The sequence below is a fragment of the Pelomicrobium sp. G1 genome, from assembly GCF_051905455.1.
GTDB lineage: Bacteria > Pseudomonadota > Gammaproteobacteria > Burkholderiales > UBA6910 > Pelomicrobium.
In genome coordinates, this window is the sequence record NZ_JBQACR010000008.1 from 1 (window position 1) to 55070 (window position 55070).

Sequence of the window (55070 nt, forward strand, 5' to 3'; positions counted from 1 at the left end):
ACCACGAACGGCTCTCTCCGCCAGCGCGTGTTGTGCGGAAGAATGTGGGGCAGAAAAACGAATTTTTAGAGGTTCCCTTTTTTCTTTCGCTCCCTTTGCGCCCTTCGCGTTGAAAATTTCTTTTTGCCTTGTGACTCTTGCCTCTGTGGTTGAGGGCAGCCCATGAGCATCAAGTCCGACAAGTGGATCCGCCGCATGGCGCTCGAACACGGCATGATCGAGCCGTTCGAGCCCAACCAGATCAAGGAAGTGGACGGGCGCAAGGTGGTCTCCTACGGTACCTCCAGCTACGGCTACGACATCCGCTGCTCGGACGAATTCAAGATCTTCACCAACATCAACACCACCATCGTCGACCCAAAGAACTTCGATTCCAAGTCCTTCGTCGATTTCAAGGGCGAGGTGTGCATCATTCCGCCCAACTCCTTCGCCCTGGCGCGCACGGTGGAATACTTCCGCATCCCGCGCAACGTGCTTACCATTTGCCTCGGCAAGTCGACGTACGCCCGCTGCGGCATCATCGTCAACGTGACTCCGTTCGAGCCGGAATGGGAGGGTTACGTGACGCTGGAGTTTTCCAACACCACGCCGCTGCCGGCCAAGATCTACGCCAACGAAGGGGTCGCCCAGGTGGTGTTCTTCGAGGCGGCCGAGGAGTGCGACATCTCCTACAAGGACCGGGGCGGCAAATACCAGGGGCAGAAAGGCGTCACGCCGCCCAAGATCTGAGTAGAGGACGTTCGGTCGATTCCGGCAGCTAACGGATTGAGATGGCGCCTTTTTTTTAGACGCAGGCCTGCTGGCGCAAATTACACTTGATTCCGCGGCCCCGCTTTTTATAATGCGCATTTTTTGGATCCAAGCCCTTGAAAATTCAAGCGCGCCAAGGAGGTCAGCATGACAGGCAAGAGGAGCGTTCCCCTCACCGTCGACCTGGTAAATATCCATACGCCGGTAACCTAGGTGCCTTGAGGAGACATTGATGCCCCGCGCCGCCGTCCAAGCCAGCGAATCCATCTTCGACACCCACCCGGAAGTCAGCCTCGACTTCCGGCACATCAAGAAAGCCCTGGAGCGCGGCTACGAAAAGCCGTTCCTCCTGATCGATCCCGAGATCATTCGGCTCAAGACCCGCCGTTTCGCCCAGGCGATGCCGCGGGTGAAGCCCTACTACGCGGTCAAGGCCAACCCGGACCCGCGGGTAGTCCAGGTGCTCAAGGACGAGGGGACCGGGTTCGAGATCGCCTCGGTCGCCGAGCTCGACCTCCTGCTTGGCCTCGGGGTGGCGGCGCGGGAAGTGCTCTATAGCAATCCCATGAAGTCCCGCGCCTACATCGAGTACGCGGCGGGCAAGGGCGTGGAGTGGTTCGTGGTGGACAGCGCGGAGGAAGTGGCCAAGGTGGTGGCCATCAAGCCGGACGCCAAGCTCTATTTGCGCATCGACACCCCCAACATCGGGGCCGACTGGCCCCTCGCCGGCAAGTTCGGCGCCCACCTGGTGGACGTGCCCGAGATCGTGGCCGCAGCCGCCCGGCTCAAAGCCGACGTGGCGGGGGTCACCTTCCACGTGGGCTCCCAGTGCCGCAACCCGCAGAACTGGCGCGTGGCCATCGAGCGCTCCCGGGCGGTGTTCGACCAGCTCCTCGCGGTCGGCATGCGGCCGCGCATGCTCAACATCGGCGGCGGCTTCCCGGTGCGCTACGTCAAGCCCATTCCTTCCATCGAGGTGATCGGCGAGGTAGTCAACGAGGCGCTCGAAGCGTTCCCGGCGGACGTGGAAGTGGTGGCCGAGCCCGGACGCTACCTGGTGTCCGACGCCGCGTATTTCGTCTGCCGGGTGGTGGGCACCGCCACCCGCGCCGGCCGCCGCTGGATGTACTGGGACGCGGGCCTGTTCGGCGGGATGATCGAGACCTCCGAGGGCCTGCGCTACCAGATCCTCACCGACCGCACCGGCCCGATGGTGCCGTGGTGCGTGGCGGGTCCCACCTGCGATTCGGTGGATATCGTCCTGCAGGAGGAGATGCTCCCCGAAGACATGCAGGAGGGGGATTTCATCTACATCCCCAACGCGGGCGCCTACACCACCGCCTACGCCAGCACGTTCAACGGCTTTCCCCTGCCGGAAGTCATCGTGCTGTGAGCGAGGGCGCGATCAGCGCGCTCGCTCGTACACCACGAAATGGTATTCCAGGTCCCCGGCCCGGCGCCGCTCGCGGCTCACCTCCCGCCAGGCGCTGCGGTCGTACGCGGGAAAGTACACGTCCCCCTCGAAGTCCTGCATGAGCTCGGTGACGTACATCCGGTCGGCCCGGTCGATGAGGTCCCGGAACAGCTCGGCGCCGCCGATCACGAAGATCTCGTCCTGGCGCTCGCAGGCTTCGAGCGCCTCTTCCACCGAATGGACCACCCGGGCGCCGGAAACCGCGTAATCCGCCCGGCGCGTGACGATCACGTTCTGCCGCCCGGGCAAGAGCTTGCCGATGGAGTCGAAGGTCTTGCGCCCCATCACCACGCAGTGGCCCATGGTGAGGGCCTTGAAATGCTTGAGGTCCTCCGGCAGGCGCCAGGGCAGGGCGTTGCCGGCGCCGATGACCCCGTTGCGGGCCATGGCGACCACCAGGGCGATGCGGGGGCCCGTCATACGGCGATGGGCGCCGGGATGGCCGGATGGTGGCGGTAGTTCACGAACTCGAAGTCCTCGAAGGCGTAATCGAAGATGGACGGCGGCTTGCGCAGGATCCGCAGCCGCGGCAGGGGATAGGGCTCCCGGGCGAGCTGGGTGCGCGCCTGCTCCAGGTGGTTGAGGTAGAGGTGCACGTCGCCTCCGGTCCAGACGAATTCCCCCACCGCCAGGTCGCACTGCTGGGCCACCATGTGGGTGAGGAGGGAATAGCTGGCGATGTTGAACGGCAGCCCCAGAAACACGTCGCAGCTTCTCTGGTAAAGCTGGCAGGAAAGGCGGCCTTCGGCCACGTAGAACTGGAACAGGGCGTGGCACGGGGTGAGGGCCATCTTGTCCAGCTCCGCCACGTTCCAGGCGGAGACGATGAGCCGGCGCGAGTGGGGGTTTTCCTTGATTTCTCTCACCACCCGGCTCACCTGATCGATGTGCCGGCCGTCGGGGGCCGGCCAGGAGCGCCACTGGTAGCCGTAGATGGGGCCCAAGTCGCCGTTCTCGTCCGCCCATTCGTCCCAGATGGTCACCCCCCGCTCCTGAAGGTAGCGGACGTTGGTGTCTCCCTTGAGGAACCACAGCAGCTCGTGGATCACCGACTTCAAGTGAACCCTTTTGGTGGTGACCAGGGGGAAGCCCCGGCTCAGGTCGAAACGCATCTGGTGGCCGAAGATGGACAGGGTGCCGGTACCGGTGCGGTCCGGCTTGCGCACTCCGTGCTCCAGGACGTGCCGCATCAGGTCGAGGTATTGGCGCATAGGCGTCGGCTCGATAAAACAGGCTTCGGGGGTACCGAGGCTAGTGCAAGCCCCGCCCCAGGCGCCATTATAATTCGGTCGGGCCAGGGCCGGCCCGGGAATCCACGGACGTCGCAGGCTTGCCGTGATGAAGGCAAAACCTCGGGTTGAAATCCGCTACTGCACCCAGTGCCGCTGGCTCCTGCGAGCGGCGTGGCTTGCCCAGGAGCTTCTTACCACCTTCGAGTCGGAATTGGGCGAGGTGGCCCTGATCCCCGGAAGCGGGGGCATTTTCGAAGTGCGCGTGGACGGAGAGCTGCTATGGTCCCGCAAGGACGAAGGCCGTTTTCCGGAAGCGAAGGAGCTCAAGCAGCGGCTGCGGGATCGGGTGGCTCCCGGCAAAGACCTGGGCCACTCGGAGCGCTAGCCTTGACCGCTGGGAGGGGAACCTCGGGGCGGCAAACTCTCCCCGGAAGTGCTCGCTCACGGGTGCGCTTCTAATCCCGGACTGGGGGCGTGGTCCTCCGTGCCCGGTCCACCGGCGCCGTCCCAGCCGCCCGCCCAGGTGGCGCAACGGTTGCGTCCTTGGAGCTTGGCCCGGTAGAGGGCCTGGTCGGCCCGGCGGATCAGCAGGGTGGGGGTGGTGGACCCGTCGGGAACGAGGGCGGTGGCGCCTAGGCTCATGGTGACTACGGGAGAAACGCGGGAGCGAGCATGGGCAATGGCCAGGGCCTCCACCTGCTCCCGCGCCGCGTTGCCCACCTTCTCGACGCCGGTCATGTCGGTGTCCGGCAGCACCAGGGCGAACTCCTCGCCACCGTAGCGGGCCACCAGATCGGTGGCCCGCCGGCAGACGCTCGAAAGGGCCGCGGCGATGCGCTGTAGGCAGGCATCCCCCGCCTGGTGGCCGTAGTGGTCGTTGTAGGCCTTGAAATCGTCCACGTCTCCCAGCACCAAGCCCAAGGGACTGCGGTGGCGCCGCGCCCGGGCGATTTCCTCCGCCAGCCGTTGGTCGAAGTGGTGGCGGTTGGCTAGGCCGGTAAGCCCGTCCTGGCGGGCGAGCTGGGCGAGCTCCCGATTGGCGGCGGCGAGACGCTCGCTCAGTTCGACCGTCTGGCGCTGCATGTCGTGGATGCGCTGGAGCGCCCGAATCTTGGCTCCCAGCACCACTGGGCTCACCGGCTTCGCCAGGTAGTCGTCGCCCCCGGCCAGGATGCCTTTCTCCAGGTCCGCGTCCGTTTCCCGGGCGCTCAAAAAGATGATGGGTACCCAGCGGTTGCCCTGGATCTCGCGCATCTCCCGCACCGCGGCGAATCCGTCCAGGCGGGGCATCTGCACGTCCAGCAGGACCAGGTCCACCGGCTCCCGCCGCAGGCATTCGAGCGCCTGCGCTCCATCCGAAGCTTCCGTTACGGCATGCCCCATGGCGGCGAGCATCCGGGTGAGGGCGGCCCGCGCCGTGCGCGAGTCATCTACCAGCAGGATTTTCACGGCATCCTCCCTTGGATCGTCGATCTGGCGCCAACCGTTTGCCGGGTGTCTCGGGGGGGGCGGTTCTATCCGGTTTGGGCCGCCGCGGCCTTGCGCGTCTCCGCGTTCGGGACAAGCCGCGGTCCAGACCTATGTTAAACTTGCGCCCTTGTTTTTGCGAGCCTTTCGATGTCTGGCAACACCTTCGGCAAGCTCTTCCGCGTCACCTCTTTCGGCGAATCCCACGGCCCGGCCATCGGCGGCGTGGTGGACGGCTGCCCACCCGGCCTCGAGCTCTCCGAGGCGGATATCCAGGCAGAGCTGGATCGCCGCCGTCCCGGCACCTCCCGCCACGTCACCCAGCGGCGGGAACCGGACACGGTGGAGATCCTCTCCGGCGTGTTCGAGGGGCGGACCACGGGCACGCCCATCGGGCTCCTGATCCGCAACGTGGACGCCCGCAGCCGGGACTACAGCAAGATCATGGACGTGTTTCGCCCCGGGCACGCCGACTACACTTACTGGCAGAAGTACGGCATCCGGGACTACCGCGGGGGCGGCCGGGCCTCGGCCCGGGAAACGGCGGTGCGAGTCGCGGCTGGCGCCATCGCCAAGAAGTGGCTGGGTCGCCGTTATGGCGTTCTCATCCGGGGTTACCTGGCCCAGCTCGGCCCTATCCGGGTGCCGTTCAGGTCCTGGGACGGGGTCAACGAGAACCCGTTCTTCGCCGCGGATCCGGATATGGTGCCCGAGCTGGAAGCGTTCATGGACCGGTTGCGCAAGTCGGGCGACTCGGTGGGAGCACGGATCAATGTGGTGGCCGAGGGCGTTCCGGTGGGCTGGGGCGAGCCGGTGTACGACCGGCTGGACGCCGCCATTGCCCACGCCATGATGAGCATCAACGCGGTCAAGGCGGTGGAGATCGGGGCGGGCTTTTCCGCGGTGGAGCAGAAGGGCACCGAGCACTCCGACGAGATCACCCCCGAAGGCTTCCTCAGCAATAATGCCGGAGGCATATTGGGGGGGATTTCCACCGGCCAGGACATCCTGGTCTCCATCGGCATCAAGCCCACTTCCAGTATCCGGCTGCCGCGGCGCTCCATCGACAAGGAAGGCAGGCCGGTGATCGTCGAGACCACCGGCCGCCACGATCCCTGCGTGGGCATCCGCGCCACGCCCATCGCCGAGGCGATGCTGGCCCTGGTGCTCATCGACCACGCCCTGCGCCACCGGGCGCAGAACGCGGACGTGCGCTGCGCCACGCCCCCCGTGCCCGGCCGGGCCGCCGCGGCGCCCCCGCGGGAACCGGCGCTAGAGCACCGGGAGGATCCGGAACCCGACGAGGCGTGAGCCGCCGGCCCCGCCCCGGCGCACCGGCTAACCGGTCCGGAAGGCGAGGCGCTTGGCTCGCTTTCCCCCCGTGAGGCGCTTTTCCTCCTCCCGGGCCTTCGCCCCCCGCGGGACCCCCTCGCCTGCCCCGATGTCTGACCGCTCCTTTCCCTACGGGCCCCTCGCCGGCTTCTACTTTTTCTACTTTGCCTTCGTGGGCGCGTTCGCGCCCTACTGGAGCCTGTACCTGCGCTCCCTCGGGTACGTGGCGGCCGAGATCGGGCTGCTCATGGCCCTGCCCCAGGTAATGCGCATGCTCGCTCCCGCGGCGTGGGGCTGGCTTGCCGACGCCACCGGCCGTCGAGTGGAGATCCTGCGCCTGGCGGCCCTCGCCGCCCTCCTGAGCTACGCGGGCGTTTTCTTCGGCGCGGGTTTCGCCTGGATGTGGCTGGTGATGGCGGTCATGAGCTTTTTCTGGAGCGCGTCGCTGCCCCTGGTGGAAGCGATCACCCTGTCCCACCTGGGCCCCCACGCCGCCCGCTACGGGCGCATCCGCTGGTGGGGCTCCCTCGGTTTCATCCTGGCGGTGGTGGGGATCGGCCACCTGCTGGATGGCGCTCCCATCTTCTGGTTGCTCTGGGTTCTGCTCGCCCTCAAGCTGGCGGTGGCGGCTTCGGCGGCCCGGGTACCGGACGCCCCCGTGCGCCGCGCGCCGGAAGAGGTGATGCCCCTGTGGCGGATCGTGCGGCGCCCCGAGGTGGGCGCGCTCCTCGCTGCCTGTTTCCTCATGGCTGCGGCCCATGGACCGTACTACGTTTTCTTTTCCATCTACTTGGTGGACGTGGGCTACACCAAGGGCCAGGTGGGGTGGCTGTGGGCCTTGGGCGTGATCTGCGAGATCGGGGTGTTCTTCCTCATGCCGCGGGTGGCCGCCCGCTACAGCGGCCGCGCTATCCTGCTTGTGAGCTTCGGCTGCGCCGTGCTGCGCTTCGCGCTAGTGGCCGCCTTTCCCACCGTGCCGCCCCTGATGCTGCTCGCCCAGTCCCTGCACGCGGCCACTTTCGGCGCCTATCACGCCGCGGCGGTGGCGGCGTTCCACCGCCTGTTCCAGGGAAGCCACCCGGCCAAGGGCCAGGCCCTCTACAGCAGCGTTAGTTTCGGTGCGGGCGGCAGCCTTGGCAGCCTCTTGAGCGGCTACCTGTGGGAGGCGGCGGGCCCGGGCTTCACTTTCATGGCCAGTGCCGCCACCGCGGCGCTGGGGGGACTGCTCATCGCCCGGCGCTTTCCCGCCGATCGGTAGCGCGCCCTTGGAGGGCGCCTCCTGGGGCGGGCCAGGGCTTTGTGGCATAATTCTTATCTTTCCTTGACGCCTGAAGTCATGAGCGGAAAGACCCTTTACGACAAGCTCTGGGAGAGCCACGTGGTGCACGAGGAAGCCGACGGCACCACGCTCCTTTACATCGACCGGCACCTGGTGCACGAGGTGACGAGTCCCCAGGCGTTCGAAGGGCTGAAGCTCGCCGGGCGCCGGGTCTGGCGGCCGGACTCCGTCATCGCCACTGCGGACCACAACACCCCTACTCGCAATTGGGACCAGGGAATCCGCGACCCCGTCTCCCGGCTGCAGGTGGAGACGCTGGACGCCAACATCAAGGCGTTCGGCGCCAAGGCCTATTTCCCGTTCCGGGATCGGCGCCAGGGGATCGTGCACGTGGTGGGCCCGGAGCAGGGGGCGACGCTGCCCGGCATGACCGTGGTGTGCGGCGACTCCCACACCAGCACCCATGGGGCGTTCGCCTGTCTCGCCTTCGGCATCGGTACTTCGGAGGTGGAGCACGTGCTCGCCACCCAGTGTCTGTTGACCAAGAAGGCCAAGGCAATGCAGATCGTGGTGGACGGGACCCTGGGCCCCGGGGTCACCGCCAAGGACGTGATCCTCGCCATCATCGGCGCCATCGGCACGGCGGGCGCTACCGGCTACGTGATCGAATACGCGGGGAGCGTCATCCGCGCCCTCGGCATGGAGGGGCGGATGACCATCTGCAACATGTCCATCGAGGCGGGCGCCCGCGCCGGGTTGGTGGCGGCGGACGAGAAGACCATCGAATACTTGAAGGGTCGGCCGCTGGCGCCCAAGGGTGAGCTGTGGGAGCGGGCGGTGGCCGCCTGGCGGGAATTGAAAAGCGACCCGGACGCCCGCTTCGACAAAGTGGTGCGCCTGGATGCGGCCCGGATTCGACCCCAGGTGACCTGGGGCACCTCGCCGGAGATGGTGGCACCGGTGGACGGGGAAGTGCCCGATCCCGCCCGGGAGCCGAACCCTACCCGGCGGGAAAGCTACGAGCGGGCGCTTAAGTACATGGGGCTCGAGCCGGGCACCCCGATCCGCAGCATCCGGCTGGACAAGGTGTTCATCGGCTCCTGTACCAATTCGCGCCTGGAAGACCTGCGGGCGGCGGCCAAGGTGGTGCGAAGGCGCCGCATCGCTTCCAACATCAAGCAGGCCCTGGTCGTGCCCGGCTCGGGCACTGTGAAGCGCCAGGCGGAGGAAGAAGGCCTGCACCGGGTGTTCCTGGAGGCCGGCTTCGAGTGGCGGGAGCCGGGCTGCTCCATGTGCCTCGCCATGAACGACGACCGGCTGGCGCCCGGGGAGCGCTGCGCCTCTACCTCCAACCGCAACTTCGAAGGGCGCCAGGGCGCCGGCGGGCGCACCCACCTGGTGAGCCCGGAGATGGCGGCGGCGGCGGCCATCGCCGGGCATTTCATTGACGTGCGGGAACTTCTTTCTTCCTAACGGAGGAAGCTCGATCATGATACGCAGACTCGTGATTTCCATCATGGCCGTACTGCTCGTTGCAGGGCTCGCCGCCTGCAACACCATCCAGGGCCTCGGCAAGGACATCGAGAAGGGCGGCGAGGCGATCCAGAAGTCGGTCAAGTGAGCATGGAAAAGTTCATCCGTCTCGAAGGATTGGTGGCGCCGCTCAACCGCGCCAACGTGGACACCGACGCCATCATCCCGAAGCAGTTCCTGAAGTCGATCAAGCGCAGCGGTTTCGGCCCGAATCTGTTCGACGCCTGGCGCTACCTGGACCCGGGCGAGCCGGGAGCGGACGCCTCCGGGCGGCGTTTGAACCCGGACTTTGTGCTCAACCAGCCCCGCTACCGGGGAGCGAGCATCCTGCTCGCGCGGGAGAACTTCGGCTGCGGCTCCTCCCGGGAGCACGCGCCCTGGGCGCTGCTCGATTACGGCTTCCGGGCCCTCATCGCCCCGAGTTTCGCCGACATTTTCTACAACAACTGCTTCAAGAACGGGCTGCTGCCCGTGGTGCTGGATGCCCCCGTGGTGGACCGGCTGTTCCAGGAGGTGGAGGCCACCGAGGGCTACCGGCTGCTGATCGATCTGGAAGCCCAGAGCGTGACGACGCCGGGCGGGGAGACGTTCCGCTTCGACATCGACCCGTTTCGCAAGTACTGCCTGCTCAACGGCCTGGACGACATCGGGCTCACCCTGCGGCACGTGGACAAGATCAAGGCCTACGAGGCCAAGCGGCGGGCCGAGGCGCCATGGCTGTTCGGTTGAGCATTTACGGCTGAATGAAGATCGCCATCCTCCCGGGAGACGGGATCGGCCCGGAAATCACGGCCCAGGCGGTGAAGGTGCTGGAGCGGCTGCGCCGCGACGGGCTCCCTCTGGAGTGGGCCGAGGCGCCCATCGGCGGGGCCGGCGTGGACGCAGAGGGGAACCCGTTGCCCGCGTCCACCCTGGAGCTCGCCCGGACGGCGGACGCCATTCTGCTGGGCGCCGTGGGCGCGCCCAAGTACGACGGGCTTCCCCGGGAAAAGCGTCCCGAGCAGGGGCTGCTGCGGATCCGCAAGGCGCTGGAGCTCTTCGCCAACCTGCGCCCGGCGCGGGTGTACCGGGAGCTGGCCGTCGCCTCCGCCCTCAAGCCCGAGCGGGTGGCGGGTCTCGACCTCCTGATCGTGCGGGAGCTCACCGGCGACATCTATTTCGGCGAGCCCAAGGGCATCCGGGTCAACGCCGCCGGCGAGCGGGAAGGCTTCGACACCATGGTCTACCGCGAGGGGGAAATCCGGCGTATCGCCCACGTGGCTTTCCAGGCGGCGCGGCGGCGGGGGAGGCGGGTGTGCTCGGTAGACAAGGCCAACGTGCTGGAGACTAGCCGGCTGTGGCGGGAAGTGGTGAGCGAGATCTCGCGGGAGTATCCGGACGTGGAACTGAGCCATATGTACGTGGACAACGCCGCCATGCAGCTCGTACGCGATCCCCGGCAGTTCGACGTGATCCTCACCGGCAACATGTTCGGGGACATCCTCTCCGACGAGGCCTCCATGCTCACGGGCTCGATCGGCATGCTCCCCTCGGCCTCCCTGGATGCCCGCAACAAGGGCTTGTACGAGCCCATCCACGGCTCGGCGCCCGACATCGCCGGCCGGGACATCGCCAACCCCCTGGCCAGCATCCTGTCCCTGGCGATGCTGCTGCGCTACAGTCTGGGGATGGAAGCGGCGGCGGTGCGGGTGGAGCGGGCGGTCGCGGAAGTGCTGGCGCGGGGGGTGCGCACGGCCGACATCGCGGAGCCGGGGGCGGCGCCGGTGGGCACTGCCGCCATGGGGGACGCGGTGGTGGCGGCCCTCTGAGCCTTCGGTCGATGGTTGCTTGCTGGTCGGAAGATGCAGCGGGATCGAGAGAGGTAGACGGATGCTTCGGGTAGGTTTCGTAGGATGGCGCGGCATGGTGGGCTCGGTGCTCATGCAGCGCATGCGGGAAGAGAACGACTTCGACGCCATCGAGCCGGTGTTCTTCAGCACTTCCCAGGCGGGCGGCAAGGGGCCGGCCATCGGCCGGGACGTGCCGCCCCTCAAGGACGCCAAGGACCTTGAGGCCCTGCGGGCCATGGACGTGATCGTCACCTGCCAGGGAGGCGACTATACCGGCGAGGTGTATCCTAGGCTGCGCGCGGGCGGCTGGGATGGTTACTGGATCGACGCCGCCTCGACGCTTCGCATGGACAAGGACAGCGTCATCATCCTGGACCCGGTGAACATGCCGGTGATCGAAGACGCGCTCTCGCGGGGGGTCAAGAACTATATCGGCGGCAATTGCACCGTGAGCCTCATGCTAATGGCCATGGGCGGGCTGTTCCGCAACGGCCTGGTGGAGTGGATGACGGCTATGACTTACCAGGCCGCCTCCGGCGCCGGCGCCCAGAACATGCGGGAGCTGCTCGTTCAGATGGAGACCATCGCCGGGGCGGCGAAACCGCTGCTCGACGACCCGGCCTCCTCCATCCTGGAGATCGACCGGGTGGTGACCCATACCCTGCGCCGGCCGGATTTTCCCGCGGAGCATTTCCAGGTACCGCTGGCCGGAAGCCTGATTCCGTGGATCGACCGGGAGATGGGCAACGGCCAGAGCCGGGAGGAATGGAAAGGGCAAGCGGAGACCAACAAGATCCTGGGGCGTGAAGGCGAGCCCGTGCCGGTGGACGGCATCTGCGTGCGGGTGGGCGCCATGCGCTGCCACAGCCAGGCCCTCACCGTGAAGCTCAAAAAGGACGCGCCCCTGGACGAGGTCGAGGACATGCTCGCTTCGGCCAACGACTGGGTGAAGGTCGTCCCCAACCGGCGCGAGGACTCCATCCGCGAACTTACCCCGGCGGCGGTCAGCGGCACCCTGGCCATTGCGGTCGGGCGGTTGCGCAAGCTCAACATGGGGGGCGAGTACCTGGGCGCTTTCACCTGCGGCGATCAGCTCCTGTGGGGTGCCGCCGAGCCCCTGAGGCGGATGCTGCGCATCCTCCAGCAGGCTTGAAAGCTGGGCTCGATCATCGAAGGGCGGCAACGGGACAACCACCGCCTTGGATGCCGAGATTCTCCTCAGGCAACGCCCGAGTGAGGGTGGGAAGCGAGAGTTCAATTTAACTTGAATCCATAACTATTTGATGTACACTAGAACTTCAGAAAGCCCCCAGGGAGACGCGGCGTGGTGAAACTGATTTCAAGACTCGGGCTGTTGCTGGGTGCCCTGGGCCTGCCCGTGGTGGCGCTGGCCGCGGGGCTCGGCAAGCTCACCGTGCACTCGGCCCTCGGCGATCCTTTGCAGGCGGAAATCGAGATCGTCTCCGTCCGGAGTGACGAGCTCGCCTCCCTCCAGGCGCGCATCGCGCCCCCTTCCGCCTATAAGCAGGCCAACATCGATTACCAGCCGGGGCTCGCCTCGGTGCGGGCGAAGATCGAAACCCGCGCCGGCCGGCCGGTGGTGGTCCTCACCTCCACCCAGCCCATCACCGATCCTTTCCTCAACGTCCTGGTGGAGCTCACCTGGACCACCGGAGCGGTGACGCGAGAGTACACCTTCCTGCTGGATCCTCCTGCCTATGCAGCGCCCAAGCCGGCCGTGCCCGAGGTGAAGGAAGCCCGGCCGCAGGAAGCTCCGCCGCAGCCCGCACCGCCTTCCCGGGCGGCGCCAGCACCTTCTCCTGGACCGGCCCCGGTGGTGGCGGCCGCACCCGCCGAGCCCACTCCGGGAACCTACGGGCCCGTCCGACGGGGCGAGACTCTGAGCCAGATCGCCGAGCGCACCCGTCACCCGGGGGCGTCCCTGGAACAGATGCTGGTCGCCCTGTTCCGCTCCAACCCGGACGCCTTCATGGACAACAACATGAACCGGCTTAAGGCCGGGCCCATCCTGCGTGTCCCCAACCGGGAAGAGACGATGGCCATCGATCAGAAGGAGGCGGTGGCCGAGTTCCGCGCCCAGGTGGCGAGCTGGAAAGCCTACCGGGATCAGCTCGCTGCCGCCGCGGCGACCGTGGAATCGCCCGCGGGCGAAGGGCAGGCCGCCGCGGGCCAGGTGACGGCGGCGGTGGAAGAGAAGGGACAAGCCGAGCCGCCCAAGGAAGTGCTCAAACTCTCCAAGGCGGAAGCGGAGCTCGCCCCTGCGGGCCAGTCGCTGCAGGAGCGCATCCGCGCCCTGGAAGAGGAAAACGTCGCCAAGGAAAAGGCCCTCAAGGAGGCCCAGGAGCGGGTGGCCCTCCTGGAGAAGAATATCCAGGACATGCAAAAGCTCCTGGAGCTCAAGGGCCAACCCCTCGTGCCCACGGCCTCCGAGGCAGGGAAAACCGACGCACCCCAGGCGAAACCGGAGTCTGCCGCCCAGGCGGGCGCTGCGCCCCAGCCTCAAGTGAAGCCCGAGACCGCCCCCGCCGCGCCGGCGCCCCAGCCGCCGGCCCAAGCGGCCCCGGCGCCGGAGCAGCCCCGGCAGCAAGCGGCGCCGAAACCCGCTCCGCCGCCTCCCGCGGAACCGTCCCTGATGGAGACGCTCCTAGGTGAGCCCTTTTATCTGGCCGGGGCGGGTGGCGTGGTGGTGCTGCTCCTGGGCTGGGGGCTATACGCCAGCCGCAGGCGGCAGGCCGCGAGGGCCGCGCCCGAGGAGGTGTTCGCCGAGCCGGGAATCGACTCGGCTCCGGCCGCCGCCGCGGCTTCCCAGGAAGCTACGGCGCCCCTGTCGGCGGAGAGCACCGCGGCCGGGCCGGGTACCCTGGACGAAGTGGATCCCCTCCAGGAGGCGGAGGTCTATCTCACTTACCGGCGCGACGCCCAGGCCGAGGAGGTGCTCAAGGAAGCCCTCGCCAAGACGCCCAAGCGACCTGAGCTGTACCTCAAGCTGCTGGAGGTCTACAGCATGCGCCAGGACAAGGCCCAGTTCGAGGAGACGGCGCGCAGGCTGCAAGCCATCGCCCCAGGCACCCCTCACTGGGAAAAGGCCGTGGCCATGGGCCTCGCCCTGGATCCGACCAATCCCCTTTATGGGGGCACGCCCGCTCCGGCCGCTTCCGGCGCGGGGCTGGGCACGGTGGCCCTGGCGACGGAACGAAGCTTGGGGATGGACGTCGATTTCGACCTGGGTGGCAAGCTCCAGGCGGAAACGCCTCCGCAAAGACCGGCGCCGTCGGCCGAGGGCGAGAGGGCCGGGGTCGACACCAGCACGGTGGACTTCGAGATTACCTCCGGCGTGACCGCCGGCCATCAGAGGGAGATGAAGGCCGCCCGGGACGTGGACGAGAGCCTGAGCGTCAGCTTCGATCTCTCCGGGCTGGAACAGAGCCGCACGGGGGACCGTCCGGCGGGGCCCCAGGAATCCACCGCCACCAAGCTGGATTTCGATTTCAGCCTGGACCTGGGCGAGCCGGCGCAGGAGACCCCCGGCGGGGTGAAGGACGCCCACTGGCAGGAGGTGGCCACCAAGTTCGACCTGGCCAAGGCCTATAAGGAAATGGGCGACAAGGAGGGTGCCCGGGAGATCCTGCAGGAGGTCTTGCGGGAAGGCGACGAGCAGCAACGGCGCGACGCCCAGGCCCTCCTCGAAACCCTCTGAGGCGGCGGCACCATCCGGCCCCCCTCCCGCGAACGTCCGTCCGCGGGCGCTGGTATGATGGATTCCGTTGCCTGCGCTTCGCTTCCGGCCCGTGCTGCACGCTTACCCTGTGTTCCTGATCCACCCCGCCACCGCCTTGGCGGCCTGGCTCGGCGCCGCCCTTCTGTTCCAGCGCCTGGAGGGCGCGGCCTTGGCAGCAGGCTGCGGCCTGGTCTTCGGTCTCGCCCTCGCCGTGCAACCCCGCCGGTTCCTCGCGCTCCTGATGCGCAGCCGCTGGCTGCTGCTGGCGCTCCTCGTCGCTTACGCTTTTCTGGTGCCCGGGCACGAGTCGGCGGGATGGATAGCGGGGGGAGCGCAGGCGGCGCGGCTCGCTGCGTTGCTCGCTCTCCTGGCCCTGGTGCTGGGCGGCTATAGCTGGGAGGCGCTGCTCGCCGGGCTCTATGTCCTGCTCATGCCCCTGTCCTGGGTAGGGGCGAAGGCCGACCGGGTCGCGGTGCGACTCTGGCTCACCCTGCATTACGCCGAGGGGACGGGGGAGGCGGGGCGCCGGCCCTTCGCCGAGTTGGCCCGGCTGCCGGCCGGGTCCGATGCTCCCCCCGGGCCTGGCCGTGTGGTGCTGCCGGCCCAGCGGTTTTCCTGGCGCGACGCCTGCCTGCTGGCGACGCTCGCCGCCGCTTCCGCGTGGCTTGCCGCGTGAGAATCGCCCTCGGGCTGGAATACGACGGTAGCCGTTTCTGCGGCTGGCAGAGCCAGGCGGACGGCTGCTCGGTGCAGGACGCCCTGGAGCGGGCCCTGGGCGCCATCGCCGGCCATCCGGTGCGGGTGGTGGCGGCGGGGCGCACCGACGCCGGCGTCCATGCCCTGGCCCAGGTGGTGCATTTTGACACCCGAGCGGCGCGGCCGGAAAGCGCCTGGGTGCGGGGCACCAACACCCATTTGCCGGCCTCGGTGGCGGTGTTGTGGGCCCGGCCGGTGGCAGAGGATTTCCACGCCCGCTTCAGCGCCCGGGAGCGCAGCTACCGCTACCTGCTGTTGAATCACCCTGTGCGCCCCGGGGTGGCAAGCGGCCGGGTGGGCTGGTTTCACCAAGCTCTGGACCTGGAGCGCATGCGGGAAGCGGCCCGCCACCTCGTCGGAGAGCACGATTTCAGCGCCTTCCGCTCGTCGGAGTGCCAGGCGCGCACGCCGGTGCGCACCCTCTCGCAGCTGGCGATCCGGCGCGAGGGATCCCTTCTCGTCTTCGACTTCCGGGCCAACGCATTCCTTCATCATATGGTGAGGAACATCCTGGGCTGCCTGGTGTACGTGGGCAAGGGCGCCTATCCTCCCGAGTGGCTGGCCCAGGTCCTGAAAGGCCGCGATCGGGCGCTTGGGGCGCCCACGTTTCCCGCCGATGGCCTGTATTTCTCGGGCGTGCGCTACGAGCCGCGCTGGAACCTGCCCGCGGGCTGGGCGCGAGACGCCGTGCTCCCTTTCGAATCGATTCCAGCGATGGCCCTGGAGGACGGGTGACGGCGGTCAAAATCTGCGGCATCACCCGGGCCGAGGACGCCCAGTCCGCCGCCCGCCTGGGGGCCCACGCGATCGGGTTCGTGTTCTACGACCAAAGCCCGCGCTTCATCGACCCCCAGCGGGCCGCCGCCATTGCCCGGGCGGTGCCGCCGTTCGTGACCTGCGTGGGGCTGTTCGTGGACCCGGAGCCGGCCTGGGTGCGGGAGGTGCTGGGCGTTGTGCCCCTGCAGCTTCTCCAGTTCCATGGGGACGAGCCCCCCGAGTTCTGCGCCCGCTTCGGCCTTCCCTACGTCAAGGCGGCGCGGGTCCGGCCGGAACTCGATCTGCTAAAATATTTTATTCGTTATCGCGAGGCTCGGGGGCTTCTGCTGGACGCTTACCGGCCCGGCGTCCCGGGCGGTACGGGGGAGCGCTTCGACTGGTCCCTGGTGCCCCAGGGGTTGCCGCTCCCGGTGATCCTGTCCGGGGGGCTCACGCCCGAGAACGTGGCCGAGGCGATCCAGGCGGTGCGGCCCTGGGCCGTGGACGTCTCGAGCGGCGTGGAAGCGGACAAGGGGATCAAGGACGCGGCGAAGATCGCCGCCTTCATCGAAAGGGTCCGGAATGCAGATGTACGACTTGCCCGATAAGGCCGGCCATTTCGGTCCTTACGGCGGCGTGTTCGTGGCCGAGACGCTGATGGCGGCACTGGAAGAGCTCAAGACCCAGTACGAGCGGCTGCGTCACGATCCCGAGTTTCAGGCGGAGCTGGCCGACGAGCTGCGCCATTACGTGGGCCGTCCCAGCCCGATCTATCACGCCCGGCGCTGGTCCCGGGAGCTGGGCGGGGCGCAGATCCTGCTGAAACGCGAAGACCTCAACCATACCGGCGCCCACAAGATCAACAACACCGTGGGCCAAGCCCTGCTCGCGCGGCGTATGGGCAAGCCCCGGGTGATCGCCGAGACGGGGGCCGGGCAGCACGGGGTAGCAACCGCCACCGTGGCCGCCCGCTACGGCATGGAGTGCGTGGTGTACATGGGCTCGGAAGACGTGAAGCGCCAGGCGCCCAACGTGTTTCGCATGAAGCTCCTGGGCGCTACCGTGGTGCCGGTGGAGAGCGGCTCCAAGACCCTCAAGGACGCCCTCAACGAGGCCATGCGGGACTGGGTCACCCACGTGGACGACACCTTCTACATCATCGGCACCGTGGCGGGCCCCCATCCCTATCCCATGATGGTGCGGGACTTCCAGACGGTCATCGGGCAGGAGGCCAAAAGCCAAATGCTGGAACAGTTCGGGCGCCAGCCCGATGTCCTGATCGCTTGCGTGGGTGGCGGCTCCAACGCCATCGGCCTGTTCCATCCCTACCTGGGCGAGCCCCGGGTGCGCATGATCGGTGTGGAGGCGGGCGGTCACGGCCTGGATAGTGGTCGCCACGCGGCGACCCTGTGCGCAGGTAGGCCGGGCGTCCTGCACGGCAATCGCACCTATCTCCTCCAGGATGAGGACGGCCAGATCCTGGAGACCCACTCCATCTCTGCCGGGCTGGATTACCCGGGAGTGGGGCCGGAGCACGCCTGGCTCAAGGACAGCGGCCGGGCCGAGTACGTGGCGGTCACCGACGAGGAGGCACTGGAGGCCTTCCACGCCTTGTGCCGGTACGAGGGCATCATCCCGGCCCTGGAATCGGCCCACGCCCTGGCGTACGCGGCGAGATTGGCGCCCACCCTGTCCAAGGACGCCCTGCTGCTGGTGAATCTCTCCGGCCGCGGCGACAAGGACATCAACACCGTGGCCAGCCGCTGCGGAATCAGCCTCTAAAACCGCCGCGGACGCAAGCGTCATGTCACGCATCGGCGCCGCCTTCGAGCGACTCCAGCGGCAGGGCCGCAAGGCCTTGATCCCTTTCGTCACCGCGGGAGATCCCGAGCCCCGGCTCACCCTTCCCATCCTGGAGGCCCTGGTGGCGGGGGGTGCCGACGTGATCGAGCTGGGGGTGCCTTTTTCCGACCCCATGGCCGACGGCCCCGTTATCCAGCGCGCTTCCGAGCGGGCCCTCAAGCAGGGGATCACCCTGCGTCAGGTGCTCGGCCTGGTGGAGGCGTTCCGCCGGCTCGACGGGGAGACGCCCGTGGTGCTCATGGGCTACGCCAACCCCATTGAGGCGATGGGCTATGACGTCTTCGTCGAGCAGGCGCGAGCGTGCGGGGTGGATGGGGTGCTGGTGGTGGACTATCCTCCCGAGGAGGGGGAGGCGCTGGCGCGGCGGCTCACGGCTGCGGAGGTCGACCCCATCTATCTTCTCTCCCCCACCACCCCCGAGGCCCGCATCGCCCAGGTAGCGCGGCTTGCTCGCGGCTACGTCTATTACGTCTCCCTGAAGGGAGTGACCGGCGCTTCCCACCTGGACCTGGACGACGTGCGTTCCCGCATCGCCGTCCTGCGGCGGAGCATCCGGCTCCCCATCGGCGTGGGCTTTGGCATCCGGGACGCCCGGACCGCGCGCGCGGTGGCGGAGGTGGCGGACGCGGTGGTGGTGGGCAGCCGCATCGTCCAGGAGATCGAGGACTCGCCCCGGGACGTCGTGCTGGCCCGGGTGCGGACCCTGGTGGCGAGCCTGCGGGAAGGCATGGACCAGGGCGCCGCGGCCCCGGGGAGGGTCCCGTGAGCTGGCTCCGCAAGCTCCTTCCTCCCAAGATCAAGCGCCGGGACGTGGGCGGCCGGCGCGGAGTGCCGGAGGGCTTGTGGAGCAAGTGCGAGGCGTGCGAGGCGGTGCTGTATTACTCCGACCTGGAGAAGAATCTCAACGTCTGCCCCAAATGCAACCACCACAATCGGCTCGGGGCGCGGGAGCGATTGAACCTGCTGCTGGATCCGGAGGGGCGTTTTGAGATCGGCGCCGAAGTGGTGCCGGTGGATGCGCTTAAGTTCAAAGACAGCAAGCGCTACACCGAGCGGCTCCAGGAGGCGCAGGCGGAAACCGGCGAGGACGACGCCCTGGTGGTGATCCAGGGCAGCGTCAAGACGGTGCCCCTGGTGGCGGCCGCCTTCGAGTTCGATTTCATGGGCGGCTCCATGGGCTCGGTGGTGGGGGAGCGTTTCGTGCGGGGGGTGCGGGCCTGTCTGGAGGGAAACCTTCCCTACGTCTGCTTCACCGCCACCGGGGGCGCGCGCATGCAGGAGGGGCTCTTTTCCCTCATGCAGATGGCCAAGACCAACGCCGCCCTGGGCAAGCTCGCCGAGGCACGGCTGCCGTTCATCTCCGTGCTCACCGATCCCACCATGGGGGGCGTCTCGGCCAGCTTCGCCATGATCGGCGACGTGGTAATCGCCGAGCCCGGGGCCCTGATCGGTTTCGCCGGCCCCCGGGTGATCGAGCAGACGGTGCGGGAGACCCTGCCCGAGGGGTTCCAGCGCTCGGAGTTTCTCCTGGAGCACGGGGCTATCGACCTGATCGTGGACCGGCGCCGGATGCGGGACACCCTGGCGAGCCTGGTCACCCTGCTTATGCGCGCCCCGGCCGTTTGAACCCTTCCTCCGTCCCGGATCGATTCCGGCCGTTTCCCTGCGGATCAATTCCATGCCCAGCGAATTCCCTTCCATGTCCGCCCTCGGCCCCGGGGCGAGCCTCGCCCAATGGCTCGCCCGTCTCGAGCAGGGGACTGCCCGGGTCATCGAAATGGGGCTGGACCGGGTATCCCGGGTCTGGAAGACCCTCGGGCTCGTGCCGCCGTTTCCGGTGATCACCGTGGGCGGCACCAACGGCAAGGGCTCCGTGTGCGCCCTGCTGGAATCCATCTATGCCTGCGCCGGCTACCGGGTGGGGCTTTACACCTCCCCCCATCTGCTGCGCTACAACGAGCGGGTCCGGGTGGCGCAACGGGAGGCGGCCGACGAGGCCCTGGTGGAGGCGTTCCGCCGGATCGAGGCGGCCCGGGGCTCGACGCCCCTTACCTACTTCGAGTTCGGCACCCTGGCGGCCATGCTCATCTTCATCGAGTCCCGGGTGGATGTGGCGGTCCTGGAGGTGGGGCTGGGTGGGCGCCTGGACGCGGTCAATATCTTCGACAACGACTGCGCGGTGGTGACCTGCATCGACTTCGACCACATGGAATACCTCGGCAACACCCGGGAGGAGATCGGCTTCGAGAAGGCGGGCATCTTCAAGCGCGGACGCGCGGCAGTATGCGCCGACCCGGATCCGCCGGCCGTGATTGAGACCCACGCCCGGGACGTGGGCACCGACCTGCTGCAGATCGGGCGCGACTTCGGCTACACCGCGGAAGGGGCCCACTGGACCTACTGGGGTTACGGCGTGCGGCGGGCTGGCCTGCCACGCCCGGCCCTCGCCGGCGGCTACCAATTGCGCAACGCCGCCGCCGCCCTGGCGGTGGTGGACGAGCTTAAAGAACGGCTGCCGGTGGCGGCGGGGGACATCCGGCGCGGCCTGGTGGAGGTTCGCCTGCCGGGCCGGTTCCAGGTGCTGCCGGGCCGACCGGTGGTGGTGCTGGACGTGGCCCACAACCCCCACGCGGCCCGGGCCCTGGCGGAAAACCTGGCGAGCCAGGGGCGCTTCCGTACCACCTTCGCCGTGATCGGCATGTTCAAGGACAAGGACATCCTGGGCGTCGCCCGGGCGCTCAAGCCCCGGGTGGACGTGTGGCTCGCCGCCACCCTGCCGGGGGAGCGGGGCGCCAGCGCCGAGCGCATCGTCCAAGCCCTGCGGGACGCGGGGGCGGAAGGGGAGGTACGCGCCTTCTCCCAGCCTGCCGCCGCCTTCGCCGAGGCTTCGGCCCGGGCGAGGGAGGATGATAGAATCGTGGTGTTCGGCTCCTTTCTTACCGTCGCCGAGATCATGCAGGTTCACGCGCAAGCGGGCGAGCCCAGGCCTTCCATCCCGGCCTCCTAGATGGCGAAAGCGCTCAGCAGCGAAGAGCTACAGTTCAGGAAGCGCGCGCGCAGAAGGCTGATCGGCGCCATCGCCCTGGTCTTGATCGCTGTGGTGGTGCTGCCCATGGTGCTCGAGCGGGAGCCCCGCCCCGTCTCCCAATCCATCGAGATCCGCATCCCCTCCCAGGAGACGGCGCCGCCCCTGGTGGCGCCCGCACCGCCCAAGGAGGCGGGGACGGTGAGCCGCCCGCCGGCGGCTTTGTCCTCCGCCATTGCGCCGCCCGGGGCCGCCGCGCCGGCCACCCCGAAGGAGAAGCCGGACGGGGTGCAGGCCGGTGTCGCCCCGGCGCCACCGGAGCCGGCACGAGAGGCCAGGTCCGCTGAGGCCAGGTCCGCTGCGCCAGAATCCAGGGAAAGGACGAAGGCGACCGCCGAGAACCGGGCGTGGGAAACTTCCGGCGCCTACGTGGTCCAGGTGGGGGCCTTCTCCAGCGCGGAAAATGCCAAGCAGTTGAAAGACAAGCTTTCTGCCAACGGCATCCAGGCCTATACTGAGACCGTCGCGACGGCCAAGGGAAAGCAGGTGCGGGTCCGGGCGGGTCCCTTCCCGACCCGGGAGGCAGCGGAACAGACCCTCGCCAGGCTGGAACGGCTGGGCCTGAACGGCATCATCGCTTCCCCGTGAAGGCAGGGAAAAGGCCATGAGTGCGGGTTTCCGGAACGGGTTACGCCGGCGCGAATGACTGCATTCGATTACCTGGTGCTGGGAATCGTCGGGCTGTCGGTGCTGGTGAGCGTCCTGCGGGGCGCGGTGAGGGAAGTGATGGCCCTGGGAGGATGGGTGGCCGCCTTCTTGGTGGCGAACGCCTTCACCGCCCCCGTGGCGGAGGCGTTGCCGGTAGCGTTGCCCGGCGCGTCCCTGCGCCTGCTCCTGGCGTTCCTGCTGCTTTTCGTTGCCACTCTGGTGCTCTCGGCCCTCGTCACCCTGGCAGTGGCGGAACTCGTCAAGGTGGCGGGATTGTCCCTCCTCGACCGGGGCATGGGCGCCCTGTTCGGCCTGGCCCGGGGCGTGCTCATCGTGCTGGTGGGCGTGCTGCTGGCGGGCCTCACCTCGGTGCCGCGGGAGCCGTTCTGGCGGGAAGCGACCTTGAGCGCCCCGCTGGAGGGACTGGCGAGCAGCGTCAAGAACTGGCTGCCGCAGAAGCTGTCTCAGCAAATCCGTTTCCGGGAGGCAGAGCCCGTGGGCGGCGGCTGAATGGGGGTGACGGAAGCATGTGCGGCATCATCGGCGTAGTGGCCCGCGGGCCGGTCAACCAGTTGTTGTACGACGGGCTGCTGGTGCTGCAACACCGCGGCCAGGATGCGGCCGGCATCGTCACGGCCGAGGGCAACACCTTCCACATGCACAAGGGCCCGGGACTGGTGCGGGACGTGTTCCGCACCCGCAACATGCGGGCCCTCACGGGCAACATGGGCATCGCCCACTGCCGCTATCCCACCGCGGGCTCGGCCGAGTCCGCGGCGGAAGCCCAGCCCCTGTACGTGAATTCCCCCTTCGGCCTCGTGCTCGGCCACAACGGCAATCTCACCAACTCGGAGCAGCTCAAGCAGGAGATGTTCCGCCAGGACCTGCGCCACATCAACACCAACTCCGATTCGGAGGTGCTGCTCAATGTGCTGGCCCACGAGCTACAGGAGTGTACCGTCAACCACCGGCTGGATCTGCCCACCATTTTCCGCGCGGTGGAGGGGGTGCACCGCCGCTGCCGCGGCGCCTACGCCTGCGTGGCGATGATCGCCGGCTACGGGCTGCTCGCCTTCCGCGATCCCCTGGGCATCCGTCCCCTGGTGGTGGGCCAGGCCCACACGCACCAGGGCACCGAGTACCTGGTGGCCTCCGAGAGCGTGGCGCTGGACACCCTGGGCTTCAAGCTCACCCGGGACGTGGACCCGGGGGAGGCCATCTTCATCGACGTGGACGGCAACTTCTACAGCAAGCAGTGCGCCAAGCGCTGGTCACGCAACCCGTGCATCTTCGAATACGTCTACCTGGCGCGTCCGGACTCGGTCATGGACGGGGTGTCGGTGTACGAGGCCCGGCTCAACATGGGGGTGGCGCTGGCCGAGAAGATCAAGCGGGAGATGCGCCACCTGGACATCGACGTGGTGATCCCGATACCTGATTCCAGCCGCCCGGCAGCGCTGCAACTGGCGAACCGCCTGGGCATCGATTTCCGCGAGGGCTTCGTCAAGAACCGCTACATCGGCCGCACCTTCATCATGCCGGGGCAGTCGATCCGCAAGAAGTCGGTGCGGCACAAGCTGAACGCCATCAACGTGGAGTTCCGGGACAAGAACGTGCTGTTAGTGGACGACTCCATCGTGCGCGGCACCACCAGCCGGGAGATCGTGCAGATGGCCCGGGAGGCAGGGGCGCACAAGGTGTACTTCGCCTCGGCCGCGCCGCCGGTGCGCTACCCCAACGTCTACGGCATCGACATGCCCACCCGGGAGGAGCTGATCGCCAACGGACGCGAGCCGGAGGAGATCGCCCGGGAAATCGGCGCTGACCATCTCATCTACCAGGACCTGGAAGCCTTGAAGGAGGCGGTGCGCAAGGTCAATCCCAAGCTCGTATCCTTCGAAACCTCCTGTTTCGACGGCTGCTACATTACCGGAGACGTGACCCCCGAGTACCTGAGCTTTCTCGAGGCCCGGCGCGGGCGCGGCGCCCAGGCGGCCCAGGAGGCCGCCCAGCTCGACCTGAACCTCGTCACCGTCGATTGAGAGCCGGCTCCCGATTGACAAGCGGGGGCTTCCAGCGTACCTTGCCTCGAAGCGCCGATTTGACCGTCAGCTTGCGGGCGCTCAACAAATGCCGCTAAAGCGAGGGAAACCCGTCTCCGTCGCTGGCTGAGCGGGTTTTTTTATTGCCTTGCAGGCAGGTGCCAAGATGGCAGAGGAATTCGATTTCGAGACCCGGGCGCTGCGCACCGGAATCCACCGCAGCCAGTTCAACGAGCATTCCGAGGCCCTGTACCTCACCTCCAGCTTCGTCTTCGACAACGCCGCCCAGGCGGCGGCGCGCTTCGCCCAACAGGAGCCGGGCTACATCTACTCCCGCTTCACCAACCCCACGGTCACCGCGTTCGAAGAGCGGCTGGCAGCCCTGGAAGGGGCGCCCTGCTGCCTCGCCACCGCCTCCGGCATGGCGGCCATTCTGGCCACGGTCATGGGGCTCATGCGCTCGGGCGAGCATATCGTCGCCTCCCACAGCATCTTCGGCGCCACGGTGCAGCTCTTCACCCAGGTGCTCCCCAAGTTCGGGGTGGAGACCACCTTCGTCTCGGCCACCGACCCGGCCGAATGGGCCCGGGCGGTGCGGCCCAACACCCGGCTGCTCTTCGTGGAAACGCCGTCCAATCCCCTCACCGAGATCTCGGACCTTCGGGCCCTGGCGGAAGTGGCCCGTTCGGCGGGGGCATGGCTGGCGGTGGACAACTGCTTCTGCACCCCCGTACTGCAGCGCCCCTTCGAGCTGGGCGCGGACCTGGTCATCCACTCGGCCACCAAGTACCTGGACGGCCAGGGGAGGGTGCTGGGCGGCGCGGTGCTGGGTCCGCGGGAGCTGGTGATGGACGGCGTGTACCCGTTCCTGCGGACTGCGGGCCCCAGCATGAGCCCGTTCAACGCCTGGGTGATCCTCAAGGGGCTGGAGACGCTGAAGCTGCGCATGCGGGCCCATTCCGACAACGCCCTGCGCCTGGCCCGGTGGCTGGAGGCTCAGCCCGCGGTGGAGCGGGTCTACTACCCGGGGCTGCCCAGCCATCCCCAGCACGCCCTGGCGATGCGCCAGCAGGCCACGGGGGGCGGCATCGTCTCCTTCGTGGTCAAAGGCGGGCGCGAAGCGGCGTGGCGGGTGATCGATTCCACCCGCATGATTTCCATCACCGCCAACCTGGGCGACGTCAAGACCACCATCACCCACCCGGCCACCACCACCCACGGCCGCATCAGCCCGGAAGCGCGGGCGGCGGCGGGCATCGGCGAGGGGCTGCTGCGGCTCGCGGTGGGACTGGAATCGGTGGCCGACCTCCAGGCGGATCTGGCCCGGGGCCTGGCCCAGATCGCCTGAGTCGTGGCCGCTGCGCGGGACGCCGTCCATCGTCAGCGGGTCCTGGTCCAGGCCCTGTTACGGCCCGGCGCCTATCCCCATCCGGCCGCGGACCTCAAGCTCCTCGAGACCCACATCTCTTTCGTCATCCTCGCCGGCCCCTACGCCTACAAGATCAAGAAGCCTCTTAACCTGGGCTTCCTCGATTTCAGCGCCCTGGCCCAGCGCCGCCACTACTGCGAGGAGGAGCTGCGGCTCAACCGCCGCCTGGCCCCCGAGCTCTACCTGGAAGTGGTGGCGGTGCGGGGAGATCCACGAGCGCCCGCTTTTTCCGGCGAGGGAGCCGTCCTCGAGTACGCGGTCAAGATGCGCCGCTTCGACCAGGAGGCCCTGCTCGACCGGATCGCCGCCCGGGAGGGCCTGGCGGACGAGTGGGGGGAGCGCCTCGCGGCGCGGGTGGCGGCGTTCCACCGGCAGGCCGCGGTGGCGGAGGAAGGCGCACCGTACGGGACGCCCGCCGCGGTGGTGGCGCCGGCGGCGGAGAACTTCGCCCAGCTCCTGGTGCTGTGCCCCGAGCCGGCCCTCAAGGCGCGGCTCGAGGCCCTGCAGGCCTGGACCGAGGCCGAGGCGGCGCGCCTCCTCCCGGCGTTCCGGCAGCGCCTTGCGGCCGGGGCGGTGCGGGAATGCCACGGGGACCTGCACCTGGGCAACATGGCCCTGGTGGACGGGGACATCGTCATCTTCGACTGCATCGAATTCGATCCGAGCCTGCGCTGGATCGACGTCATGAACGAGGCGGCCTTCCTGGTCATGGACCTCCACCACCGGGGCCAGGCCCGCGTCGCGCGGCGCTTTCTCAACCGCTACCTGGAAGAGACGGGGGACTATGGGGGCGTTACGGTGCTGCGCTTCTATCTCGTCTACCGGGCCCTGGTGCGGGCCAAGATCGCCGCGATCCGCGCCCGCCAGCCGGGGCTTCCGGACGAAGAGCGCGCCGCCCAGCAGGGGGAGTGCGCCGCGTACGTGGAACTGGCCGAGCGCTTCTGCCGGCATGCGGAGAGGCTGCTGATCCTCACCTGCGGCGTGTCGGCCTCGGGCAAGAGCCGCTTCACCCGAAGGCTTCTGCCGCTGATCGACGCCATTCGCGTGCGCACCGACGTGGAGAGGAAGCGCTTGGCGGGCCTCGAGCCCACGAGCCGAAGCGGCTCCGGCCTGGAGGCGGATCTGTACGCGCTGGAGGTCACCCAGCGCGTTTACGAGCACGTGGCGCGGCTTTGCCTCGCCATCGGGCGGGCCGGTTGGATCGCCATCGCCGACGGCACCTTCCTCAAGCGCTGGCAGCGGACCCTCGTCACCGACGCGGCCCGGGCCGCGGGGCTGCGCTGCGTGGTGCTGGAATTCATCGCGGCGGAAGGAGTTTTGCGGGAGCGGGTGCGTCGGCGGCTGGCGAAGGGGACCGACGTCTCGGAGGCGGACGAACGGGTCTTGGAGAGGCAACTGGCCCAGCGGGAACCCATGGACGAAGGGGAGGCGGACCGGGTGCTGCGCTTCGACACGGGGGAGCGGCCCGATCCCGATCCGCAGGAGGTGCTGGAGCGCATCCGCGCCTGAGTCGGGTCCTTGGCGAGCGCCCTCTCCACGCTTACCGGAGGCTCAATGGAGGGCGACCGCCCGGCAGCCCGAGGCATCCACTCGCAGGAAGCCGCCCCGCTCCTCGTCCCAGTCGGTGAGCACCCAGCGCTCGCAGGAGCGCCCGTCCACCCGGTGCAAGTGGCGCGCCGGCCGGTGGGTGTGGCCGTGGATCAGGCGCGGGTAGCTGTGGCGCCTCAAGACCTCCTCCACCGCCGCGGGCGTCACGTCCATGATGGCTTCGCTTTTCTCCCCCTTCGCCCGGGCGCTCTCTTCCCGGAGGCTGCGCACCAGCGCCCGCCGCTCGGCCAGAGGCCTGGCGAGGAAGGCCCTCTGGTAGGCGGGATCGCGCACCTGGGCGCGGAACGCCTGGTAAGGCTTGTCGTCCAGGCACAGGGTGTCGCCGTGCATGAGGAGGGTGGACGTGCCATAGAGCTCCACCTGGGTGGGGTCGGCGATGAGCCGCGCTCCCGCCGCCGCGGCCCAGCGGCCGTCCACCAGAAAGTCCCGGTTGCCGTGGAGAAAGAGAATCTCGACGCCCGCCTGGGCGGTTTCGGCCAGGGCTCGGGTGATCCGGGCGTTGAAGGGGTCTTCCAGATCGTCGTCCCCGATCCAGTACTCGAAGAGATCGCCGAGGATGTAGAGCGAGCGCGCCCCCCGGGCTTCCTCTTGCAGGAAGCGGAAGAAGCGCTCGGCCGTGCGGGGGCGTTCCTCGGCCAGGTGCAGGTCGGAGATGAAAAGGGCAGCGTCCATGGCGGGGCGGCCGGTGGATTTATTCCTCCCACGCCTTCTCGATCACCACCTCTTCCACCGGCACGTCCCGGTGGAGGCCGTGGGATCCCGTTTCGACCCCCTTGATCATGTCCACCACGTCGCGGCCCGCCACCACCCGCCCGAACACGCAATAGCCCCAGCCCTGGGGGGTGGGGGACGTGAAATCGAGGAAGGCGTTGTCGGCCACGTTGATGAAGAACTGGGAGGTGGCCGAGTGGGGATCGGAGGTGCGGGCCATGGCGATGGTGTAGGTTTCGTTCTTGAGGCCGTTGTCGGCCTCGTTGCGGATGGGCGCCTGGGTGGCCTTCTGGCGCATGCCCGGGGCGAAGCCGCCGCCCCGGATCATGAAACCGTCGATAACCCGGTGGAAGAGGGTGTTGTCGTAGAAGCCGCTGCGCACGTAGGAGAGGAAGTTCTCCACCGTCGCCGGGGCCCGCGCGGCGTCGAGCTCCAAGGCGATCTCGCCGAAGCGGGTTTTCATCTTGACCATGAGAAGCTCCTTTACTCTCGCGGGCGGGGCCGGTGGTCCCAGCCCCGCGCCGGGTGGGAGGGGGCCCGGGGGTGCCGGGGCGGCGCAGGCGCCGTGATATACTTTTTATTGTTTATCCGGCGGTTACTTCTGAGCCGGAATTCTATCTCATGCGCTTCCTCTAAGATACCGGACCTGCTCCCCGGCGGACCAGCGAAAGACGAAATTCGATGCTGAGGATCTACAACAGCCTTACCCGGCAGAAGCAGCCCTTCGTGCCCATCACGCCGGGCAAGGTGCGCATGTACGTGTGCGGCATGACTGTGTACGACTACTGCCACCTGGGCCACGCCCGGGTGATGGTGGTGTTCGACATGGTGGTGAAATGGCTGCGCGCCTGCGGCTTCGACGTCACCTACGTGCGCAACATCACCGACATCGACGACAAGATCATCAACCGGGCGCGGGAAAGCGGCGAGCCGGTGGAACGGCTCACCGAGCGCTTCATCCGAGCCATGCACGAAGACGCCGACCGGCTCGGAATCGAGCGGCCGACCCATGAGCCCCGGGCGACCCAGCACGTGGGGCACATGCTGGAGATGATCCGGATGCTGCTCGCCAAGGGCCTCGCCTACCAGGCGGCGAACGGGGACATCTATTACGCGGTGCGCAAGTTCCCGGCCTACGGCAAGCTCTCGGGCAAAACCCTGGAAGACCTGCGGGCGGGCAGCCGGGTGGAAGTGGATCCCCACAAGCAGGATCCCCTCGACTTCGTCCTGTGGAAGGCGGCCAAGCCGGGCGAGCCCCAATGGCCCTCGCCCTGGGGGCCGGGTCGGCCCGGCTGGCACATCGAGTGCTCGGCGATGAGCGAGCACTACCTGGGAGAGCACTTCGACATCCACGGCGGCGGGGAGGACCTGCAGTTCCCCCACCACGAGAACGAAATCGCCCAGTCCGAGGGCGCCCACGGCCACGTGTTCGTGAACTACTGGATGCACAACGGCTTCGTGCGCGTGGACAACGAGAAGATGTCCAAGTCCCTGGGCAACTTCTTCACCGTGCGGGAAGTATTGGAGAAGTTCCAGCCCGAAGTGGTGCGCTTTTTCATCCTGCGCGCCCACTACCGTAGCCCCCTCAATTATTCGGACCAGCATCTGCGCGAGGCCCGGGCCGCCCTTACCCGGCTCTACACGGCCCTCAAGGACGTGGAGGCGCCTGTGGACGGGGTCGACTGGAATGATCCCCGGGCCCGGCGCTTGCGCGAGGCCATGGACGACGATTTCGGCACGCCGGAGGCCATCGCCGTGCTGTTCGACCTGGCGAACGAGGTGAACCGCAGCCGCTCGCCCCGGGACGCCGCCCTGCTCAAAGGGCTGGGGGGCGTGCTGGGGCTGCTGCAGCAGGAGCCCCTCCAGTTCCTGCGGGAGGCGCCGGCGGCCGAGGCCGGCGCCTATTCCGCGGAACGCATCGAGCGGTTGATCGCCGCCCGGGCGGACGCGCGCCGGGCGCGCGACTTCGCCGAAGCCGACCGCATCCGGGAGGAGCTGGCGGCGGCGGGCATCGTGCTGGAAGACACGCCCAAGGGGACCCTGTGGCGCCGCGCCTAAGCCGGCTGCTGGTCCTGGCCCTGCTCCTGGTGGCGGGCGGCTGCGGGGAGGACCGGGGGCGGGACGGGACGGGCAAGGGCCTCGAAGAAGAGGTGCGGCAGACGGCACGGGCGGCGGTCGACCGGGCGCGGGAGGAAAAGGAAGCCTTCGTGCGCCGCACCGAGGAGGAGCTGGCGGCCCTGGAGAAGGAAGTGAAGGAGCTGCGCCGGCGGGCGGAGCGGGCCGGCTCGGAAGCCCGGGAGGCCCTCGAGAACGCCGCCCAGGCGCTGGAAGAGCAAGCCCGCGCGGCGCGGGAGCGGCTGGCCCGGCTCAAAGAGGCGGCGGGAGAGGCCTGGCGCGAGCTCCGGGAGGAGGTGAGGGAGGCCGTCGCCCGGGCCCGCCAGCAGTACCGGGAAATCATGGAGCGCCTGGGCGGAGGAGACGAGCGCGCCGCCTGACGCGGGCGCCTTCGTCCGGGGGCAAGGAGTCCGAGAATTGCCGTGAACGAGAACCTCAAGCGCAACCTCACCTCCTCCACCCTGTGGCTGCGGGCCCTCGCCATGCTGCTCATGGGGGTGGTCTACACCATCACCGAGCTGGTGCTCGTCGCCGTGATCGTGCTCCAGTTCCTGTTCCGCCTGGTCACCGGCGAACCCAACGGCAACCTCCTCCGCTTCGGCGCCCAATTGGCCGCCTTCGCTTACAACATCTTCCTGTTCCTCACGTTCAACACCGAGCAGAAACCTTTTCCGTTCCAGGATTGGGAGGCGAGCGCCCGCCCCTGGCGCCCGGCGGACGAGGGGGAAAATCGGAAAGTGGCGGCGCTTCTCACGCCCGATCCCCGGGACTGGCGGCCCGATCCGGAGGAATAGGGCCCCGCCGGGATGCAGGATCAAGACCTGCTGGTATGGGCGGTCCTGGCGGTGCTGGCCGCCACCGGCTATCTCACCTTGGTGGTGGCGCCGTCGAGGCGCTCCCAGCGGGAGCGCAGGGCCCGGCCCCTGCTGGAGCAGCGCTGCCCCTTAAGGGCCGGGATCGGCCCCCTGTTCTACCTGGGCGGATTCGGCCGGGTGGCCCTGTACGACGACTTCCTGGTGGCGATTTACCTCATGCGCGCCGAGCTGGACTATGCCGACATCGAGCGGGTGGAGTTCAAGCGCCAGCTCTTGCGCAAAGGCGTGTACTTCTATCCCCGGGCGGGCAAAGGGCCCCGCTACGTGGCGGTGTTTCCCCGGGATCCGGGGCCCCTGCTGGCGATCCTGCAGGCCAAGGGTTTTTCCATCGCCGGCTTGAGTAGTTCCTGGAACGTTTGAAGCTCGGACTTTGCGAAACGAGGAGCTCATGACGAGACGAATCCTGACGCTCACGCTGGCCCTGGGCTTGGGGACACCGACGCTCGCCCACCACGGCTGGAGTGGATACGACAGCTCGACCCCGCTCACCCTCACCGGCGTGATCAAGCGCTCCGGCTACGAGCATCCCCACGGCTTCATCGAACTGGAGACGCCGGGCAAAACCTGGCGGGTGGTCCTGGCGCCGCCCAGCCGTATGAGCAACCGGGGGCTTCCCGCCTCCGCGTTGACGCCGGGCACCCCGGCCACCGTGGAAGGCTATCCCCACCGCAGCGATCCCCAGGAGATGCGCGCGGAGCGCATCACCGTGGGGGGCAAGACCACGGAGCTGCGCTGAATGGCGCCGGAGGAGGCAGTGCTCCCCCTGGCGCTGGTGGAGGCGCTGCCCATCGCCCGAGCGATGCGGGAGAGCCTGTGGCTCTATCCCATCGTGGAGGTGGTGCATCTGCTCGGCCTCGCCGTCCTGGTAGGGGGCGTGGTGCTGTTCGACCTGCGGGTGCTGGGCGTCTCGAAGCGCCTGCCGGTGGGGGCCCTGGCCTGCCATCTCCTGCCCTGGAGCTTGGCTGCGTTGCTGCTCATCGTTCCCAGCGGCCTGCTCATGTTTTCGGCCCATGCCTCCGAATTCATCGCGAACCGGGTGTTCCTGCTCAAGATGAGCCTGCTGATGGCGGCGGGGATCAACGCCCTGATGTTCCACCTGGGCCCCTTCCGGCAGGCGGCGGCCTGGGACACGGACGTCCCGGCGCCCGGGTTGGCCCGGCTCCACGCGGGGGCCTCCATCCTGATCTGGATCGCCATCGTCGCCTGCGGCCGGCTCCTCGCCTACACTTAGAGCCCCGCACCGCCGGCTTCGCCATGGGATCCCTCATCGCCATCAAGATCGGGCTGCTGGCTTCCGCTCTAGTGATGGGAAGCATGGCCTTCTTCAGTGCCGTGGTGGCGCCCCTCGTCTTCACCCGGCTGGAGGCTGCCGCGGCGGGCCAGTTCCTTCGCGCCCTGTTTCCCTGGTACCACTTAGTGGTGGGGATCGGCGGGCTCGCGGCCGCCGGGGCGCTGGCTTGGGTGCGCCCGGCGGAGGCGGTCGTGATGGCCGCAGTGGGTTTCGCGGCGCTGGCCCTGCGCCGGTGGCTGTTGCCGGTCATCCAGCGGCACCGGGACGCGGCCGCGGCGGGGGACGAGGAAGCCCACGCCCGCTTCGACCGGCTCCACCGCCTGTCGGTGTGGATCAACGCCCTGCAGTTTCTCGGCGCGGTGGCGGTAGTGGCGCGGCTGGGCGGATGAAAGGGCGAACGCCTCAGACCCGCCGCCGGGGACCGGGACGCCCGTTTTCCACCGCGAATTCCGCCAGGGTGCGGATCGGGCTTTCCGGGTTCGCGACGTCGTGCAGGGCCCTAAGCCGCGCCACGGCCCGGTCCGGGGTGAGCTCCAGGGTGGTATAGCCGCGGAAGCGGCTGTCGGCGAACAGGATGTGGGGGTTGTCCTCCACCATTTCCTGGATCCGGCGCCAGGAGAAGCCCCGGGAGCTGATGGAGGTGGTGACCAGCTCGCTCGCCACCGGGGCCGAGCCGGGATCGTCGAAATCGATCTTGAGCTCGCTCACCGCGAAAGCGTGGATGTCGCCGCTCAAGATCAGGGGATTGGGGACGCCTTCGGCCGCCAGGGTTTCCAGCAGGCGCCTGCGGGCGGCCGGGTAGCCGTCCCAGCTGTCGGTCCAGAAAGCCTGGCCGGGCCCCGGCTGCCGGTCCGCTTGGGCCATCATGGTCTGCTGGGCGATCAGGTTCCACCTGGCCCGGGTCCGCTGGAGACCCTCCGTGAGCCAGCGCTCCTGGCGCAACCCCAGCATGGAGCGGGCCGGATCGAGCCGCTGCGGGCAGTTTTCCCGGTCCACCGTTCTGCCGCCGCTCCGCCAGGGCCGCGGGCAGGGCTGGGGATCCCGGTACTGGCGGCCGTCCAGGACGAAAAAGCGGGCCAGGGGGCCGAAGCCGGCCTGGGCGTAGAGTTGCATCGCGGGCCCGGAGGGCCGGGCGGTTCGGGGCAGGGGCATGTGCTCGTAATAGGCCTGGTAAGCCGCCGCCCGCCGGGCGAGGAAGGTCTCCCGCTCGTCCCAGTCCTGGCTCCGGTCGCCCGCGTAGTCGTTGTCCACCTCGTGATCGTCCCAGGTGGCGAGCCAGGGGAAGGCCGCGTGGGCCGCCTGGAGGGCGGGGTCCAGCCGGTACAGGGCATAGCGCCGACGGTAGTCTTCCAGGGTCAGCGCTTCCCCCGCCCCGTGGGAGCGTACCTTGTTCGCCGCAAGACCGCTGGATTCGTAGATGTAGTCCCCCACGTGCACCACCAGGTCCAGGGGCTCGGCGGCCATGTGGCGGTAGGCGGCGTAGTGGCCGTGCTCGTAGTGCTGGCACGAGGCGAAGGCCAGGGCCAGGCGGGAGACCGCCCCACCGGGAGCGGTGCGGGTGCGGCCCACGGGGCTCACCGCATCGCCGGTGCGGAAGCGGTAGTGGTACCAGCGGCCGGGCTCGAGCCCGGTCACTTCCACGTGGACCGCGTGGGCCAGTTCCGGCAGGGCCACGGCCTCGCCCCGGGCCAGGACCCGGGCGAAGGTCTCGTCGGTGCCCACTTCCCAGGCGACGGGCACCGGGGCGGGAGGCATGCCGCCGCCCGTCGCCAGGGGCTCCGGGGCGAGCCGCGTCCACAGCACGAAGCCGTGGGGACGCGGATAACCCGATGCGACCCCCAGGGTGAAGGGGTCGCGCCCGGCGGGAGCCGGCGCGACGACGCGGGGAGCGCAGCCCGCCGCCGCCAGGCCCGCGAGCCCGAGGAGAAAGGCGCGGCGGGTGAGGTTCATCCGGTGATTTGCTTCCGGTGCAGGATGAAGGAATGGTCCGAGGGATCCGCTCGAGCCGCCAAGTTTACAGCCCTCTTCATGAAATTTTTGAAACCGTGGGGCGGGATTTGTGCCCCGGCGAGTCCCCCTCTACTATGCCGGCATGGGTTTGCCTTCCCGTTGTGTCCTCGCCGCGCCGATTCTCTGGCTGGCAACGGCCTGCGCTCTTGGGGCCGAGCGGCTCGGGGCCTATGGCGCCGACCTGGCTGGAACCTCCGTCTCGGGGATCTCTTCCGGCGGCTACATGGCGGTCCAGTTCCATCTGGCCCATGGGACCCTGGTGGAGGGGGTGGGCGTCTTCGCCGCCGGGCCCTACGCCTGCGCCCAAGGAGATCTGGACAGCGCCCGTTTCTCCTGCATGGAAGGGGAGCCGGACGTGCCCCGACTCGTCGCCCTGACCCGCCGATGGGCGGCGGAGGGCCGGATCGATTCCCTCGCCCCCCTGGCCCGCGCCCGGGTGTGGGTGTTCTCGGGCTACAACGACGGGGTGGTGCGCCGTCCGGTGACCGAAGCCCTGGTGCGCTACTACGCCCATTTCGTGCCCCAGGCCCAGATCTTCCACCAGACGGCCCTTCCGGCGGGCCATGCCCAGGTGACCCGGGACTACGGCACCGCCTGTTCCATGACCGGCGGGCAGTACCTGGCCGATTGCGATTACGACGGCGCCGGGGCGCTTCTCCAGTTCCTCCACGGGCGTCTCGCGCCCCCCACCGCGGCGTCCCGGGAACGGCTCAGGCGCTTCGACCAGGGGGAATTCGCCGGCGGCGCCCCGCGCCGCATCGGCCTCGCCGACGAGGGCTACGTGTACGTGCCCCGGGCGTGCGAGGAAGAGGGCCGCTGCCGGGTGCACGTGGCCTTCCACGGCTGCCTGCAATATGCCGGCCGCATCGGCGACGCCTACGCACGCCACGCTGGCTACAACGCCTGGGCGGAGGCGAACCGCCTCATCGTGCTCTATCCCCAGACCACCGCCACCTGGGCCTGGCCGTTCAATCCCAAGGGGTGCTGGGACTGGTGGGGCTACACCGGTCCCGCCTATGCCCAGAAGGACGGCGCCCAGATCAAGGCGGTGCGGGCCATGCTGGACCGGTTGGCGGAGGGCGCTTCCAGCGGCCCGCAGATCCGGGCCGCGCTTCCTTCCGAGCCCGCCCTATGGGCGGATGCGGCCGAAGGCGCGGTGGCCCTCGCCTGGACGCCGGTGCCCGGGGCAAACGGCTACGAGGTGATCCGCGAGTCGGGGGATGGGCCGTCATCGGCGTTCCACCCGGTGCAGGGACCGAGCTTCGCCGACCACGGGCTTCGGCCCGAGACCGGGTACGCCTACCGGGTGTTGGCCCAAGTGGGGAACGAACGGCGGGAGGTCGGGCGCACGGTCCTGCGCACCCGGCCTCGGCCGCCCGCCTGCGATCCGTATTTCAGCGACAACGTGACCCACGTCCGGCGGGGCCGGGCCTACGTGGCGTGGGGCTGGACCTACGCCCGGGGGTCCCACGAGCCCATGGGACTGTGGTCGCCCTTCAAGGAAACGACCCTGCGGCGGGCGGACGGGGGCTACCGGGTCGGCCCGTGTCCCTGAGGGGGCCGGGACCGCCGGTTCCGGGATCGTTCCGCGTTCAATCCCCGGCCGGGGAGATGCGAAACTCCAGCACCGGCTCGCAGGCGCGCAGCGTTTCGGCGAGCCGCCGCATGTTGTCGGGGGAAGTGGTGCGGATCACCATGCCGTATTCGAAGAACCTGCCCTCGCCGGTCAGGCGATAGTTCATGTTGGCGATGCTGAAGCCGTGGGAGGCGATGAGCCGGCGCAGCTCCTGCTCGGGCATGGCCGCCTCTCGGGCGAATCGCACGTGATGGTGGGCGTAGAACTGGCTCGGCATGGCGTGCTCGATCCAGCGAAACACCGACAGGATGCCCAGCACTGCGAGGGTGGCCAGCACCGCGGCGAAATAGAAGCCCACCCCCACGAGAATGCCGACGGCCGCGGTGGCCCAGATGGAGGCGGCGGTGGTGAGACCCCGCACCGTCAAGCCCTCCTTGAAGATCACCCCCGCCCCCAGGAACCCGATGCCGGTCATGATCCCCTGGGCCATGCGGGTCGGGTCGGTGCGCACCGTCTCCAGGGGCACGCCGGGGAGCCATTGCCACTGGTAGAGGGTGACCAGCATGAGCATGCTCGAGGCGATGCACACCAGGGTATGGGTGCGGAAGCCCGCCGGCCGGCCGTGAAAGCTGCGCTCCAGGCCGATCGAGCCGCCCGCCACGGCGGCGCCGAGGAGGTGCAGGATCACGGTCAGGTAGGTTTCCGGCATAGGCTTCTCCCGTCCAGTTTCCCGCGGCCGGCCTAGGTGAGGGGATGGTCCACGATCTTACGGAACGCCGGGCGCTCCTCGAGGCGCCGGTACCAGGCGTCCAGATGGGCCATGGCGGGCCGCTCCACCGGGAGGTTGAACCAGCGCTGGGCCGCAGCCCCCAGGACGAGGTCGCCCATGGTGAGCTGGCTGCCGGCCACGAAGAGGCGTCCGTCGAGGGCCTCGTTCAGGATGCCGAACGCATCGATGGTTTTCTTACGGGCGTCCTCGATGTCCTGGGCGTTGCGCTTCTCCGGGGGCGTGCGCACCAGACCCCAGAACACCGGCCGCAGCCGCGGCCACAGGGTGGACATCTGCCAGTCCATCCACTTGTCGGCGTCGGCGCGCTCCACCGGATCCACGGGCCAAAGGCTTCCGGCTCCGTATCGGGCAGCGAGATAGCGCACGATGGCGTTCGACTCCCACAGCGTCAGAGGGCCGTCCTCGATGGTGGGCACCAGGCCGTTGGGGTTGAGCCTGCGGTACTGGGGGGTGTCTACCACGCCGTACTCCATGCCGGCGTCGATGCGCTGGTACTGGAGCCCCAGCTCCTCGGCGCACCACAACACTTTCTGCACGTTGATGGAATTGGCCCTGCCCCAGATCTTCAGCATGGAGTCCTCCTCGACGATGGGCGGTGGTGAGCTCGAGGACGGACGCGGCCTCGCGCCGGCGGGTCCGCAAGCCCGGGAATGGTGGGGGGCATTGTACTCTCCACGCTACGGCCAACGGAATCGGACCGGACGCCCGGCCGCAGCGCCTCCCGGCTAACATTTCCATTCGCGCCCATGCCAGCCCCCCCTTCATTCCCGTCTGGGGCCGCCCCGGCGCGCCATCCGCCGGGGCTCGCCCTCCTTTTCGTCACCGAGATGTGGGAGCGTTTCTCTTACTACGGCATGCGGGCCATCCTGGTGCTGTTCCTGATTGCGGCCCCCGAGGCGGGCGGCTTCGGCTGGAGCGTGGAGCAGGCGAGCCGGCTGTACGGCTGGTACACCGGCCTCGTTTATCTCACCCCAGTCATCGGCGGCTACCTGGCCGATCGGTGGCTGGGCACCCACCGGGCCCTGGTGGCGGGCGGCAGCATCATCGCGGCGGGGCATTTCTGCCTAGCCCTGGAGACTCTGGCCTCGTTCTACCTGGGGCTCGCCCTCATCATCGCCGGCACCGGTTTGTTCAAGTCCAACGTCTCCACCATGGTGGGCCAGCTCTACGGGCCCGAGGACCCCCGCCGGGATAGCGCCTTCACCTTGTTCTACATGGGGATCAACCTGGGGGGACTGGCCGGGTCCCTGGTTTGCGGCTACCTGGCGGAAAGTCCCCGCTTCGGCTGGCGTTACGGTTTCGCCGCGGCGGGGGTCGGCATGGTGCTGGGGCTGGCGGCCTACCTGGCGGGCCGTCCTCGGTGGCTCGGGGACGTGGGAGACCGCCCCGCCCGGGCCGTTGCGGTTTCGGCGGCGAGGGCTCCCTCCGGCCCGGAAGACCGGCATCGGGTGCTGGCCTTGTGCCTCACGTCGCTTTTCGTGGTCTTCTTCTGGATGGCCTACGAGCAGGCGGGCTCTAGCATGACCGTGTTCGCCGAGCGCTCCACCGACCGCAGCATCCCCGAATGGCTCGCCCCGCTAGTGCCCCTCACCTCGATTCCGGCCGCCTGGTTCCAGGCCCTCAACCCGGCCTTCATTCTGGTGCTGGCGCCCGTGGCCTCCGTCCTGTGGCGGCGCCTGGACGGGAGCGGCCGGGGACCGTCCACCCCCATGAAGATGGCCTTGGGCCTCTTTTTCCTGGGGGCGGGTTTCGCCGTCCTGGCGGTGGGCACGGCGGGCGGAGGGCCGGGGCTCGTGGGTCCGGGGTGGCTGGTGGCCGCCTACCTGCTCCACACGCTGGGGGAGCTGTGCCTGTCTCCCGTGGGGCTTTCCATGGTGACGCGGCTCGCGCCGGTGCGCTTCGCGTCCATGCTGATGGGGGTGTGGTTCCTCTCCAACTTCGCGGCGAACCTGATCGGAGGCTATCTGGCCGGGATGCTGGAGCGGGTAGCCAGCGGCGAATACTTCCGGCTGCTGGGCGGCCAGGCGGACTTCTTCCTGATCTTCGTGGTCACCTCCCTCGGGGCGGGGCTCGCCTTGGCGGCCCTCTCGCCTTGTCTTCGCCGGCTGGGCCACGGGCGCCTGTAGCGGGACGTCAAGGGGAGCAGGGCAGGATCAGGGCTGGAAAAACTCCCGCACCTTGTCCATCCAGCTCTTGTGGCGAGGGTTGTGGTGCTCGCCCCCCTCCCGGGAAAGGCGCTCGAACTCCTCCAGCAGCTCCTTTTGCCGGGGCGTAAGGTTGACCGGGGTCTCCACCACCACGTGAACCAGGAGGTCGCCGACGGCGTTCGAGCGCAGGGCCTTGATGCCCTTGCCCCGCAGCCGGAACACCTTGCCCGACTGGGTCTCGGGGGGAATGCGGATCTTGGCCGCCCCTTCCAGGGTGGGGATCTCGATCTCGCCCCCCAGGGCGGCGGTGGCGAAGCTGATGGGCATTTCGCAGTGGAGATCGTTGCCGTCCCGGGTGAACACCGGATGGGGCGCGATGTGGATCACCACGTAGAGGTCCCCCGGCCCGCCGCCCGAGAATCCCGCCTCCCCTTCGCCGGAGAGGCGGATGCGGTCCCCGTCGTCCACCCCCGGCGGGATCTTCACCGACAGGGTCTTGTGCTTCTTCACGCGGCCGCTGCCGCCACAGTTGCCGCAGGGATGGGGGACGTGCTTGCCCGTGCCGTGGCAGGTGGGGCAAGTTTGCTGGATGGAAAAGAAGCCCTGCTGCATCCGCACCTGGCCGTGGCCGCGGCAGGTGGGGCAGGTGACGGGACCGCTTCCCGGCCGAGCCCCCGACCCGTGACACGCTTCGCAGGTGGCTAGCGTGGGCACCCGGATCTTGGTCTCGGTGCCCCGCGCTGCCTGCTCCAGGGTGATCTCCAGGTTGTAGCGCAGGTCCGCACCCCGGTACATGGAGGCGCGGGTACGCCCGCCCGTGCCGAAGATGTCGCCGAAGATGTCGCCGAAGGCGTCGGCGAAGCTGCCGAAACCGCCGAACCCGGCCCCGGCGCCTGCGGCTGCGTCCACCCCGGCGTGGCCGAACTGATCGTAGGCGGCCCGCTTGTCCGGATCGGAGAGCACCTCGAAGGCCTCTTTGACCTCCTTGAAACGCTCCTCCGCCTGGGGGTTGTCCGGGTTGCGGTCCGGGTGGTACTTCATGGCGAGGCGCCGGTACGCCTTCTTGATTTCCTCGTCGGAGGCGTCCCGGTTGACGCCCAGCACCTCGTAGTAATCTCGCTTAGCCATGGCTCGGTGGCGGACCGCATAAGACGACAAGGCGCAGAGTATATGCCGAGAAGACCCGCCTTCTCAGCGTCTCTGCGCCTTTCCGTCCGTCAGGGCTGCCTACTTCTTGTCCTTGACTTCCTCGAACTCCGCGTCGACCACGTCGGAATCCTGCTTCTTGCCCCCTGCCCCCGAGGACGCGCCCGCCCCCGCGGCCTCCGCCTGGGTGCCGGCATACATCTTCTCCGCCAGCTTGTGGGAGGCTTCCGCCAGCGCCTGGGCCTTGGCGTCGATCTCCGCCTTGTCGTTGCCCTTGATGGCGGCCTCCGCCGCGGCGATGGCCGCCTCGATCTTGGATTTTTCCTCCGCCGAGAGCTTGTCGCCGTACTCCTTCAGGCTCTTGCGCACCGAGTGGATGAGCGCGTCCGCCTGGTTGCGGGCGTTGACCAGCTCGAACTGCTTGTGGTCCTCGGCCGCGTGCAGCTCGGCGTCCTTGATCATGCGCTGGATCTCTTCCTCGGTGAGGCCCGAGCCGGCCTGGATGCGGATCTTGGCCTCCTTGCCGGTCGCCTTGTCCTTGGCGGTTACGTGCAGGATGCCGTTGGCGTCGATGTCGAAGGTCACCTCGATCTGGGGCACGCCCCGGGGCGCCGGCGGGATGCCCTCCAGGTTGAACTGGCCAAGGCTCTTGTTGCCCGCCGCCATCTCCCGCTCGCCCTGCAGCACGTGAATGGTCACTGCCGTCTGGTTGTCTTCGGCGGTGGAGAATACCTGGGTGGCCCGGGTCGGGATGGTGGTGTTCTTCGGGATCAGCTTGGTGAATACGCCGCCCAGGGTCTCGATCCCCAAGCTCAACGGCGTGACGTCGAGGAGCAGCACGTCCTTCACCTCGCCCTGGAGCACCGCCGCCTGGATCGCGGCGCCGATGGCCACCGCCTCGTCCGGGTTCACGTCCTTGCGCGGCTCGCGCCCGAAGATCTCGCGCACCTTCTCCTGCACCTTGGGCATGCGGGTCTGCCCGCCCACCAGGATCACGTCGTCCAGGTCGGAGGGCTTCACTCCCGCATCCTTCATGGCGATCAGGCAGGGTTCCACCGTCTTCTCGATCAGGTCCTCCACCAAGCTTTCCAGCTTGGCGCGGGTGATTTTCACCACCAGGTGCTTCGGCCCGCTGGCGTCCGCCGTGATGTAGGGCAGATTTACCTCCGTCTGCTGGGCGGAGGAGAGCTCGATCTTGGCCTTTTCCGCCGCATCCTTCAGCCGCTGCAACGCCAGAACGTCCTTACGCAGGTCGATGCCGTGCTCCTTCTTGAACTCGTCGGCCAGGTAGTCGACGATCCGCTGGTCGAAGTCTTCGCCGCCGAGGAAGGTGTCGCCGTTGGTGGCGAGCACCTCGAACTGGTGCTCCTTGTCCACCTCGGCGATCTCGATGATGGAGATGTCGAAAGTCCCGCCGCCCAGGTCGTACACGGCGATCTTGCGGTCGCCCTCCTTTTTGTCCAGCCCGAAAGCGAGGGCTGCCGCGGTGGGCTCGTTAATGATGCGCTTCACGTCCAGCCCGGCGATGCGGCCCGCGTCCTTGGTGGCCTGGCGCTGGGAATCGTTGAAGTAGGCGGGTACGGTGATGACCGCCTCGGTCACCGGCTCGCCCAGGTAGTCCTCGGCGGTCTTCTTCATCTTCTTCAGCACTTCCGCCGAGACTTGAGGCGGCGCCAGCTTCCTGCCCCGCACCTCGATCCAGGCGTCGCCGTTGTCGGCCCGCACGATCTTGTAGGGCACCATCTTGATGGCCCGCTGCACCATCTCTTCGTCGTACTTGCGCCCAATCAGGCGCTTCACCGCGTACAGGGTGTTCTGGGCGTTGGTGATCTGCTGGCGCTTGGCCGGCGCTCCCACCAGGATCTCGCCCTCGTCGGTGTAGGCGACGACGGAAGGAGTCGTGCGCGAGCCTTCCGAGTTCTCGATGACCTTGACCTTGCCGTTCTCGATCACGGCCACGCACGAGTTGGTCGTCCCGAGATCGATGCCGACAATCTTGCCCATAAGCCTGTTCCTTTTTGAAAAGTCTGGATTTTTCCGTAGGTGGTAAATGCGGGCGCGGCTGCCCTATTTCAAGCCTCGGCCTTGGGCTTGGACACCACCACCAGCGCGGGACGGATCACTCGATCGTGCAACATATAGCCCTTCTGCATCACCTGCATCACCAGCCCGGCGGGGCCGTCGGACTCCACCGTGGTCATGGCGTGGTGGCGATGGGGATCGAACTTCTCGCCTTGGCCCGGGTTGATCTCCCGGATGCCGAATTTCTCGAACAACTGGTCGAGCAGCTTCAGGGTGAGCGCCACGCCCTCGCGCAACTGCTCGAAGGAAGCGTTCTCCACCGTGAGGGTGGTCTCCAGGCTGTCCTTGATGGGCAGCAACTGGGTCGAAAAGCTCTCCACCGCGTACTTGTGGGCGTTGGCGATCTCCGCCTCGGCGCGCTTGCGGAGGTTGTCCGCCTCCGCCTTCGCCCGCAGCCAGGCGTCGTAGTGTTCCTGGGCGGCTTGCTCGGCTTTTTTCAGCGTCTCCTCCAGACTGGCGATCACGTCGGGCTCCGGCGCCTGGGCTAGGGTTTGTTCAGGAGCGCCGGACGGGGCCGGCTCCCTTGCTTCCGTGGCTCCCTCGACGGCGGGGGCGCCCATCGGCTCCGGGGAAGGGACCTTGTCCCGCTCGATTTCTTGCATAGGCACGTTCCTCCAGTGAACTGAAGAATTAAATTTGCTATGGCGGCGCCCGCCGGGGATTTCAAGGGCTGTGGACGCGTTTTCCTCGCTATATTAGAGTGTGCTAATCTTTTTCAAGATGGCGGAGACGGCCAAAATCATCGACTTGCAGGGCGAGCCGGAAAGTCGGGTGCGCACCGCGGCTTTCTATGCCCTGCGGGACCTCGCCCGGGGGGAACGGGCCACGGTGCTGACCCGGGAGGAGCCCACCCTGGTGTTGGAGGCGGTCAACCTGCAGTTGCGCGGGCGGCTCGCCTGGCGGGTCTTCCCGGAAGGGGGGGCCTGGCGGGCCGAGGTGGGGCTCAAGGAGGATGCCCCGCCCCAGGACGCGATCGATCTCCTCACCCGGCACCACGCGTCCCTCGACCGCCTCTTTGTCCGGGCGCTCGAGCGGGTAAACGACGGGGCGGTGGCGGAGGCGGCCCCTTTGCTCGCTTCCTTTGCGGCCGAGCTGCGGGCCCACATCGCCTTCGAAGACGGCGTTCTCGCCCTGAGGCTCGCCGTTCCCGCCAGCCCGGCGGGGGACGATCCCCTGTCCATCATGCTGCGGGAACACCGGGAAATCCTCGCCCAGCTCGCCCTGCTGGAGGAGTGCCTGGCCCAAGAGCCCCCCGACAGGGCGGAGGTGGGCGCCTTCTGCGCCATCCTCTCGGGAACCCTGGCGAAGCACGAGCATCGGGAGGAAAACCACCTGTTTCCGCTATGGCGCCTGGGCCTCGACCGGCTCGCCCCGGCGGAGCGCCGGCGCCTGCTCGACGACCTGCTCGCCCGGCTGCCCTGGATGGATCCGCCCGGCTGAGCCCCTTCATTCCGCGGGGGTCGTTTCCGCCTCCCGCTTGGCGATGGGGGTGATCAGGACCCGGTCCACCCGCTTGCGTTCGTTGTCCACCACCTGGCGCCGGCGAAGACGCCCACCGCCGTGATGCCGATCTGGATGGTGGACAAGAACGGCCCCGGCTGCTCGGCCAGATGGAGCGCGGCGGCGGCGGCCGGGTCGCCCCGGTCCGCCCATTGGCGCAGCTGCAGCTTGCGGGCGGTGACGATCGCCAGCTCGGACATGGCCAGCACGCGGTTCAGAAGGATGAGGCTTCCGAGAATGAACAGGTCCATCGTTTTTTCCGTCGGGAGAGGAAAGGGGGTTGTGTTAGGCGGCAGGCGCCAGAACGGCATCGGCCTCCACGCCCGGGGACCTGCGGGGAAAGATCAGGCCTGGGCCCCCAGGGCCAGGGCCCGCTGCCGGGAGCGTTGCAGCGCCTCGGGCCCCGGTTCTCCTTCCAGCCACCCCTGCATGTGACCCTGGGCCAGCTCGGCCAGGGCGTGGATCCAGTCGGGCCGGTCGTTGAGGGCGGGGATGTAGTGGAACTCGCCACCTCCGGCGCCGAGGAACAGGGCCTTGCCCTCGATGGCGATTTCTTCCAAGGTTTCCAGGCAGTCGGCCACGAAGCCGGGGCAGATCACGTCCACCCGGCGCGTCCGAGCCCGGCCGAGGGCGACGAGGGTATCGGCGGTGTAGGGCTTCAGCCACTCGGCCCGCCCGAAGCGGGACTGGAAGGTGACTCGGTACTGGTCGGATTTGAGGCCCAGGGCCTCCGCCAGCAGCCGGCCGGTTTTCTGGCACTCGCAGTGGTAGGGGTCGCCCTTGTCCAGCGTATAGCGCGGCACCCCGTGGAAGCTCATGATGAGGAGCTCCCCCTGGCCGTGCCTTTCCCAGTGGTCCCTCACCCGACCCGCCAGGGCGGCGATGTAGCGGGCATGGTCGTGGAAGTGCTTGACGAGCCTCAGGGCCGGCACGTTGCGCATGGACTTCGCCGCCGCGAACACCGCGTCGAAGGCGCTTGCCGTGGTACTGGCGGAATACTGGGGGTACAGGGGCAGCACCAGCACCCGATCGCAGCCCAGGGCCTTGAGCTGCGCAAGCGCCTGGGCCACGGAAGGAGTGCCATAGCGCATGGCGTACTCCACCGCGGGGGCGGGCTTGATCCGCTCCCCCAGGGTGCCCAGCAGCAGCTTCGCCTGCCGCTCGGTGTGGAGGCGCAGGGGCGAGCCCTCAGGCGTCCAGATCTGGGCGTAGCGCTTGGCGGATTGTCTGGGACGGGTGGTGAGGATAAAGCCGTTTAGGATCAGCCACCACAGGGGGCGGGGAAGCTCCACCACCCGCGGGTCCCACAGGAACTCCTTGAGGTAGCGGCGCAGCGCGGCGGGCGTGGGGGCGTCCGGCGTGCCCAGATTGATGAGCAGCACCCCGGCTCGGGTCGGGCGTCCGTGCTGGAAAGGGGGCTCGGGGGAATAGGGCACGGGGGCTCAAGCTTGCCGGAGGGAGGACGTACCGCGGCGCCCGCCCCCTGGCCGCCCGGATCGGGCGTCTTGCGGTGGACGTCGCCTCATTGCTGGGACAGGGCCCCGGAGAGGAGCTTGGCCGTGATCTCCACTAGGGGGATCACCCGGTCGTAGGCCATGCGGGTGGGGCCCACCACGCCGAGCGTCCCCACCACCCGGCCGTCCACCTCGTAGGGGGCGGTGACCACGCTGCATTCGTCCAGGGGTACCACCCCCGACTCCTCGCCGATGAAGATCTTCACTCCCTGGGCCTGGCGGCTCGCTTCCAGCAGCCGGAGCAGGTCGGTTTTGCGCTCGAACAGATCGAAGAGCTGGCGCAGCCGCGACCTGTCGGAGGACAGATCGCGGATGTCCAGCAGGTTGTGCTCTCCGGTGACCACCACCGCGTCCCGGGTGTCCTGCACAGCTTCGCTTCCCGCCTCAATGGCGGAGGTCATGAGCTCGACCATCTCCCGCCGCAGATCGGTAAGCTCCTGCTTCAAGCGCCCCCTGATCTCGTCGAAGGTGAGCCCGGCGTAGTGCTGGTTGAGGTAGTTGGAGGCCTCGGCCAGCTCGGAAGCGCTGTAGCCGCGCTCCGGGACGATGACCCGGTTCTGGACACTGCCTTCGGGCGTGACGATGATGAGGAGCAGCCGCCGCTCCGAGAGCTTCAGGAACTCGATGTGGCGGAAGGCCGGGACGTCGGGCCGGGGCAGCATCACCACGCCGGCAAAGCGGGTGAGCTGGGAAAGCAATTGGGAGGCGGCGTTCACCAGACGCTGGGGGTTATCCGGGTGCAGGTGCTCCGACAGCTCGGCTACTTGGCGCTCCTCCAGGGGCTTCACCACCAGAAGGCTGTCGACGAACAGCCGGTAGCCTCGGACCGTGGGCACCCGGCCGGCCGAGGTGTGGGGACTGGCGACGAGGCCCATATCCTCCAGGTCGGCGATCACGTTGCGGATGGTGGCCGGGGACAGGTCCAGCCCGGAGTACTTGGAAAGGGAGCGCGAGCCCACCGGATCGCCCTCCACGATGTAGCGCTCCACCAGGGTCTTCAGGAGAATCTGGGCCCGCTCGCTCAGCATGGGAAAATTCTACAACCGCCCCTCCGGCGGCACCAGCCGCAGCCTTAAGGGCGCCGGCCCCGCTTCGCCCGGTCGTTTTGTGGTTTAATCCCCGCGATGAACGAGTCCTTCAAGACCATCGCCCTGGTGGGGAAGTTCAAGAGCGCCGAGATCGCCGGGCCGCTCCTCAAGCTTGGCGCCTACCTGAAAGAGCGCGGCATCGAGGTGTTGGTGGACCGCCTGACCGCGACCCACCTGGGGCAAGCCGGCTACCCGGCCCTCACCCTGGACGAGATCAGCCGCCGGGCGCAACTGGCGGTAGTACTGGGCGGCGACGGCACCATGCTCAACATCGCCCGCACCCTCGCGCCCTACGGAGTGCCCCTGGTGGGCGTCAACCAAGGGCGTCTCGGTTTTCTCACCGACATCTCGGTGGACACCATGCTGGAAACCCTGGGCGCCATGCTGGACGGGCAGTACGTGGTGGAGGAGCGCATGCTGCTCGCGGGAGAGGTGGTCTCGTCCCAAGCCGTGGTGTTCCAGGGGCTCGCCCTCAACGACGTGGTGGTGCACCGGGGCACCAAGGGGAGCATGATCGAGTTCGAGGTGCGCCTGGACGGCCAGTTCGTCTATAGCCAGCGCTCCGACGGGCTCATCGTGGCCACTCCCACCGGCTCCACCGCCTATGCCCTTTCCGCCGGCGGCCCCATTGTCCACCCGGGGCTTAAGCTCATCACCCTGGTGCCCATCTGCCCCCATACCCTCTCCAACCGGCCCATCGTGATCGGCGCGGACTCGGTGGTGGAGATTCTGATGCACGAGACCAACAGCTCTCGGGTGCATTTCGACAGCCACTCCCACGCGGAGCTGCGGGAAAACGACCGGGTGGTGGTGAAGCGCTCGCCTAGCCCAGTCAGGCTCCTCCACCCGGTGGGGCACAGCTACTACCACATGCTGCGGGAGAAGCTGCGCTGGAGCGAGCAGCCCTTTTTCCAGTCCCAGTCGTAGCCCGCGCCACCCGTACCAGCCATGCTACGGTACCTGCGTATCCGTGATTTCGTGATCGTGGAAGAGGTGGAGCTGGAGTTCGCCCCCGGCTTCACCGCCCTCACGGGGGAGACCGGCGCCGGCAAGTCCATCCTGATCGACGCCCTGGCCCTGGTGCTGGGGGAGCGGGCGGACGCGGGAGTGGTGCGAAGGGGCGCGGCGCGGGCGGAGATCGCCGCCGAGTTCGACGTCTCCCGGCTCCCCGGGGTTGAAGCCTGGCTGGCGGAGGGGGGCTTCGACGCCGAGCCGGGAAGCTGCCTGCTGCGCCGGGTGCTAGAGCTCTCCGGCCGCTCCCGGGCCTTCATCAACGGGGCGAGCGCCACCGTACAGCAGCTTAGGGAGGTGGGGGAGCGCCTGGTGGACATCCACGGCCAGCATGCCCACCAGTCCCTGCTGCGCGGCGACTACCAGCGGGAACTGCTAGATGCCCTGGGCGGGCAGACGGCCCTGGCCCAGGAAGTGGCGGCGGCCTACCGCCAGTGGCAGACCCTGCGCGCCCGGCGTATCGAGTGGCAGAAAAACGAGCAGGCCCTCGCCCGGGAACGGGACGAGCTGGAGCGGGACCTGAAGGAGCTGGAGGCCCTCGCTTTTTCCCCCGACGAGTGGCAGGCCCTGCAGGCGGAACACAAGCGGCTTGCCCACGCCGCCGCCCTGCTGGAGGGCGCTCAAGGGGCCCGAGAGGCCCTCGAGGGGACGGATGGGGCGGTGCTGGCCCAAGTCCGGGGGGTGATCCAGCGCCTTTCCGCTCTTACCGACTACGATTCCCGGCTCAAGGAGGCGCTGGAGCTTCTGGAGCCGGCGGAGATCCAGCTCAAGGAGGCGCTCTACAGCCTGAACCGCTACGCTTCCCGCCTGGAGCTGGACCCGGACCGGCTCGCCCAGGTGGAGAGCCGCCTGGCGGCGATCCACGGTTGCGCCCGCAAGCACCGGGTGACGGTGGAGGAGCTGCCGGAGCGGCTAGCCCGGGTACGGGAGCGGCTGGACGAGATCGGCGGGGCGGCGGGCCTCGAGGCCCTGATGGCCCAGGAAGAGGCAGCGCGGGAGGCCTATCTGGAGCGGGCGCGCCGGCTCTCCCAGGGCCGGAGAAAAGCCGCGGAGACCCTCTCGGAGGCGGTCACCCGGGCGTTCAGGGACCTAGCCCTGGGGGGCGGCCGTTTTACGGTCGCCTTCCACCCGGCGGATCCGGGAGGCAGCTTCGGCCTGGAGCAGGTGGAGTTCCAGGTGGCGACCCATCCGGGAACTCCGCCGGGCCCCCTGGGGAAAGTCGCCTCAGGAGGGGAGCTTTCCCGCATCAGCCTGGCGATCCAGGTGATCGCCAGCCGCGTGGCCCAGGTGCCCACCCTGATCTTCGACGAGGTGGACGCAGGCATCGGCGGCAAGGTGGCGGAGATCGTGGGGCGGCTCCTCAAGCAGTTGGGGACCTTGCACCAGGTGATGTGCGTGACCCACCTGCCCCAGGTGGCCGCCGCCGCGGACCATCAATGGCAGGTCACCAAGCTGGCACGGGACGGGGCGGTGGTGAGCCGCATCCGGCGGCTGGAAGCAGAGGAGCGGATCGACGAGATCGCCCGCATGGTGGGGGGCATGAAAATCACCGAGACCACCCGTCGGCACGCGCAAGAAATGCTCAAGGCCGTGCGGAACGGGGCTTGAGGGGGGAAAGCTCGCCTCACCCCGGGCGCTTCGCCCCCTTCAGGTGGGGGCAGTTTGGCTTGGTGCAGTCGGCGTAGATGTGCAGGGAATGGTCGTGGATGGTGAATCCCCGGTCCTTGGCGATCTTTACCTGGCGGCGCTCGATCTCGGGATCGTAGAACTCCTCCACCCGCCCGCACTGCAGGCAGACTAGGTGATCGTGGTGCCCGCCCTGGTTCAGCTCGTAGATGGCCTTGCCGCTTTCGAAGTGGTGCCGCATGAGGATCCCGGCCTGCTCGAACTGGGTGAGCACCCGGTACACCGTGGCGAGGCCCACGTCGATGCCCTCGGCGATGAGCTGCTTGTACACGTCTTCGGCCGAGAGGTGCCGCACCTTGCTGGTCTCGAACAGGTTGAGGATCTTGATCCGCGGCATGGTGGCTTTAAGCCCCATGGTCTTCAGCGCGTCGGGCGTGCTCATGGCATCCTCTCGGTGCAAGCGTCCTTTCGGGTATCATAAAACGTTCACGTCACGTTGAAAACGACACCTCGATCGATGTGCCGGTTCCTGCCCCTGTCTATTGTGCTGTGGCTCGCCGCCTGTTCCGGCTACCTGGGCCTCACCCCCTACCGGATGGACGTGCAGCAGGGCAACGTGGTGACCCAGGAGATGGTGTCCCGGCTCAAGCCCGGGATGACCCGGGAGCAGGTGAGGTTCATCCTGGGCACGCCCCTGGTGGCCGACCCGTTCCACGCGGACCGCTGGGATTACGTGTACCGGCTAGAGAAGCGGGGGGAGCTGGTGGAGGAGCGCAAGCTCACCGTGATCTTCGAGGAGGGGCGGTTGAAGCGGGTTGAGGGCGACGTGGTGGCGGCCCCGCCGGGAGAGGCCCCGGCGGCCGAGGCCCACCGCGGCGCGACCGCGGCCCGCTAGCCCGGGCAAGCCGATGGAGCCCATTCGCGTCGCCGTCGCGGGAAGCTCCGGGCGCATGGGGCGGGCGCTCCTGGAGGCGATCGCCGCGGCTCCCGACCTGCGACTGCACGCCGCCCTGGATCGGCCCGGCAGCCCGGTCCTTGGCCGGGACGCGGGGGAGCTCGTCGGCGCGCCCAACGGGGTGACCGTCACCGACGACCTGGCCGCGGCCCTCTCCGGCGCCCAGGTGCTCATCGATTTCACCCGGCCCGAAGGAACCCTGGAACACTTGCGGGCCGCCACCGTCCGGGGGGTCAACCTGGTCATCGGCACCACCGGATTCACCGAACCCCAGAAGCAGGCGATCGCCGAAGCCGCTCGGACCGTAGCCATCGTCCAGGCGCCCAACTTCAGCGTGGGCGTCAACCTGGCGCTCAAGCTCCTCGACCTGGCGGCCCGGGTGCTCGCTCAGGGCTACGACGTGGAGATCGTGGAAGCCCACCACCGGCACAAGGTGGACGCCCCGTCGGGGACCGCGCTGCGGATGGGGGAGGTGGTGGCCCGGGCCCTCGGCCGAAACTTACGCGAGTGCGCCGTTTACGGCCGGGAGGGGATCACGGGAGAGCGGCCGGAGAAGGCCATCGGCTTCGCCACGGTGCGGGGAGGGGACATCGTGGGTGAACATACCGTCATCTTCGCCGGCACCGGCGAGCGGCTGGAAATCAGCCACAAGGCCGGCAGCCGCGCCACCTTCGCCCAAGGGGCGCTACGGGCAGCCCGGTTCGTCGCGGGGCGGCCCCCGGGGCTCTTCGACATGCAGGACGTGCTGGGCCTGGGCTGAAAAGCTCCGCCGCGGGGACCTCATCGGACGTCCCCGTCCCGGGGCCTCGATTGAAGCCGTCTCCCCCTTCCCGTATAATGCGCCAAAAAACGGGATGGGCGCTGCGCTCGTCCCGTTTCTTTGTATCCTCCACGCCGTGCCCTGGGAATTGCCAGTGTCCGACCGTCCGCCCGCCTTGCTCGTGCTCGCCGACGGGACCGTATTCCGGGGGCTCTCCATCGGCGCGGAAGGGGCGGCGAGCGGGGAGGTGGTGTTCAACACCGCCATGACCGGCTACCAGGAGATCCTGACCGATCCTTCCTATTGCCGGCAGATCGTGACCCTCACCTATCCCCACATCGGCAACACCGGAGTCAACCCGGAGGACGTGGAATCGGACCGGGTGTACGCGAGCGGCCTGGTGGTTCGGGACGTGCCGGTCGCCTACAGCAATTTCCGGGCGACCCAGAGCTTGCCCGATTACCTGCGGGATCAGAACGTGGTGGCGATCGCCGGCATCGACACCCGCAAGCTCACCCGGATCCTGCGGGAGAAGGGGGCCCAGAACGGTTGCCTGATGGCGGGCCGCGTGGACGAGAAAGAAGCCCTGCGGCTTGCACGGGAGTTCCCGGGCCTGGCCGGCATGGACCTCGCCCAGGTGGTGAGCTGCCAGAGCGCCTATTCCTGGGACGAGGGGGAGTGGTTCCTGGGCGCCGGCTACGCCAAGGCGCCCGAGGCCAGGTTCCACGTGGTGGCCTACGACTACGGGATGAAGCGCAACATCCTGCGCAAGCTCGCGGCCCGGGGATGCCGCCTGACCGTGATCCCGGCTCGCACCCCCGCGGCGGAGGCGCTTGCCCTCCGGCCCGACGGGGTGTTCCTCTCCAACGGTCCCGGCGATCCGGAACCTTGCACCTACGCCATCGAGGCGATCCGCCGGCTCCTGGACACGGGCATCCCCATGTTCGGGATCTGCCTGGGGCATCAGCTCCTGGGGCTTGCCGCCGGCGCGAAGACCGTGAAAATGAAGTTCGGCCACCACGGCGCGAACCACCCGGTGCAGGACCTGGAGACCGGGCGGGTGATGATTTCCAGCCAGAATCATGGGTTCGCGGTGGATGCCGCGACCCTGCCGGAGCATTGCAAGGTGACCCACGTGTCCTTGTTCGATGGCAGCCTCCAGGGGTTCGCCTTTTCCGACCGGCCGGCCTTCTGCTTCCAGGGGCACCCGGAGGCGAGCCCCGGCCCCCACGACGTGGATTACCTCTTCGACCGCTTCGTGTCCCTCATGGCGCTCAGGAAAAGCGGCAAGCGGGAGATCGCCGCCGCCCCCGCCGGGGCGCGGGCCTGCCGGTAGGCCATGCCCAAGCGCACCGACATCCAGTCGATCCTCGTCATCGGCGCCGGTCCCATCGTCATCGGCCAGGCGTGCGAGTTCGATTATTCCGGCGCCCAGGCCTGCAAGGCCTTGAAGGAGGAGGGTTACCGGATCGTGCTGGTCAACTCCAACCCGGCCACCATCATGACCGACCCGGAGCTGGCCCACGCCACCTACATCGAACCCATCCACTGGCAGGCCATCGAGAAGATCATCGCCCTCGAGCGCCCCGACGCCCTGCTGCCCACCATGGGGGGCCAGACCGCCTTGAACTGCGCCCTGGACCTGGCCCGGGAAGGGGTACTGGAAAAGTACGGGGTGGAGATGATCGGCGCCAGTCGTGAGGCCATCGACAAGGCGGAGGACCGGGAGAAGTTCAAGCTGGCCATGAACCGCATCGGGCTCGCCTCGCCCCGTTCGGCCCTGGCCCACAGCATGGAAGAGGCGCTGCAGGTCCAGGCCATGGTGGGCTTCCCCGCCATCATCCGTCCCTCCTTCACCCTGGGCGGCACGGGGGGAGGGATCGCTTACAACCGGGAAGAGTTCGTCGCCATTTGCGAGCGGGGCTTCGACGCCAGTCCTACCCGCGAGGTGCTGGTCGAGGAGTCGGTGATCGGCTGGAAGGAGTTCGAGATGGAGGTGGTGCGGGACCGCAAGGACAACTGCATCATCGTCTGCTCCATCGAGAACCTGGATCCCATGGGGGTGCATACCGGCGATTCCATCACCGTGGCCCCGGCTCAGACCTTGACCGACAAGGAATACCAGATCATGCGCGACGCCTCCATCGCGGTGCTGCGGGAGATCGGGGTGGACACCGGGGGCTCCAACGTGCAGTTCGCCATCAACCCGCTTGATGGCCGCATGGTGGTGATCGAGATGAATCCCCGGGTGTCGCGCTCCTCGGCCTTGGCGTCCAAGGCCACCGGCTTTCCCATTGCCAAGGTGGCGGCCAAGCTCGCCGTGGGCTACACCCTGGACGAGCTGCGCAACGAGATCACCGGCGGCGCCACGCCCGCCTCCTTCGAGCCCTCGATCGACTACGTGGTCACCAAGATCCCCCGCTTCGCCTTCGAAAAGTTTCCCCAGGCGAACGACCGGCTCACCACCCAGATGAAGTCGGTGGGGGAAGTCATGGCCATCGGCCGCACCTTCCAGGAGTCCCTGCAGAAGGCCTTGCGGGGCCTGGAGACCGGCGCAGATGGCCTGGACGAGAAGAGCGCCGATCTCGCCGTGATCGAGGCGGAGCTGGCCAATCCGGGCGCAGAGCGCATTTTCTACGTGGCCGACGCCTTCCGTTGCGGGCTTTCCCTGGAAAAGGTCCACGAGCTCTCCCGGATCGACCCCTGGTTCCTCGCCCAGGTCCAGGACCTGGTGAGGCAGGAGCAGGCCCTCGCCGGCAAGGGGCTCGAGGACCTGGACCGCCCGGCGCTCGCGCGGCTCAAGCGCAGCGGATTCTCCGACCGACGCCTCGCCGCCCTGCTGGGCACGACCCAGGAGGCGGTGAGAAAACGGCGCTACGCCCTTGAGCTGCACCCGGTCTACAAGCGGGTGGACACCTGCGCCGCCGAGTTCGCGACCCGGACCGCCTACATGTACTCCACCTACGAAGAGGAGTGCGAAGCCGAGCCCACCGGGCGCAAGAAGGTGATGGTGCTCGGCGGCGGGCCCAACCGCATCGGCCAGGGCATCGAGTTCGACTACTGCTGCGTGCACGCGGCCCTGGCGCTGCGGGAAGACGGATTCGAGACCATCATGGTCAACTGCAACCCGGAGACGGTGTCCACCGACTACGACACCTCCGACCGGCTGTACTTCGAGCCCCTCACCCTGGAGGACGTGCTAGAGATCGTGCGGGTGGAGAAGCCCTTCGGGGTGATCGTGCAGTACGGAGGGCAGACGCCCTTGAAGCTCGCCCGGGACCTGGAGCGCAACGGCGTGCCCATCATCGGCACCAGCCCGGACATGATCGACTGCGCCGAGGACCGGGAGCGGTTCCAGGCCCTGCTGCACCGCCTGGGGTTGCGGCAGCCGCCCAACCGCACCGCCCGCACTCCGGAGGAGGCCCTCCGGCTGGCCCAGGAAATCGGCTATCCCCTGGTGGTGCGCCCGAGCTACGTGCTGGGGGGGCGGGCCATGGAGATCGTGCACGACGAGCGGGAGCTTGCCCGCTACGTGCGGGAGGCGGTCAAGGTGTCCAACGACTCCCCGGTGCTGCTGGACCGGTTCCTGAACGACGCCATCGAGGTGGACGTGGACGCGGTGAGCGACGGGGAGCGGGTGCTGGTAGGCGGCATCATGGAGCACATTGAGCAGGCGGGGGTGCACTCGGGCGATTCCGCTTGCTCCCTGCCCCCTTATAGCCTCTCCCTGGCGCTCCAGGGAGAGCTCAAGCGCCAGACCGTAGCCCTGGCCAAGGGGCTCGACGTGGTGGGGCTCATGAACGTCCAGTACGCGATCCAGGACGGGATCGTCTACGTGCTGGAGGTCAATCCCCGCGCTTCCCGCACGGTGCCCTTCGTCTCCAAGGCTACCGGGCTGCCGCTCGCCAAGATCGCTGCCCGATGCATGGTGGGCAAGACCCTCGCCCGCCAGGGGGTGGTGGAGGAGGTTACGCCCCACTATTTCTCGGTCAAGGAGGCGGTCTTCCCCTTCATCAAGTTCCCGGGGGTAGACACCATCCTGGGCCCGGAGATGAAGTCCACCGGCGAGGTGATGGGGGTAGGGGAGACCTTCGCCGAAGCGTTCGTGAAATCCCAGGTGGCGGCGGGGGGGAAGCTCCCCCGCGCCGGCAACGTGCTGCTTTCGGTGCGCGCGGCCGACAAGCCCCGGGTGATCGAGATCGCCCGGGCCCTCGCCTCCCTGGGCTTCGGCCTCATGGCCACCAAAGGGACGGCGGCGGCGCTCGAGGCCGCGGGCCTGTCGGTCACGCCCGTCAACAAGCTGGGCGAAGGACGGCCCAACATTGTGGATTACATCAAGAACGGCGAGATCAATCTCATCATCAACACTACCGACGACAGCCGCGCGGCGATCCAGGATTCCTATTACCTGCGGCGTGAAGCGCTGCAGCACCGCATCACCTACTACACCACCGTGGCCGGGGCCCGGGCGGCTTGCTTGGGGATGCAGCACATGCGCGAGTCCAAGGTCTACGATCTCCAGGGACTGCACCGGGCGCTGAGGGCGACGCGCTCGGCGGCCTGACCCGCCGGCTTTTCCCCTGGCTTGGCGGGTCCGGCCGCATCTCGTTATCCTAAAAATTCCATGGAGGGAGTGTTCGCAGGCATGAACAAGATTCCGTTAACGGTGACCGGCGCCGAGAAGCTGCGCGCCGAGCTCCACGACCTGAAAACGGTGCAGCGGCCGGCGATCATCCAGGCGATCGCCGAAGCCCGCTCCCATGGCGACTTGTCGGAGAATGCCGAGTACCACGCCGCCAAGGAGCGGCAGAGCTTCATCGAGGGGCGCATCAACGAGCTGGAGGCGAAGCTCTCCAACGCCCAAATCATCAACCCGGCCCTGCTGGACGCCGACGGCCGCTGCGTGTTCGGCGCCACCGTGGACCTGGAGGACATGGCGAACGGGGAGGTGGTGACTTACCAGATCGTGGGGGACGACGAGGCGGACATCAAGGAAGGCAAGATCTCCATCAGCTCCCCCATCGCCCGGGCCCTCATCGGCAAGCGTCCGG

Annotated in this window: 56 protein-coding genes (1 of these 56 running past the window's edge); 40 read left to right on the forward strand and 16 right to left on the reverse strand. The window is 68.3% G+C overall.

The genetic code is table 11. From position 1 onward, the window contains the following. A partial coding sequence (locus ACTFO6_RS09005; RefSeq protein WP_439934297.1) for a hypothetical protein occupies nucleotides 1-210 on the reverse strand: 210 nt, incomplete at its 3' end. On the opposite strand from ACTFO6_RS09005, the gene dcd reads away from it, so the two are divergent. Both dcd and ACTFO6_RS09015 read left to right on the forward strand, forming a co-directional pair. Beyond that, nucleotides 163-729: a dCTP deaminase gene (dcd, locus tag ACTFO6_RS09010; RefSeq protein ID WP_439934126.1), complete on the forward strand. Its 567-nt coding sequence runs from the start codon at nucleotides 163-165 to the stop codon at nucleotides 727-729. The two genes, ACTFO6_RS09005 and dcd, sit on opposite strands and share 48 nt — an antisense overlap. A 253-nt stretch (nucleotides 730-982) precedes the next feature. Then, nucleotides 983-2143, forward strand: coding sequence for a type III PLP-dependent enzyme (locus ACTFO6_RS09015; RefSeq protein WP_439934127.1), 1161 nt, complete (start codon nucleotides 983-985; stop codon nucleotides 2141-2143). Nucleotides 2144-2155: 12 nt separating this feature from the next. Here ACTFO6_RS09015 and ACTFO6_RS09020 read toward each other — a convergent pair whose 3' ends face one another. Together ACTFO6_RS09020 and thyA are read right to left on the reverse strand one after the other, a co-directional pair. Further along, nucleotides 2156-2644 (reverse strand): dihydrofolate reductase, encoded by a 489-nt coding sequence (locus ACTFO6_RS09020; RefSeq protein WP_439934128.1) that lies wholly within the window; start codon nucleotides 2642-2644, stop codon nucleotides 2156-2158. Beyond that, nucleotides 2641-3435, reverse strand: a complete 795-nt coding sequence (thyA, locus tag ACTFO6_RS09025; RefSeq protein ID WP_439934129.1) for a thymidylate synthase — start codon at nucleotides 3433-3435, stop codon at nucleotides 2641-2643. Before thyA ends, ACTFO6_RS09020 begins: the two co-directional genes overlap by 4 nt. Nucleotides 3436-3562: 127 nt before the next feature. Between thyA and ACTFO6_RS09030 the strand changes: the two genes are divergently transcribed. Next, nucleotides 3563-3841 (forward strand): SelT/SelW/SelH family protein, encoded by a 279-nt coding sequence (locus ACTFO6_RS09030; RefSeq protein ID WP_439934130.1) that lies wholly within the window; start codon nucleotides 3563-3565, stop codon nucleotides 3839-3841. A gap of 56 nt (nucleotides 3842-3897) precedes the next feature. Here ACTFO6_RS09030 and ACTFO6_RS09035 read toward each other — a convergent pair whose 3' ends face one another. Next, nucleotides 3898-4905, reverse strand: coding sequence for a diguanylate cyclase domain-containing protein (locus tag ACTFO6_RS09035; protein ID WP_439934131.1), 1008 nt, complete (start codon nucleotides 4903-4905; stop codon nucleotides 3898-3900). Nucleotides 4906-5073: 168 nt separating this feature from the next. Here ACTFO6_RS09035 and aroC point away from each other — a divergent pair, with 168 nt between their 5' ends. The 20 genes from aroC to ACTFO6_RS09135 all read left to right on the forward strand — a co-directional run bounded on the left by aroC (nucleotide 5074) and on the right by ACTFO6_RS09135 (nucleotide 26723). Next, nucleotides 5074-6234, forward strand: coding sequence for a chorismate synthase (gene aroC / locus ACTFO6_RS09040; protein ID WP_439934132.1), 1161 nt, complete (start codon nucleotides 5074-5076; stop codon nucleotides 6232-6234). Between the two features lie 130 nt (nucleotides 6235-6364). Continuing rightward, nucleotides 6365-7513: an MFS transporter gene (locus tag ACTFO6_RS09045; RefSeq protein WP_439934133.1), complete on the forward strand. Its 1149-nt coding sequence runs from the start codon at nucleotides 6365-6367 to the stop codon at nucleotides 7511-7513. Nucleotides 7514-7591: 78 nt separating this feature from the next. Continuing rightward, complete coding sequence (leuC, locus tag ACTFO6_RS09050; protein ID WP_439934134.1) at nucleotides 7592-9007, forward strand: 3-isopropylmalate dehydratase large subunit; 1416 nt, start codon at nucleotides 7592-7594, stop codon at nucleotides 9005-9007. A gap of 43 nt (nucleotides 9008-9050) precedes the next feature. Further along, complete coding sequence (locus ACTFO6_RS09055; RefSeq protein ID WP_439934288.1) at nucleotides 9051-9155, forward strand: entericidin A/B family lipoprotein; 105 nt, start codon at nucleotides 9051-9053, stop codon at nucleotides 9153-9155. Nucleotides 9156-9157: 2 nt separating this feature from the next. Beyond that, nucleotides 9158-9796: a 3-isopropylmalate dehydratase small subunit gene (leuD, locus tag ACTFO6_RS09060; protein ID WP_439934135.1), complete on the forward strand. Its 639-nt coding sequence runs from the start codon at nucleotides 9158-9160 to the stop codon at nucleotides 9794-9796. A gap of 14 nt (nucleotides 9797-9810) precedes the next feature. Then, complete coding sequence (gene leuB, locus ACTFO6_RS09065) at nucleotides 9811-10875, forward strand: 3-isopropylmalate dehydrogenase (protein ID WP_439934136.1); 1065 nt, start codon at nucleotides 9811-9813, stop codon at nucleotides 10873-10875. A gap of 61 nt (nucleotides 10876-10936) precedes the next feature. After that, on the forward strand, nucleotides 10937-12049 hold the full coding sequence (gene asd / locus ACTFO6_RS09070) for an aspartate-semialdehyde dehydrogenase (RefSeq protein ID WP_439934137.1): 1113 nt from the start codon (nucleotides 10937-10939) through the stop codon (nucleotides 12047-12049). Nucleotides 12050-12220: 171 nt separating this feature from the next. After that, nucleotides 12221-14614, forward strand: coding sequence for a FimV/HubP family polar landmark protein (locus ACTFO6_RS09075; RefSeq protein WP_439934138.1), 2394 nt, complete (start codon nucleotides 12221-12223; stop codon nucleotides 14612-14614). A gap of 91 nt (nucleotides 14615-14705) precedes the next feature. After that, nucleotides 14706-15311 (forward strand): hypothetical protein, encoded by a 606-nt coding sequence (locus ACTFO6_RS09080; RefSeq protein ID WP_439934139.1) that lies wholly within the window; start codon nucleotides 14706-14708, stop codon nucleotides 15309-15311. Further along, nucleotides 15308-16126 (forward strand): tRNA pseudouridine(38-40) synthase TruA, encoded by an 819-nt coding sequence (gene truA, locus ACTFO6_RS09085; RefSeq protein WP_439934140.1) that lies wholly within the window; start codon nucleotides 15308-15310, stop codon nucleotides 16124-16126. The genes ACTFO6_RS09080 and truA overlap by 4 nt, the downstream gene beginning before the upstream one ends. Further along, the gene (locus ACTFO6_RS09090; RefSeq protein ID WP_439934141.1) at nucleotides 16123-16755 is read left to right on the forward strand and encodes a phosphoribosylanthranilate isomerase; all 633 of its coding nucleotides are present in this window, start codon (nucleotides 16123-16125) and stop codon (nucleotides 16753-16755) included. Before truA ends, ACTFO6_RS09090 begins: the two co-directional genes overlap by 4 nt. Then, nucleotides 16730-17929, forward strand: a complete 1200-nt coding sequence (gene trpB / locus ACTFO6_RS09095; RefSeq protein ID WP_439934142.1) for a tryptophan synthase subunit beta — start codon at nucleotides 16730-16732, stop codon at nucleotides 17927-17929. Before ACTFO6_RS09090 ends, trpB begins: the two co-directional genes overlap by 26 nt. Nucleotides 17930-17951: 22 nt before the next feature. Then, nucleotides 17952-18776, forward strand: coding sequence for a tryptophan synthase subunit alpha (gene trpA, locus ACTFO6_RS09100; RefSeq protein ID WP_439934143.1), 825 nt, complete (start codon nucleotides 17952-17954; stop codon nucleotides 18774-18776). Further along, nucleotides 18773-19636 (forward strand): acetyl-CoA carboxylase, carboxyltransferase subunit beta, encoded by an 864-nt coding sequence (gene accD, locus ACTFO6_RS09105; protein WP_439934144.1) that lies wholly within the window; start codon nucleotides 18773-18775, stop codon nucleotides 19634-19636. Before trpA ends, accD begins: the two co-directional genes overlap by 4 nt. A gap of 52 nt (nucleotides 19637-19688) precedes the next feature. Then, nucleotides 19689-21017, forward strand: coding sequence for a bifunctional tetrahydrofolate synthase/dihydrofolate synthase (folC, locus tag ACTFO6_RS09110; protein WP_439934145.1), 1329 nt, complete (start codon nucleotides 19689-19691; stop codon nucleotides 21015-21017). Further along, nucleotides 21018-21683 carry an SPOR domain-containing protein gene (locus ACTFO6_RS09115; protein WP_439934146.1) on the forward strand — a complete coding sequence of 222 codons (666 nt, stop codon included), beginning with the start codon at nucleotides 21018-21020 and terminating at the stop codon, nucleotides 21681-21683. 54 nt (nucleotides 21684-21737) lie between these two features. Then, nucleotides 21738-22253 carry a CvpA family protein gene (locus ACTFO6_RS09120; RefSeq protein ID WP_439934147.1) on the forward strand — a complete coding sequence of 172 codons (516 nt, stop codon included), beginning with the start codon at nucleotides 21738-21740 and terminating at the stop codon, nucleotides 22251-22253. A 17-nt stretch (nucleotides 22254-22270) separates the two neighbouring features. Next, nucleotides 22271-23785, forward strand: coding sequence for an amidophosphoribosyltransferase (gene purF / locus ACTFO6_RS09125; RefSeq protein ID WP_439934148.1), 1515 nt, complete (start codon nucleotides 22271-22273; stop codon nucleotides 23783-23785). 166 nt (nucleotides 23786-23951) lie between these two features. Beyond that, nucleotides 23952-25133 (forward strand): O-succinylhomoserine sulfhydrylase, encoded by a 1182-nt coding sequence (locus ACTFO6_RS09130; RefSeq protein ID WP_439934149.1) that lies wholly within the window; start codon nucleotides 23952-23954, stop codon nucleotides 25131-25133. Between the two features lie 3 nt (nucleotides 25134-25136). Beyond that, the gene (locus ACTFO6_RS09135) at nucleotides 25137-26723 is read left to right on the forward strand and encodes an AAA family ATPase (protein ID WP_439934150.1); all 1587 of its coding nucleotides are present in this window, start codon (nucleotides 25137-25139) and stop codon (nucleotides 26721-26723) included. Between the two features lie 42 nt (nucleotides 26724-26765). Here ACTFO6_RS09135 and ACTFO6_RS09140 read toward each other — a convergent pair whose 3' ends face one another. Continuing rightward, nucleotides 26766-27494, reverse strand: a complete 729-nt coding sequence (locus tag ACTFO6_RS09140) for a UDP-2,3-diacylglucosamine diphosphatase (RefSeq protein ID WP_439934151.1) — start codon at nucleotides 27492-27494, stop codon at nucleotides 26766-26768. A 19-nt stretch (nucleotides 27495-27513) separates the two neighbouring features. Next, complete coding sequence (locus ACTFO6_RS09145) at nucleotides 27514-28005, reverse strand: peptidylprolyl isomerase (protein ID WP_439934152.1); 492 nt, start codon at nucleotides 28003-28005, stop codon at nucleotides 27514-27516. 209 nt (nucleotides 28006-28214) lie between these two features. On the opposite strand from ACTFO6_RS09145, the gene cysS reads away from it, so the two are divergent. The 7 genes from cysS to ACTFO6_RS09180 are packed head-to-tail and all read left to right on the forward strand — an operon-like array spanning nucleotide 28215 to nucleotide 32203. Then, nucleotides 28215-29591, forward strand: a complete 1377-nt coding sequence (gene cysS, locus ACTFO6_RS09150) for a cysteine--tRNA ligase (RefSeq protein ID WP_439934153.1) — start codon at nucleotides 28215-28217, stop codon at nucleotides 29589-29591. Continuing rightward, the gene (locus ACTFO6_RS09155; RefSeq protein WP_439934154.1) at nucleotides 29576-30028 is read left to right on the forward strand and encodes a hypothetical protein; all 453 of its coding nucleotides are present in this window, start codon (nucleotides 29576-29578) and stop codon (nucleotides 30026-30028) included. The genes cysS and ACTFO6_RS09155 overlap by 16 nt, the downstream gene beginning before the upstream one ends. A gap of 42 nt (nucleotides 30029-30070) precedes the next feature. Next, nucleotides 30071-30442 (forward strand): DUF4389 domain-containing protein, encoded by a 372-nt coding sequence (locus ACTFO6_RS09160; protein WP_439934155.1) that lies wholly within the window; start codon nucleotides 30071-30073, stop codon nucleotides 30440-30442. A 12-nt stretch (nucleotides 30443-30454) separates the two neighbouring features. Next, nucleotides 30455-30883: a hypothetical protein gene (locus tag ACTFO6_RS09165; protein ID WP_439934156.1), complete on the forward strand. Its 429-nt coding sequence runs from the start codon at nucleotides 30455-30457 to the stop codon at nucleotides 30881-30883. Nucleotides 30884-30911: 28 nt separating this feature from the next. After that, on the forward strand, nucleotides 30912-31259 hold the full coding sequence (locus ACTFO6_RS09170; protein WP_439934157.1) for a DUF6152 family protein: 348 nt from the start codon (nucleotides 30912-30914) through the stop codon (nucleotides 31257-31259). After that, complete coding sequence (locus ACTFO6_RS09175) at nucleotides 31260-31754, forward strand: DUF6644 family protein (protein WP_439934158.1); 495 nt, start codon at nucleotides 31260-31262, stop codon at nucleotides 31752-31754. It abuts the gene before it with no gap. A 23-nt stretch (nucleotides 31755-31777) separates the two neighbouring features. Further along, entirely contained in the window at nucleotides 31778-32203 is a 426-nt protein-coding gene (locus ACTFO6_RS09180; protein ID WP_439934159.1) for a DUF4149 domain-containing protein, read from the forward strand. A gap of 13 nt (nucleotides 32204-32216) precedes the next feature. Here ACTFO6_RS09180 and ACTFO6_RS09185 read toward each other — a convergent pair whose 3' ends face one another. Next, on the reverse strand, nucleotides 32217-33764 hold the full coding sequence (locus tag ACTFO6_RS09185) for an alkaline phosphatase D family protein (protein ID WP_439934160.1): 1548 nt from the start codon (nucleotides 33762-33764) through the stop codon (nucleotides 32217-32219). A gap of 109 nt (nucleotides 33765-33873) precedes the next feature. On the opposite strand from ACTFO6_RS09185, the gene ACTFO6_RS09190 reads away from it, so the two are divergent. After that, a complete protein-coding gene (locus tag ACTFO6_RS09190) occupies nucleotides 33874-35379 on the forward strand; it encodes an extracellular catalytic domain type 2 short-chain-length polyhydroxyalkanoate depolymerase (RefSeq protein WP_439934161.1) in 1506 nt (501 codons plus the stop codon). Nucleotides 35380-35416: 37 nt separating this feature from the next. Here the strand turns inward: ACTFO6_RS09190 and ACTFO6_RS09195 are convergent, their stop codons facing one another. Both ACTFO6_RS09195 and ACTFO6_RS09200 read right to left on the reverse strand, forming a co-directional pair. Continuing rightward, the gene (locus ACTFO6_RS09195) at nucleotides 35417-36109 is read right to left on the reverse strand and encodes an MgtC/SapB family protein (protein WP_439934162.1); all 693 of its coding nucleotides are present in this window, start codon (nucleotides 36107-36109) and stop codon (nucleotides 35417-35419) included. A gap of 32 nt (nucleotides 36110-36141) precedes the next feature. Beyond that, nucleotides 36142-36762, reverse strand: coding sequence for a glutathione S-transferase family protein (locus tag ACTFO6_RS09200; RefSeq protein WP_439934163.1), 621 nt, complete (start codon nucleotides 36760-36762; stop codon nucleotides 36142-36144). A 174-nt stretch (nucleotides 36763-36936) separates the two neighbouring features. Between ACTFO6_RS09200 and ACTFO6_RS09205 the strand changes: the two genes are divergently transcribed. Next, a complete protein-coding gene (locus tag ACTFO6_RS09205) occupies nucleotides 36937-38316 on the forward strand; it encodes a peptide MFS transporter (protein ID WP_439934164.1) in 1380 nt (459 codons plus the stop codon). Nucleotides 38317-38343: 27 nt separating this feature from the next. Here the strand turns inward: ACTFO6_RS09205 and dnaJ are convergent, their stop codons facing one another. The 3 genes from dnaJ to grpE form a co-directional block, all read right to left on the reverse strand. Beyond that, nucleotides 38344-39465 carry a molecular chaperone DnaJ gene (dnaJ, locus tag ACTFO6_RS09210; protein ID WP_439934165.1) on the reverse strand — a complete coding sequence of 374 codons (1122 nt, stop codon included), beginning with the start codon at nucleotides 39463-39465 and terminating at the stop codon, nucleotides 38344-38346. Nucleotides 39466-39564: 99 nt separating this feature from the next. Next, the gene (gene dnaK / locus ACTFO6_RS09215; RefSeq protein WP_439934289.1) at nucleotides 39565-41535 is read right to left on the reverse strand and encodes a molecular chaperone DnaK; all 1971 of its coding nucleotides are present in this window, start codon (nucleotides 41533-41535) and stop codon (nucleotides 39565-39567) included. Nucleotides 41536-41555: 20 nt separating this feature from the next. Then, complete coding sequence (grpE, locus tag ACTFO6_RS09220; protein WP_439934166.1) at nucleotides 41556-42167, reverse strand: nucleotide exchange factor GrpE; 612 nt, start codon at nucleotides 42165-42167, stop codon at nucleotides 41556-41558. Between the two features lie 118 nt (nucleotides 42168-42285). Between grpE and ACTFO6_RS09225 the strand changes: the two genes are divergently transcribed. Continuing rightward, nucleotides 42286-43005: a hemerythrin domain-containing protein gene (locus ACTFO6_RS09225; protein WP_439934167.1), complete on the forward strand. Its 720-nt coding sequence runs from the start codon at nucleotides 42286-42288 to the stop codon at nucleotides 43003-43005. 53 nt (nucleotides 43006-43058) lie between these two features. Here ACTFO6_RS09225 and ACTFO6_RS09230 read toward each other — a convergent pair whose 3' ends face one another. The 3 genes from ACTFO6_RS09230 to hrcA all read right to left on the reverse strand — a co-directional run bounded on the left by ACTFO6_RS09230 (nucleotide 43059) and on the right by hrcA (nucleotide 45607). Next, a complete protein-coding gene (locus ACTFO6_RS09230) occupies nucleotides 43059-43316 on the reverse strand; it encodes a CNNM domain-containing protein (RefSeq protein ID WP_439934168.1) in 258 nt (85 codons plus the stop codon). 93 nt (nucleotides 43317-43409) lie between these two features. Then, complete coding sequence (gene hemH, locus ACTFO6_RS09235; RefSeq protein ID WP_439934169.1) at nucleotides 43410-44501, reverse strand: ferrochelatase; 1092 nt, start codon at nucleotides 44499-44501, stop codon at nucleotides 43410-43412. An 86-nt stretch (nucleotides 44502-44587) separates the two neighbouring features. Then, nucleotides 44588-45607, reverse strand: coding sequence for a heat-inducible transcriptional repressor HrcA (hrcA, locus tag ACTFO6_RS09240; protein ID WP_439934170.1), 1020 nt, complete (start codon nucleotides 45605-45607; stop codon nucleotides 44588-44590). A 96-nt stretch (nucleotides 45608-45703) separates the two neighbouring features. On the opposite strand from hrcA, the gene ACTFO6_RS09245 reads away from it, so the two are divergent. Then, nucleotides 45704-46594 carry an NAD kinase gene (locus ACTFO6_RS09245; protein WP_439934171.1) on the forward strand — a complete coding sequence of 297 codons (891 nt, stop codon included), beginning with the start codon at nucleotides 45704-45706 and terminating at the stop codon, nucleotides 46592-46594. Nucleotides 46595-46615: 21 nt separating this feature from the next. Next, entirely contained in the window at nucleotides 46616-48286 is a 1671-nt protein-coding gene (recN, locus tag ACTFO6_RS09250) for a DNA repair protein RecN (RefSeq protein ID WP_439934172.1), read from the forward strand. Between the two features lie 16 nt (nucleotides 48287-48302). Here recN and fur read toward each other — a convergent pair whose 3' ends face one another. After that, nucleotides 48303-48746, reverse strand: a complete 444-nt coding sequence (gene fur / locus ACTFO6_RS09255; RefSeq protein WP_439934173.1) for a ferric iron uptake transcriptional regulator — start codon at nucleotides 48744-48746, stop codon at nucleotides 48303-48305. 75 nt (nucleotides 48747-48821) lie between these two features. Between fur and ACTFO6_RS09260 the strand changes: the two genes are divergently transcribed. The 5 genes from ACTFO6_RS09260 to greA form a co-directional block, all read left to right on the forward strand. Beyond that, the gene (locus ACTFO6_RS09260) at nucleotides 48822-49199 is read left to right on the forward strand and encodes an outer membrane protein assembly factor BamE (protein ID WP_439934174.1); all 378 of its coding nucleotides are present in this window, start codon (nucleotides 48822-48824) and stop codon (nucleotides 49197-49199) included. 13 nt (nucleotides 49200-49212) lie between these two features. After that, nucleotides 49213-50019: a 4-hydroxy-tetrahydrodipicolinate reductase gene (gene dapB / locus ACTFO6_RS09265; protein ID WP_439934175.1), complete on the forward strand. Its 807-nt coding sequence runs from the start codon at nucleotides 49213-49215 to the stop codon at nucleotides 50017-50019. Nucleotides 50020-50173: 154 nt separating this feature from the next. Next, nucleotides 50174-51355, forward strand: a complete 1182-nt coding sequence (gene carA / locus ACTFO6_RS09270) for a glutamine-hydrolyzing carbamoyl-phosphate synthase small subunit (protein WP_439934176.1) — start codon at nucleotides 50174-50176, stop codon at nucleotides 51353-51355. Between the two features lie 3 nt (nucleotides 51356-51358). Next, complete coding sequence (gene carB / locus ACTFO6_RS09275) at nucleotides 51359-54583, forward strand: carbamoyl-phosphate synthase large subunit (RefSeq protein WP_439934177.1); 3225 nt, start codon at nucleotides 51359-51361, stop codon at nucleotides 54581-54583. Between the two features lie 81 nt (nucleotides 54584-54664). After that, nucleotides 54665-55070, forward strand: partial view of a transcription elongation factor GreA gene (gene greA, locus ACTFO6_RS09280; protein ID WP_439934178.1) — the 5' portion only. The gene runs 71 nt beyond the window's last position; the window shows 406 of its 477 coding nt (coding positions 1-406); its start codon is at nucleotides 54665-54667; the stop codon falls past the right edge of the window.

What these genes read in the sequence shown, in the direction of transcription:
- dcd (WP_439934126.1), top strand. Translation starts at nt 163, where the DNA reads ATGAGCATCAAGTCCGACAAGTGGATCCGCCGCATGGCGCTCGAACAC.
- ACTFO6_RS09015 (WP_439934127.1), top strand. Translation starts at nt 983, where the DNA reads ATGCCCCGCGCCGCCGTCCAAGCCAGCGAATCCATCTTCGACACCCAC.
- ACTFO6_RS09020 (WP_439934128.1), bottom strand. Translation starts at nt 2,644, where the DNA reads ATGACGGGCCCCCGCATCGCCCTGGTGGTCGCCATGGCCCGCAACGGG.
- thyA (WP_439934129.1), bottom strand. Translation starts at nt 3,435, where the DNA reads ATGCGCCAATACCTCGACCTGATGCGGCACGTCCTGGAGCACGGAGTG.
- ACTFO6_RS09030 (WP_439934130.1), top strand. Translation starts at nt 3,563, where the DNA reads ATGAAGGCAAAACCTCGGGTTGAAATCCGCTACTGCACCCAGTGCCGC.
- aroC (WP_439934132.1), top strand. Translation starts at nt 5,074, where the DNA reads ATGTCTGGCAACACCTTCGGCAAGCTCTTCCGCGTCACCTCTTTCGGC.
- ACTFO6_RS09045 (WP_439934133.1), top strand. Translation starts at nt 6,365, where the DNA reads ATGTCTGACCGCTCCTTTCCCTACGGGCCCCTCGCCGGCTTCTACTTT.
- leuC (WP_439934134.1), top strand. Translation starts at nt 7,592, where the DNA reads ATGAGCGGAAAGACCCTTTACGACAAGCTCTGGGAGAGCCACGTGGTG.
- ACTFO6_RS09055 (WP_439934288.1), top strand. Translation starts at nt 9,051, where the DNA reads ATGGCCGTACTGCTCGTTGCAGGGCTCGCCGCCTGCAACACCATCCAG.
- leuD (WP_439934135.1), top strand. Translation starts at nt 9,158, where the DNA reads ATGGAAAAGTTCATCCGTCTCGAAGGATTGGTGGCGCCGCTCAACCGC.
- leuB (WP_439934136.1), top strand. Translation starts at nt 9,811, where the DNA reads ATGAAGATCGCCATCCTCCCGGGAGACGGGATCGGCCCGGAAATCACG.
- asd (WP_439934137.1), top strand. Translation starts at nt 10,937, where the DNA reads ATGCTTCGGGTAGGTTTCGTAGGATGGCGCGGCATGGTGGGCTCGGTG.
- trpB (WP_439934142.1), top strand. Translation starts at nt 16,730, where the DNA reads ATGCAGATGTACGACTTGCCCGATAAGGCCGGCCATTTCGGTCCTTAC.
- trpA (WP_439934143.1), top strand. Translation starts at nt 17,952, where the DNA reads ATGTCACGCATCGGCGCCGCCTTCGAGCGACTCCAGCGGCAGGGCCGC.
- folC (WP_439934145.1), top strand. Translation starts at nt 19,689, where the DNA reads ATGCCCAGCGAATTCCCTTCCATGTCCGCCCTCGGCCCCGGGGCGAGC.
- ACTFO6_RS09115 (WP_439934146.1), top strand. Translation starts at nt 21,018, where the DNA reads ATGGCGAAAGCGCTCAGCAGCGAAGAGCTACAGTTCAGGAAGCGCGCG.
- ACTFO6_RS09120 (WP_439934147.1), top strand. Translation starts at nt 21,738, where the DNA reads ATGACTGCATTCGATTACCTGGTGCTGGGAATCGTCGGGCTGTCGGTG.
- purF (WP_439934148.1), top strand. Translation starts at nt 22,271, where the DNA reads ATGTGCGGCATCATCGGCGTAGTGGCCCGCGGGCCGGTCAACCAGTTG.
- ACTFO6_RS09130 (WP_439934149.1), top strand. Translation starts at nt 23,952, where the DNA reads ATGGCAGAGGAATTCGATTTCGAGACCCGGGCGCTGCGCACCGGAATC.
- ACTFO6_RS09140 (WP_439934151.1), bottom strand. Translation starts at nt 27,494, where the DNA reads ATGGACGCTGCCCTTTTCATCTCCGACCTGCACCTGGCCGAGGAACGC.
- ACTFO6_RS09145 (WP_439934152.1), bottom strand. Translation starts at nt 28,005, where the DNA reads ATGGTCAAGATGAAAACCCGCTTCGGCGAGATCGCCTTGGAGCTCGAC.
- cysS (WP_439934153.1), top strand. Translation starts at nt 28,215, where the DNA reads ATGCTGAGGATCTACAACAGCCTTACCCGGCAGAAGCAGCCCTTCGTG.
- ACTFO6_RS09165 (WP_439934156.1), top strand. Translation starts at nt 30,455, where the DNA reads ATGCAGGATCAAGACCTGCTGGTATGGGCGGTCCTGGCGGTGCTGGCC.
- ACTFO6_RS09170 (WP_439934157.1), top strand. Translation starts at nt 30,912, where the DNA reads ATGACGAGACGAATCCTGACGCTCACGCTGGCCCTGGGCTTGGGGACA.
- ACTFO6_RS09175 (WP_439934158.1), top strand. Translation starts at nt 31,260, where the DNA reads ATGGCGCCGGAGGAGGCAGTGCTCCCCCTGGCGCTGGTGGAGGCGCTG.
- ACTFO6_RS09180 (WP_439934159.1), top strand. Translation starts at nt 31,778, where the DNA reads ATGGGATCCCTCATCGCCATCAAGATCGGGCTGCTGGCTTCCGCTCTA.
- ACTFO6_RS09185 (WP_439934160.1), bottom strand. Translation starts at nt 33,764, where the DNA reads ATGAACCTCACCCGCCGCGCCTTTCTCCTCGGGCTCGCGGGCCTGGCG.
- ACTFO6_RS09195 (WP_439934162.1), bottom strand. Translation starts at nt 36,109, where the DNA reads ATGCCGGAAACCTACCTGACCGTGATCCTGCACCTCCTCGGCGCCGCC.
- ACTFO6_RS09200 (WP_439934163.1), bottom strand. Translation starts at nt 36,762, where the DNA reads ATGCTGAAGATCTGGGGCAGGGCCAATTCCATCAACGTGCAGAAAGTG.
- ACTFO6_RS09205 (WP_439934164.1), top strand. Translation starts at nt 36,937, where the DNA reads ATGCCAGCCCCCCCTTCATTCCCGTCTGGGGCCGCCCCGGCGCGCCAT.
- dnaJ (WP_439934165.1), bottom strand. Translation starts at nt 39,465, where the DNA reads ATGGCTAAGCGAGATTACTACGAGGTGCTGGGCGTCAACCGGGACGCC.
- grpE (WP_439934166.1), bottom strand. Translation starts at nt 42,167, where the DNA reads ATGCAAGAAATCGAGCGGGACAAGGTCCCTTCCCCGGAGCCGATGGGC.
- ACTFO6_RS09225 (WP_439934167.1), top strand. Translation starts at nt 42,286, where the DNA reads ATGGCGGAGACGGCCAAAATCATCGACTTGCAGGGCGAGCCGGAAAGT.
- ACTFO6_RS09230 (WP_439934168.1), bottom strand. Translation starts at nt 43,316, where the DNA reads ATGGACCTGTTCATTCTCGGAAGCCTCATCCTTCTGAACCGCGTGCTG.
- hrcA (WP_439934170.1), bottom strand. Translation starts at nt 45,607, where the DNA reads ATGCTGAGCGAGCGGGCCCAGATTCTCCTGAAGACCCTGGTGGAGCGC.
- ACTFO6_RS09245 (WP_439934171.1), top strand. Translation starts at nt 45,704, where the DNA reads ATGAACGAGTCCTTCAAGACCATCGCCCTGGTGGGGAAGTTCAAGAGC.
- recN (WP_439934172.1), top strand. Translation starts at nt 46,616, where the DNA reads ATGCTACGGTACCTGCGTATCCGTGATTTCGTGATCGTGGAAGAGGTG.
- fur (WP_439934173.1), bottom strand. Translation starts at nt 48,746, where the DNA reads ATGAGCACGCCCGACGCGCTGAAGACCATGGGGCTTAAAGCCACCATG.
- ACTFO6_RS09260 (WP_439934174.1), top strand. Translation starts at nt 48,822, where the DNA reads ATGTGCCGGTTCCTGCCCCTGTCTATTGTGCTGTGGCTCGCCGCCTGT.
- dapB (WP_439934175.1), top strand. Translation starts at nt 49,213, where the DNA reads ATGGAGCCCATTCGCGTCGCCGTCGCGGGAAGCTCCGGGCGCATGGGG.
- carB (WP_439934177.1), top strand. Translation starts at nt 51,359, where the DNA reads ATGCCCAAGCGCACCGACATCCAGTCGATCCTCGTCATCGGCGCCGGT.